Consider the following 57281-nt stretch of genomic DNA (forward strand, 5'->3'; position numbering starts at 1 on the left):
TAGCAGACCGCGGCGCCCGCCAGGTGGGCGGCGTGCCGCACGCTGATCATGTCCGGGCTGTTGGGCGCGGTGAGCACGGCGACCACGGTGCCGCGCCCGACCCCGTTCGCCCGCAGCACCCGGTAGGCACCGGTGACGGCCCGCAGATACGCGCCCGCGGTCAGCTCCGTGCCCGGGTAGCGCAGCACCACCTTCTCGGGGTGCTCCGCCATCACCCCCAGCACCTCGGGCACATAACCACCCGCCGCCGCCCACCAGGCCCCGCCCGCAGTCACCATGCCGCCGTCTCCTCCCTGCCCCGCCGAACGCGGCAGTCAGCTCTCGCTCCGACGACTGGAGTCTTCCGGCCACACACGGCCGGGCACAGGCGTGTTCGTCCACCTCGATCGCCTCCCCGTGCGGCTCCCCAACGGGGGGTACCCGAACGGGCAGGGCCCCTGGCGACCACGTATTCGTCACCCATCGGGAGCCCCCGGGGCCGTACTCCGCAACACCCACCCGGCAGGGGCCACACGGCCCCGCGCACAAGGAGCCGGAGATCATCACGCGCCGCCCAGGAAAGTCACCACACAACGAAAAACCCCAGGTCACAAACAACGTGACCTGGGGTTTTCTCCTGAGCCGCCTAAGGGAATCGAACCCTTGACCTACGCATTACGAGTGCGTCGCTCTGGCCGACTGAGCTAAGGCGGCGTGGTGCGCGGCCCAGTCTACACATGCCGGAGGGGTGGTTCGTACTCGGTTGACGGGCTGGTCAGAGGGGTGGGGGCGGGGTCAGGTGCAGCGCTTGCCCTTCGGGGGCGGGGTGCCGTCGAGGAGGTAGGTGTTGACGGCCTTGTCGATGCAGGTGCTGCCGCGGCCGTAGGCGGTGTGGCCGTCGCCCTCGTACGTCAGCAGGGTGGCGCTGGAGAGCTGGGCGGCGAGGCCCTTGGCCCAGGTGTACGGGGTGGCGGGGTCGCGGGTGGTGCCGACGACGACGATGGGGGCGGCGCCCTTCGCCTCGATGCGTTCGGTGGTACCGGTGGGCTTGACCGGCCAGTACGCGCAGTTCAGGGAGGCCCAGGCGAACTCGTCGCCGAAGACGGGGGACGCCTTGCGGAAGCGCGGCAGGTCGGCGCGGACCTGGGCGGGCGAGGTGTACGCCGGGGGCAGGTCGAGGCAGTTCACGGCCGGGTTGGCGTACATCTGGTTGGCGTAGTGGCCGTTCGGGTCGCGCTCGTAGTAGCTGTCGGAGAGGGTCAGCAGGCCGCTGCCGTCGCCCTTCTCGGCCTGGGCGAGGTATTCGCGCAGGACGGGCCATGCCTTCTCGTCGTACATCGCGGCGATCACGCCGGTCATGGCGAGCGATTCGGTGAGGGTGCGGTCCCCGCCGGTGTCGAGCGGATGCGCGTCCGCCTTCTTGAACAGGGCGGAGAGGCGCTTGCCGGCGTCCTCGGCGCTCTTCGTGCCGAGCGGGCAGTCGGCGCGCTTGACGCAGTCCTCGGCGAAGGCGGTGAAGGCGGTGTTGAAGCCGGCGGTCTGCTCGATGTTGACCTGGCGGGGGCCGAGCGAGGGGTCCATCGCGCCGTCCAGCACCACCCGGCCGACGCGGGAGGGGTACAGCCCGGCGTACGTCGCGCCGAGGAAGGTGCCGTACGAGGCGCCGACGTAGTACAGCTTCCGGTCGCCGAGGACGGCGCGCAGCACGTCCATGTCGCGGGCCGCCTCGACGGTGGAGACATGTGGCAGGAGCTTGCCGGAGCGGGCCTCGCAGCCCTTCGCGAAGTTCCGGTAGGCGGTGGTCAGCTTGTCGGCCTCGGCGGCGTCGTCGGGGGTCTGGTCGGTCCGGGTGTAGTGGTCCATCTGCTGGTCGGAGAGGCACTTCACCGGGGCGCTGCGGGCCACACCGCGCGGGTCCATCGCCACCATGTCGTAGCGGGCGCGGACGGCGGCGGGCTCCGGCGCGTACTGCTGGAGGTAGTCGATCGCCGAGCCGCCGGGGCCGCCGGGGTTGACCATCAGCGAGCCGATGTGTTTGCCGGGGCCGGTGGCCTTCTTCCGGGCGACGGCGAGTTCGAGGTCGCCGCCCTCGCCGGGCCGCGCGTAGTCCAGGGGCGCCTTCATCGTGGCGCACTCGAAGCCGCTGACGCCGCACGCGTGCCAGTTGAGCTTCTGGTCGTAGTACGGCCGGAGGTCCGCGGGGACGGCGGTGGCGAGCGGGGCAAGGGTGGACTGCGGGGAGCTGCTGGACATCCCGGACGCGTCGGCGTCCTCGGCGCGCCCTTGACCTGCCGCGGAGGGCGAGGACGACGGTCCCGAGGAGCAGCCGGAGATCAGCAGCGCGGTGGCCGCGAAGAACGCGGCGGAGATACGGAACGGACGGCTGGTGGCCATGGGCGGTCCCTTGTCCCTGTGAACTCTGTGGGCGTACGGAGGACGGGTGCGGAGTTGCCGGTGCGCCGGCGGCGTGCGGCGTGGGTGGTGCGGGGAGCTGGCGGTGCGGCGCCGCGTCCGCCGGGCCGGCGGCCGGGCGCGGGGCGCGGAGACCGGTGGCCGGTGCGGGGTATGGGCGCGGTGCCCGAAATCTTATGAACGGAGCGTAGCGGGGAGGAGGCGGTGTGTGCTGTACGTGGGGCGGAGCGGCCGTGGCGGTATCCGCCCGCGGGGCCTCTGCCCGCGGTGACGGCGCCCCGCGAGGGCGCCCGCGGCTGGGTTTCGGGAGACGGGGGTGGTCATGGAGGGGCGGGTGCGGTCCGGGGCGGTCGCGGCCGGACGGGTGCGGTCATGACCAGGTAGGCCAGGGCCGGGCAGATACGGGCGGGGCCGGGAGCGGGCTGAGGGCGGAGGCGCCGGGGCCGACGGACGGAGGGCGGAGGGCCGAGATGCCGAGGTCGGAAGTGCCGAGGGCGGAGATGCCGGGGCCGAACGCACCGGGGCCGGAACGGGCCACCGCACGCCGAACGCTCCGTCCTCACCCCGCCCGCAGCGCGGCCGTCATCGCCTCGACGGCCAGCAGGGGCGCGACGTTGCGGTCCAGGGCTTCCCGGCAGGCGAGGACCGCTTCTATGCGGCGCAGGGTGCGGGCCGGGGTCGAGGCGCGGGCGATGCGGTCGAGGCTGTCGCGGACCTCGTCGTTGGCGAGCGGGACGGAAGCGCCGAGCTGGAGGGCGAGGACGTCGCGGTAGAAGCCGGTGAGGTCGACCAGGGCGAGGTCGAGGCTGTCGCGCTGGGTGCGGGTGGCGCGGCGCTTCTGGCGGTCCTGGAGCTCCTTCATCACGCCCGCGGTGCCACGGGGGAGGCGCCCCCCGGTGCCCGCGGCGGCGCCGAGGGCGGCCCGCAGCTCCTCGGTCTCCTTCGTGTCGACCTCCTCGGCGACCTGCTTGGCGTCCTCCCCGGCCGCGTCGATCAGCTCCTGTGCGGCCTTGAGGCAGCCGCCGATGTCGTCGACGCGAAGCGGCAGCTTGAGGACCGCGGCCCGGCGGGCGCGGGCCCGCTCGTCGGTGGCGAGGCGGCGGGCCCGGCCGATGTGTCCCTGGGTGGCGCGGGCGGCGGCCGCGGCCGCCTCGGGCGCGATGCCGTCGCGCCGCATCAGGACATCGGCGACCGCGTCGACCGGCGGCGTACGGAGCGAGAGGTGGCGGCACCGGGAGCGGATGGTCGGCAGGACGTCCTCGATGGAGGGGGCGCAGAGCAGCCAGACGGTGCGGGGGGCGGGCTCCTCGACGGCCTTGAGCAGGACATTGCCGGCGCCCTCGGTCAGGCGGTCGGCGTCCTCCAGGACGATCACCTGCCAGCGGCCGCCCGCCGGGGAGAGCGAGGCCCGGCGCACCAGGTCACGGGTCTCCTTCACACCGATGGAGAGCAGGTCCGTACGGACGATCTCGACGTCGGCGTGGGTGCCGACGAGGGTGGTGTGGCAGCCGTCGCAGAAGCCGCAGCCGGGGGCGCCGCCCAGCGCGCGGTCCATATCAGTGGACCGCCCGTAGGGCGCCGATGAGGGGCGGGGGTCGGGTGACGGGTGGGCGCACTGCAGGGCGGCGGCGAAGGCGCGGGCGGCGGTGGAGCGGCCCGAGCCGGGCGGGCCGGTGAACAGCCAGGCGTGCGTCATCCGGGAGGCGCCCCCGGGCTGCCCCGCCCCGGCCGCCGGTTCACCGGGAAGCGCCGTGCCGAGGGCCTGGTCGGCGGAGACGAGGGCGTCCGCGTCCCGTGCGGCCGCGGCGAGCTCCTGCGTCACCCGCTCCTGGCCGACCACGTCGTCCCATACCGCCATCGCTGACCGCCGTCCCTCTCCCGCTCCGTATCCGGTGCCGCCCGTCGCGGCTTCCGTTCCCGCTGGCCCAGGGGCTGTCGTCGCGCTCCCGGCCGCGAGGGGCGGGAGCGGGCCGGCAGGCCCCGGCGCCGCCACGGCAGGGTGCGGGTGCCGCCGCACGCGCCGCCGCGTCTCGCGCTCGTTCCATTGTGGTGCACCCCACCGACAATCCGGTCCGGCCGCCGTCCGCCCCCGGCATACGAAACGCCCGTGGCCCGCGGCGGGAAGGCTGCGGGCCACGGGCGGGCGGCGGTCGGCGCGGGTCAGCCGCGGCGGCCCCGGCGGTCGTCGTCCTCCGAGTGCCGGCCGAACAGCTCGTCGGAGAGGGTCGGGAGGTCGTCCAGCGGGGTCTCCTCCGCCCACTCCGGGCGGCGCCGGGCGCGCTGCGGGGGCTCCGCCGGGCGGCCGGTCTCCGGGTCGAGCTGCGGGAGTTCCCGGGTGCGCTCGGCGCCGGACTCGGCGGGCGCCGGGTGCTCGTGCGCGGTGCCCCGCGCGCCGCCGTGCTCCTCGTCGTCGCGGAAGAGCCACGACGGCACCCGGTCCTCGGGGGCCGTGTCGCGCTCCTCCGGGCGGACCGACGGCAGCACGCTGGTCGCCTCGGAGTCCGGGTCGTACGCGGCGCGCGGCAGCACCGTCGTCTCGTCCGCCGCGCCGGCGGGCGTCCCGGGCAGCGGCAGGGCGGCGGTCCGCTCGTTGTCGGCATCGGAAGCGGAATCCGTGGCGGCACCGCCACCGGCCGGGCCGGCACCGCCCGGAGCGGAACCGGAACCGGAACTCGTACCGCCCGACGGCCCGGCGGACGACCCCGTCGACCCCGTGGACGTACCGCCCTCCCGCGCCGTCCGCTTGCGCAGATCGGCGACGGGCGTCTGCGTCGTCGGCGCCTCGGCGGCCTCGGCGTGCAGCCGGGCCTCCTCCGCCGCCTTCGCCTCCGCGGCGGCGGCCGCCTCGGCCGCCGCTACGCGGGCCTGTTCGGCGCGGAGCAGCGCCTCCTCGGCCTTGCGCTGCTTCTCCTTGCGGCGCTCCTCCGCCTCGGCGCGCAGCCGCGCCTCCTCGGCGGCGCGCTTGCGCAGCCGCTCCTGCTCCTCGGCGCGGGCCCGCTCCTCGGCCTCGCGGCGCTTGCGCTCGGCCTCCGCCGCGAGCCGCGCCTCCTCGGCGCGCTGCCGGGCCTCCTCGGCCAGCCGGGCGGCCTCGCGGGCCTTGGCCTCCTCCAGCTCCTGGCGCTTGCGCTCCTCCTCCTCGGCGCGCAGCTTCGCGAGCTGCTCCTCGCGCTCGCGCGCCAGCCGCGCCTCCTCGGCCTTGCGCGCGGCCTCCTCCTCCGCCTTGCGGCGGGCCTCGGCCTCGGCCGCCTTACGGGCCTCCTCCTGCGCCTTGACCTCGGCCTCCGACAGCGGCAGCACCTGGTCGAGGCGGTGGCGTACGACGGTGGTGACGGCCTCCGGCTCCTGGCCCGCGTCGACGACGAGGTAGCGGGCCGGGTCGGCGGCGGCCAGGGTGAGGAACCCGGCGCGTACCCGCTCGTGGAACTCCGCGGGCTCGGACTCCATCCGGTCCGGCGCCTCGGTGAACCGTTCCCGCGCGGTCTCGGGGGTGACGTCCAGCAGCACCGTCAGATGCGGCACCAGGCCGTCCGTGGCCCAGCGGGAGATCCGGGCGATCTCGGTGGGCGCGAGGTTGCGTCCGGCGCCCTGGTAGGCGACCGACGAGTCGATGTACCGGTCGGTGATGACGACGGCGCCGCGCTCCAGGGCGGGCCGGATGACGCTGTTGACGTGCTCGGCGCGGTCGGCGGCGAACATCAGCGCCTCGGCGCGGTCCGACAGCCCGGAGGTGGAGACGTCCAGGATGATCGAGCGCAGCCGCTTGCCGATGGCGGTGGCGCCGGGCTCGCGGGTCACCACGACCTCGTGGCCCTTGGCGCGGATCCACTCCGCGAGCGCCTCGACCTGCGTGGACTTGCCCGCGCCGTCGCCGCCCTCCAGGGCGATGAAGAAGCCGGTGGGCGCGGGCGCCTGCTCCGGGTCGCCGCCGCGCAGCGCCTCGCGCAGATCGCGCCGCAGCGGCACGCCGCTGCGGTCGTCGACCTTGCTGAGTACCCAGGCGGCGACCGGCAGCAGCAGCGCGCCGGTCAGCATCAGCGCGAACGCGGCGCCGCCGTGGTCGAAGGCGAACGCGCCGCCGCCGACCCGGTGCGGGCCGATGACCGCGGCGAGCAGCGGCGCGACGATCGCGGCCACCGCGACGGCGAGCCGGACGACGGCGTGCAGATGCCCGGTCGTCCGGGCGTGGTCGGCCTCCTCGGCCTCCTGCTCCAGCAGGACGTGGCCGGTGTTGGCGGCGACACCGGCGCTCACCCCGGCGAGCAGCGCCAGCAGCACCGCCGTCGTCGCGTCCGTCACCAGGCCCATGACCAGCAGCGCCAGCCCCGTCGTGGCGACCGCGAGGGCCAGCAGCCGGCGGCGGGACAGCGCGGGGAGCACCCGGCGGGCGCCGCGGATCCCGGCGACCGGACCGCCGGTCAGCACCAGCACCAGCAGCGCGAAGAGGACCGGGCCGCCGCCCAGGTCGGTGGCGTGCAGCACGGCGAGGGAGACCGCTGCGGCGACAGCCGCGGCGACCGCGGCGCAGGCGAGCACCAGCAGCGGGGTGGTGCCGGTGCGGCCCTTGCCGTCGCCGGTGCCCTTGGCGCGGCGCAGCCCCTCCAGCGGAGAGCGCGGCCGCGGCGCGGCGCCACCGGGCAGTTCGATGAAGTAGAGGACCGACACGGACGCGGCGAACAGCCCCGCCGCCACGTAGGAGCCCAGGGCGGCCGGGTGGCTGTCGAACCACGCGACGCCGGTGCCCAGCAGCTTGCCGACGAGGGTGACGACGACGAGCGCGGCGGCGGCGAGCGGCAGTGAGACGAAGGTGGTGCGCAGCGACAGGCGCCGCAGCGCGGCCAGATTGTCGGGCAGCGGCCGGACCGCGGCGCCCTCGGGCGGCGGCGCGGGCAGCAGCCCCGGCGCGGCGCTCTCCCGCGCGACGGTCCAGAAGCGCTCGGCGACACCGGTCAGGAAGACCGTGACCAGCAGCCAGGCGAGCGCGTTCGCGTGCGTCCAGTCCAGCCAGAGCGGCGCGACGACCAGCAGCGCGACCCGTACGACGTCCGCGGTGATCATCGTCCAGCGGCGGTCGAGCGGCCCGGCGGGCGCGGTCAGCGCCGAGAGCGGGCCCAGCAGGACCGCCCCGAAGAGCAGGGTCGCCAGCATCCTCGCCGCGAAGACCACGGTGATCGCGAGGGCCGCGCCCCGGTAGCCGCCGCCGAACGCCGCCTGGCCGCCCAGGGGGACGTACAGCGCCGCCTGGAGGGCGAGGAGGACGAGGACCAGCATGGACAGGGCATCGCCGATGGCCCCGGTGAACTGGGCGCCCCACAGCCGCTTCAGCGGGGGGAAGCGCAACAGGGCTCGTACGGCGCGCTCGCGGGAATCCGCGGCAAGGGCGCCTGAAGTGGGGGTCTGGGCCGTTGGCTGCTCGGCACGCGTCATCCGCCCAGCCTATCGGCAGGCCCCGTCCGAGCGGGCCCCGCCCGAACAAAGGCGCGGCCCCGCCGACCCCTTGCCCGCCTTGCCCGGCCTTGTCCTCGTACGACGTCGGCGCAGGCACGCCGCCCGGCGTCCTCGTACGGAACCGGCCCCGACCACACCGGCCCGGCGCACGGGACACGGCCGCACGCCGGGCGGAGACGCCACCCCCGCGAGGCACAACCACCCGCCGGTCCACGACGCCGGAGCGCGAGGGCACGGCCCCGCACCCGGTACACGGAGAAGGCGCCGCACGGAGAAGGCGCCGGACCGCGAGATGCGGCCCGGCGCCCGGGGTACGGAGCGGGCGGCGGGCAGGGGCCCGCCGCCCGTCCGCTCACTCCTCGCCCGACTCTCCGGACGCCGTCTTCGCCGCGGCGGTCTTCTTCGCCGCGGTCGTCTTCTTGGCAGCCGTCGTCTTCTTCGCGGCGGTGCTCTTCTTCGCCGCCGTGGTCTTCTTGGCCGTGGTCTTCTTCGCCGCCGTCTTCTTCGCGGGCGCCTTCTTCGCCGCCTTCTTCGCCGGAGCCTTCTTGGCGGTCTTCTTCGCCGGGCCCTTGGCGCGCTTCTCCGCCAGCAGCTCGTAGCCGCGCTCCGCGGTGATCGTCTCGACGTCGTCGTCCCGGCGCAGCGTCGCGTTGGTCTCGCCGTCGGTGACGTACGCGCCGAACCGGCCGTCCTTGACCACCACCGGCTTACCGCTGACCGGGTCGGTGCCCAGCTCCTTCAGCGGCGGCTTGGCGGCGGCCCGGCCACGCTGCTTGGGCTGGGCGTAGATCGCCAGCGCCTCTTCCAGCGTGATCGTGAAGAGCTGCTCCTCGCTCTCCAGGGAGCGCGAGTCGGTGCCCTTCTTCAGGTACGGGCCGTAGCGGCCGTTCTGCGCGGTGATCTCCACGCCTTCGGCGTCCGTGCCGACGACCCGCGGCAGCGACATCAGCTTGAGCGCGTCGGCCAGCGTCACCGTGTCCAGCGACATCGACTTGAAGAGCGACGCGGTCCGCGGCTTCACCGCGTTCTTGCCGGTCTTCGGCGTGCCCTCGGGCAGGATCTCGGTGACGTACGGGCCGTACCGGCCGTCCTTGGCGACGATCTGGTGGCCGCTCTCGGGGTCGGTGCCCAGCTCGAAGTCGCCGCTGGGCTTGGCCAGCAGCTCCTCCGCCAGTTCGACGGTCAGCTCGTCGGGCGCGAGGTCGTCCGGCACATCGGCGCGCTGGTGGCCCTCGGCGTCCTTCTCCCCGCGCTCGACGTACGGGCCGTAGCGGCCGACCCGCAGCTTGATGTCGTCGCTGACCGGGAACGACGAGATCTCCCGGGCGTCGATCGCGCCGAGGTCGGTGACCAGCTCCTTCAGGCCACCGAGGTGGTCGCCGTCGCCGTTGCCGGCGTCCGAGGCTGCACCGGAGGCACTGTCCTCGCCGCCCTCGCCGAAGTAGAAGCGCCGCAGCCACGGCACGGACTGCGCCTCACCGCGCGCGATGCGGTCGAGGTCACCCTCCATCCGGGCGGTGAAGTCGTAGTCGACGAGCCGCCCGAAGTGCTTCTCCAGCAGATTGACGACGGCGAAGGAGAGGAACGACGGGACGAGCGCGGTGCCCTTCTTGAAGACGTAACCGCGGTCCAGGATCGTGCCGATGATCGACGCGTACGTCGACGGGCGGCCGATCTCCCGCTCCTCCAACTCCTTGACCAGCGTCGCCTCGGTGTAGCGGGCCGGGGGCTTGGTGGCGTGGCCGTCGGCGGTGATCTCCCGGGCGCCCAGCGCGTCGCCCTCGGCGACCTGCGGCAGCCGGCGCTCACGGTCGTCCAGCTCGGCGTTGGGATCGTCGGCGCCCTCGACGTACGCCTTGAGGAAGCCGTGGAAGGTGATGGTCTTGCCGGACGCGGTGAACTCGGCGTCCCGCCCGTCGGCGGCGCGGCCACCGATCTTGACGGTGACGGAGTTGCCCGTCGCGTCCTTCATCTGGGAGGCGACGGTCCGCTTCCAGATCAGCTCGTACAGCCGGAACTGATCGCCCGTCAGGCCCGTCTCGGCCGGGGTGCGGAAGCGGTCGCCGGAGGGGCGGATCGCCTCGTGCGCCTCCTGCGCGTTCTTGACCTTCCCGGCGTAGCTGCGCGGCTTCTGAGGCAGGTAGTCGGCGCCGTAGAGCTGTGTGACCTGCGCGCGGGCGGCGGAGATCGCGGTGTCGGAGAGCGTCGTGGAGTCCGTACGCATATAGGTGATGAAGCCGTTCTCGTACAGCTTCTGGGCCACCTGCATCGTCGCCTTGGCGCCGAACCCGAGCTTGCGGCTCGCCTCCTGCTGGAGGGTGGTCGTCCGGAACGGCGCGTACGGGGAGCGGCGGTACGGCTTGGACTCGACGGAGCGGACCGCGAAGGCGGTCTCCGCGAGGGCGGCGGCCAGCGCGCGGGCGTTCGCCTCGTCGAGGTGGAGCACCGCGTCGTTCTTCAGCCGGCCGTCGGCGCCGAAGTCGCGGCCCTGGGCGACGCGGCGCCCGTCGACGGTGGCGAGGCGGGCGGTCAGCGTCGACGGGTCGGAGCTGTCACCGCTGCGTCCGGTGGCGAAGGTGCCGGTCAGGTCCCAGTACTCGGCGGAGCGGAAGGCGATGCGCTCGCGCTCCCGCTCGACGACGAGACGGGTGGCGACGGACTGCACCCGGCCCGCCGACAGCCGCGGCATGACCTTCTTCCACAGGACCGGTGAGACCTCGTAGCCGTAGAGACGGTCGAGGATGCGGCGGGTCTCCTGGGCGTCGACGAGCTTCTTGTTCAGCTCGCGGGGGTGCGCCACGGCGTCCCGGATGGCGTCCTTGGTGATCTCGTGGAAGACCATGCGGTGGACGGGGACCTTGGGCTTGAGGATCTCCTGGAGATGCCAGGCGATGGCCTCGCCCTCGCGGTCCTCATCGGTGGCGAGGAAGAGTTCGTCGGACTCGGCCAGTAGCTGCTTGAGCTTCTTGACCTGGTCCTTCTTGTCGCTGTTGACGACGTAGATGGGCTGGAAGTCGGCGTCGACGTTCACCCCGAGCCGGGCCCATGGCTCGCCCTTGTACTTCGTCGGGACCTCCGCCGCGCCGTTGGGGAGATCACGGATGTGCCCGACACTGGCCTCGACCACGTATCCGGGGCCGAGATAGCCCTTGATCGTCTTGGCCTTGGCAGGCGACTCGACGATGACGAGTCGGCGGCCGCCGCCCTCTGCGGTCTCGCTGGTCGGGGACAACTTCGCTCTTCTCTCCGGTCGACGCCTGGATACCTCCAGGCGATAGCGCTGAAGGCGGACACTGCGGTGTCGCTTGACGCTGCGGAGTGTGACGGTACCTCCCGCCCCCGTGTCAAACGGAAAATCCCCGCAACGCCACTCGAACGGTAACCCGACTACATGCCTTCCTGCCGCCCGGACCTTGTCCCCCCGGCCGCGACGGCCCGGCCCGGGGCAGGCCGCCCCCGGTGTCCGGTCCCGCCGTCCGCCGCCCGGTCCCCCTGCGGCGGCCTACTGGCAGGATGGCCGGGTACGGCTCCTCATACCGACCACTCACCGCCGTCACCGCGCACACTCGGGGGACAGATCACCATGGCGCACCAGCAACCGGGCCCGTCCGGGGACGAACCGAATCCGTACGCCACTCCGGGATCACCGGCGGGGGCGGACCCGTCGGCGGGGGCGGACCTGTTCGCGAAGCCCGATCCGCTGGCGAAGGCCGATCCGGCGGCGAAGGCTGATCCGCTGGCGAAGCCCGATCCGGCGGCGAAGCCGGAGGGGGGCGCGCCGGGCGCGGCTTCCGGGGTGCCGCCGATGCCCGGTACGCCGCCGCAGGCCGGTGCGGCGCCCGGCGTTCCGCCGCAGCCCGGCATGCCGCCGGTCGGTACGCCGCCGCCACCCGCCGCCGCGCCCGCCGCACCGGCCGGTCCCCCGCCACCCGCCGCCGCCCCGTACGGGTACCCGCAGGGCGGCCGGCCCGGGGAGCCCGGGTACGGCTACCCGCCCGCGCCGCAGCCGGGATACGGCTACCCGGGCGGCGCGATGCCGCCGGTCCCGCCCGCCGCTCCGCCCGCCGCTCCGCCGCAGCCGCAGGGCGCGCCGGGGTTCCCGCCGCCGGGTGGCGGGTTCGCGCCGGGGCAGCCGCAGGGCGGCGGGGCCGTCTTCTCGATCGGTGACATCGCGGTCAGCGGCGACACGATCGTGACGCCGGCCGGGCCGATGCCGCTGAAGGGCGCCGTCTGGACCGCGACGGACATGTCACGGACCGACGAGAAGATCCCCACCCACGCCGTCGTGCTGGGCGTCGTCTTCTTCTTTTTCTGCCTGCTCGGTCTGCTCTTCTTCCTCATGAAGGAACGGGTGACCACCGGCTTCGTGCAGGTCACGGTGGCCAGTGGCGGGCGCTACCACGCCACGATGGTCCCCGTGCACTCCCCGGAGCAGGTCATGTACGTGCTCAACCAGGTCAACCACGCCCGGTCGCTGAGCGTGTGAGATGACCGCCACCGGACCAGCGCCCCGCCCCGCCGCCCCGGCCGGACCACCGGACGGCGCCGCGCTCCGCGCCGCCACGCTCCGCCGGGCGGCCCTGGGGCTCGGCGTCGGCGCGGCGGGCGCCGTCTACCTCTGGAACACCAACCCGCACGAGCCGGGCCATCTGCTCCCCGGCTGCCCGCTGCGGTGGGCGACCGGCCTGCTGTGCCCGCTGTGCGGCGGCACCCGCCTCACGTACGACCTGCTGCACGGCGATGTCGTGACGGCCTTCCACGACAACGCCGCCCTGCTCGTCCTGGGCGTACCGGCCGCCGCGTACGCCATCGGACGCTGGCTGACGGCCGGGCTGCGCGGACGCTACTACCGCCTGCGGCTGTCGGGCCGCGCGGGCGCCGCGGTCCTGGGCACCGCGATGGTCTGGATGCTCGTCCGCAACCTCGTGGGCTGAGCGGACGGGGGCCCGGCAGGCAGTCGGTCGCGCCCTCGCCACCGATACGGCCGTCGCCGCGGCGGCCCGCCTCTCGGGCGGCCCGCCGCGGCGACGTCGTCGTACGGCGGACGGGTCAGCGCACCGTGACCGTGACCTCGGGCGAGACGGTCGTGTTCACGGCCGTCCGCAGGTGGTTCACGCCCTTGATGCCGAGCTTCACCCGCACCGAGTAGGTGCCGGTGGCGCTCACCGGGGTCTGCGCGGGCAGCGAGACCCAGCGGGTGCCCTGCTTCTGCTGGACGGTGACCTTCGTGCCCTTGGCCATCCCCTGCGAGGCGCCCGTGATGCGGAACTCCTCCCACGCCTGGACGGAGGCGACGCTCGCCTTGGCGGTGAGCGACGCCGTGGCCGGTGCCGTCGCCGTGACGGGGGTGGGCGAGTGGGTCTGGGAGGGTGCGGCGAACGCGGCGGCCCCGCCCCCGACGAGCAGGGAGGCGGTGATCATGCTGACGGCGGTCAAACGGAGTGCTCGGTTCATGACAGTCCTCACTGGCTGGGCTGATGGAGCTGACGACCGGACGCACAGCGAAGGCCCGTCGCCTGCCCGGCGCCCCCGCCCGTCCTCATCCCGAGTGAGTGCCTGAACCGGCTCCGGGGTTCCGCCGCAGACCCCCTGATCCCGCACCGATCCGGATATGGCCGGATCCGAACCCTGAACACGCCCCCCGGGCCACGCACCGGACCACCACGCGTGGCCCCGCCGGGAAGACGAACGTGAACGCCCGCCGCTCCACCCCGAGGACACCGCGGAAGCCCGTCCGGAAGCCTGTCCCCGCGAACCACCGACGACCGACCGCGAGCGCCCGCCGGGGGAAGCACACCCGCAGCGATGCGCACGCGGATGCGGGGCCGGACACGTACGCGGATGCGGGCCGCGCAGCCCGCGAGCCTCGGTGAGCCCGCGGGTTCGGGCGGCCCGCCGACGCCCCGTCAGCTCTGTCCCGCTGTCACCTTCACCTCTCCCCCTCCACCGGCTCCAGGAAGCCCTGTTCCACCAGCATCCGGATCGCCTCCGGCGTCCGGTCCCGCAGCAACACCGGGTCCTCGCCCATGAGTTGGGCGATGGCGTCCAGGATCCGGCCCGCCGGGAGCGAGCCGTCGCAGACCCCGGCGAACCCGGCGCCGACCGTGTCCACCTTGGTGGCCCGCCGCATGCCGCGGTTCTGCCGCAGCACCACATGCTCCGGGTCCTCCGCGCCCGGCAGCCCGACCTGCTCCTGGACCACCTCACCGGCCAGCCGGAAGTGCCCGGCCAGCAGCGCCGCGTCGTCCGTACGGCGCAGATAGTCCTGGCGCGCGAAATGCCCGACGACGGTCTCCCCCAGCGGCTGCTCCACCGGGTGCGGCCACTCCTCGACGATGACCGACGGGTCGTCCGCACCGGACTTGCGCAGTGTGATCCAGCCGAAGCCGACGGCCCGGGTGCCGCGCGCCTCGAACTCGTCCAGCCAGGCGTCGTACCGCGCGGCGTACTCCTCGGGGGCGGCCCGGTGGTCGCCGCCGTCCCGCAGCCACAGCTCGGCGTACTGCGTGATGTCCTGCACCTCGCGCTGGACCACCCAGGCGTCGCAGCCGCGCGGCACCCACGAGCGCACCCGGTCGGCCCACTCCTCGCCCTCGACGTGCTGCCAGTTGGCCAGCAACTGGCAGTACCCGCCGTCGTTGAGGTGCGCGGCGGCCTGCTGCACCAGGGTGCGGCACAGGTCGTCGCCGCCCATCCCGCCGTCCCGGTACGTCAGCCGGGCGCCCGGGGAGATCACGAACGGCGGGTTGGAGACGATGAGGTCGTACGTCTCCTCGCCCACCGGCTCGAAGAGCGAGCCCTCGCGCAGCTCGGCGGGGGCCGCCCCGGAGAGCGCCAGCGTCAGGGCGGCGATCCGCAGCGCCCGCGGGTTGAGGTCCGTCGCCGTGACATGGGTGGCGTGCCGGGAGGCGTGCAGCGCCTGGATGCCGGAGCCCGTGCCGAGGTCGAGGGCGCGGCCCACGGGGGTGGGGACGGTGATCCCGGCGAGCGTCGTGGAGGCGCCGCCGACGCCGAGCACCAGCGCGGAGCGGTCCGTCTCCCCGGCGCCGCGGATGCCGCCCGCGCCGCCGACCGCGCACCCCGGATCGGAGACGACCCACCAGTCCTGCCCCTCGGGACCGCCGTACGGACGGACGTCCACCTGGGCGCGGACCGCGTCGCCGTCCGCCACGAGCCAGCCGTCGGCGAGGCAGTCCGCCACCGGCAGCGCCGCCTCGGCGCGGGCGCGCGCCACCGGGCGCTGGAGGAGGAAGAGCCGCACCAGCGTCTCCAGCGGGGAATCGCCCCGGGTGGCGCGCAGCGCGGGCACCGTCTCGCTGCGGGCCAGCGCGGCGTAGGCGGGCGCGCCCAGCAGCTCCAGCAGGCCGTCGGCGGTGAAGCCGGCGGCGAGCAGCGCCTCGCGCAGCCGGTCGGTACGGGCGCGGCTCGCGGGGTCGCGGACATCTGTGGTGGGGAGGTGCGTACTCACGCCGACCATTGTCGGCCCCGCCACTGACAATCGGCGACGGCCCGGCACCGCGCGCCTCGCGGGCGCGGCGCCGGGCCGTGGACCGGTTCCGGGGTACGGGCCGCGGGCGCGGCCCGCCGGCTACGACTTCTTGGACTCGCCGCCCGAGGGCGAGGCGGGCGCGTTCTGGCTCTGGCAGCCCTTCTGACCGGCCATCGCCTTGCCGACGTCGCCGGACTCCAGCTTCTTGAAGGCGGCCTCGCTCTGCTTGTTGAGCTTGTTGATGCCGTTGGAGAGGTCGCGCAGCCCGTCGGCGAACTTCAGCTTGTCGCCCGTGTCGAGGTTGTCGACCTGCTTCTTGAGGCCGGCGTACCCCTTGGAGAGGGCGTTGAGTTCCTTGACCGCGTCCTTCTGGGCCGTCTCGCCGTTGTCGCTCGGCGGGGCGCCCGCCTTGTTCAGGGAGGTGGCGAGGGCCGCGTAGGCGTCGGAGATCTTCTGGAAGGCCGCCGAGTCGGTCTGCTGGACCTTCTTGGAGTCCGTGGTGCCGTCATCGGCCGTCTGCATCGCGGCGTTGGCGTCCTGAATCTTCTTGAACTGTGCCTGTGCGGGGTCGCAGAACTTCTTGGCCCAGTCGTCGAGTTTCTTGCTGCTGTCGTCGCTGCACCCGGTCAGCGCGAGCATCAGTGCCGCACCGCCGGACAGCGCGGCCACAAGCTTCTTGTTCACCGGATCGGTCCCTTCCATGGCTCTCGGCCCCGGAACATACACGGCCAAAGGGCCTGGCCCACGAGCGGGCCATCCGCTACGTACCGTAATAAAGCCATTTGCACCAAGGAAGGTGAGGTCTTCCGCACTCGGACGAGGACGGGTGGCGGGCGCCCGCCGCGGAGCGCCCGCCACCCGTCTGTCACCTCGTCAAAGACGCTTTCCCGTCAGGACGCGACGACCGTCTCGGCGGTCTTCGTGGACTTCTGGGAGTTGTCTTCGTCACCCACGGCGATGCCGCGCCGCTTGGAGAGGTAGACCGCGCCGACGATGATCAGCAGGGCGAGCCCCGCGGCGCCGATGCGCACCCCGGTGTTCTGGTCCGCGCCGTAGCTGAACTTCACCACCGCCGGGGCGATCAGCAGCGCCACCAGGTTCATCACCTTCAGCAGCGGGTTGATCGCCGGTCCCGCGGTGTCCTTGAAGGGGTCGCCCACCGTGTCGCCGATGACCGTCGCCTCGTGCGCCTCGCTGCCCTTGCCGCCGAAGTGCCCGTCCTCGACCAGCTTCTTGGCGTTGTCCCAGGCGCCGCCGGAGTTCGACAGGAAGACGGCCATCAGCGTGCCGGTGCCGATCGCGCCGGCGAGGAACGAGCCGAGCGCGCCGACGCCGAGGGCGAAACCGACCGCGATCGGGGTGAGCACCGCGAGCAGTCCGGGGGTGGCCAGCTCCCGCAGCGCGTCCTTGGTGCAGATGTCGACGACCCGCCCGTACTCGGGCTGCTCGGTGTAGTCCATGATCCCCGGGTGCTCGCGGAACTGCCGCCGCACCTCGAAGACGACCGAACCGGCCGACCGCGACACCGCGTTGATCGCCAGCCCGGAGAAGAGGAAGACCACGGCCGCGCCGAGGACCAGCCCGACCAGGTTGTTCGGCTGCGAGATGTCCAGACTCAGCCCCATCCCGCTCGCCGCCTTGCCGACACCCTGCACCGCCGTCGCGATGGCGTCACGGTACGAACCGAACAGCGCCGCCGCGGCCAGCACCGCCGTCGCGATGGCGATGCCCTTGGTGATCGCCTTGGTGGTGTTGCCGACGGCGTCGAGGTCGGTGAGGACCTGCGCGCCGTCACCGGTGACGTCCCCGGACATCTCCGCGATGCCCTGCGCGTTGTCCGACACCGGCCCGAACGTGTCCATCGCGACGATGACGCCGACGGTGGTGAGCAGCCCCGTACCGGCCAGCGCCACCGCGAACAGCGCCAGCATGATCGAGGCACCGCCCAGCAGGAACGCCCCGTAGACGGCGAGACCGATCAGCACCGCCGAGTAGACCGCCGACTCCAGGCCGATGGAGATACCGGACAGCACGACGGTCGCGGGGCCGGTCAGCGAGGTCTTGCCGATGTCCTGCACGGGACGCCGCCCGGTCTCGGTGAAGTACCCGGTGAGCTGCTGGATCAGCGCGGCGAGCACGATGCCGATGGCCACGGCGACCAGCGCGAGGATCCGCGGGTTCCCGGCCCGGCCCAGGATCTCCGGGTCGGTGACGCCCGCCAGCCCCTGGTACGTCGACGGCAGATAGGTGAACGCCGCTGCCGCCACCAGGACCAGCGAGATCGTCGCGGAGATGAAGAAGCCGCGGTTGATGGCGGTCATGCCGCTGCGGTCGGTGCGGCGCGGCGCCACGACGAAGATCCCGATCATCGCGGTGACCACGCCGATCGCCGGCACCAGCAGCGGGAAGGCGAGCCCGGCGTCACCGAACGCCGCCATCCCGAGAATGAGGGCGGCGACCAGCGTCACGGCGTACGACTCGAAGAGGTCGGCGGCCATACCGGCGCAGTCGCCGACGTTGTCGCCCACGTTGTCCGCGATGGTCGCGGCGTTGCGCGGATCGTCCTCCGGAATGCCCTGCTCGACCTTGCCGACGAGGTCCGCGCCGACGTCCGCCGCCTTGGTGAAGATGCCGCCGCCGACCCGCATGAACATCGCGATCAGCGCGGCGCCCAGCCCGAAGCCTTCCAGCACCTTGGGCGCGTCGACCGCGTAGACCAGCACCACGCAGGACGCGCCGAGCAGCCCGAGGCCGACGGTGAACATGCCGACGACGCCGCCCGTACGGAAAGCGATCTTCATGGCCTTGTGCGAGACCGCCGTAAGATCCTTTTTCCCGGTGACGTCGTTCTCGCCGCCATCCGGAGTGGCTTCCCGGGCCGCCGCCGCCACCCGCACATTGCTGCGTACGGCGAGCCACATGCCGATATACCCGGTGGCCGCCGAGAATCCGGCGCCGATCAAGAAAAACACACTGCGACCCGCCCGCTGCGTCCAATTGTCCGCGGGCAACAGCATGAGCAGGAAGAAGACCACCACGGCGAATACGCCGAGCGTCCGCAACTGCCGGGCCAGGTACGCTTTCGCGCCCTCCTGCACCGCGGCGGCGATCTTCTTCATACTGTCGGTCCCCTCGCCGGCGGCGAGCACCTGACGTACCAGCACCGCGGCGACGGCCAGCGCCGCCAGCGCGATGACGGCGATCACCAGCACGATCCCGCGGTTGCCCGCCGTCAGCGACGGTCCGGCGAGAAGCGAGGGGGAGTTCAGCGACTGAGGGGTGTATGGCCCCGCCATTCGTCCTCCTTGACGTTTGGCACATGGGCGCGCGCGAGCACGCTCAGGCGAACTGAGCAAGATGTGGACGGATTGTAGGGAGCCGCACGGCATCAAAACAGTACGCGTGAAACGGAATTCGGCCGCAGCCGGGAAGATCAAAAGGAACGCGCTCCACGAATTAGCCCAGACGATGGAAAGCCGCTAATTAGCTGACCACTGAACGATGATCTCAGTTTCCTACTGATCACCGCTGCTCAAAGACGCCACTCCCGCCCCCGAAGCCCATTACACACCCGCCGCGACACACCCCCGGAACGTTTCTCCACCCCTCGACGGAAAACTCCCCGTCGCGAAAACCTGTCCTGACACCACGTCAGATTGCGTCCGGATCGAAGCGCCCGACCGCGCGCCCCACCACCCCCGACGACCGCCCGCCTCCGGGCAGAACCACCACGATCGGCCCGGACGGCCCGGATCGCCCGAGCGGCCCGAGCGGCCCGACAGGTACGAAGAACAGCCCGCCAAGGCCGGAACCCCCGAAGCCGGGTGAAGGCGCGAGAGACCGGAAGCCCCGAGAGCCCGCGAGGGCGCCAAGAAGCGCGAAAGCGAGGGCAGCAAGAGGCGCGAGAGCGCGAGAGCGACAAGGCCCCGAGGCCCCTCAAGGGCCGGACGATCACGAGGAGCCGGCGGAGAACAACCCGGCGCAATCCGGAAGACGATCGGCAGGCGGGGCCGGGCGTCATCGAAGACCCGACCGCCTACGGAAGAGTTACGAGCCCGGCGCACACACCATGGCGCCGCGGAAAAACTACGGTGCGGCCGTGGCAGCAGCCGTCGGCCAGCTCATGCGGATACGGCCGCCATCCGCACCCGAGGTGACCTGGACGTCGTCGACCAACCCGCTGATGACCGCGAGGCCCATCTCGTCCTCACCGTCCGCGTCGGAGCCGTCGTCGGAGGCGTGCTCCCCGGGTCCGCTCGGCACATCGTCGCCGACCTCGATCGCGAACTTCTTCTCGTCCTCGATCAGGGCGACATGGACGGGCGCGTCGATGCCGTGCGCCAAGTGCAGGCCGACGGCCCGGCTGCACGCCTCACCGACGGCGAGCCGCACCTCGTCGAGCACCGCCTCATCCACCCCGGCGCGCCTCGCCACCGCGGCCGCGACCAGACGCGCGGTCCGGACGTGCTCCGGCAGGGCGCTGAAACGGAGTTCGACGGTGGCCATGCCATCCCCCTCGATTTGCGGACGTGCAACGCAGGGGGCCGGACGGCGTCGCCCGGTACCCCCCACACTTCTTCCTCACCCGCGCCTGCGCGCGGGCACCGCGGAGCCGTCAGTCGGTCGCTGCGACGGCGTCCTCGACCGAGGTGTGAATCGGGAACACCTTGGTCAGTCCGGTGATACGGAAGATCTTGAGAATGCGCTCCTGGTTGCAGACCAGGCGCAGCGAGCCCTCGTGGGCACGCACACGCTTGAGCCCACCCACCAGCACGCCGAGCCCGGTGGAGTCCAGGAAGTCGACACGCTCCATGTCCACCACAAGGTGGTAGCTGCCGTCGTTCACAAGCTCGACCAGCTGCTCACGCAGCTTGGGCGCGGTGTATACATCAATCTCGCCACCGACCTCGACGACCGTACGGTCGCCAACGGTCCGGGTCGACAGGGACAGGTCCACGGATCCTCCAGCACCTTGCTATCGAGCGGTCGCCCCCCTGGGGCCTCCCCACCGAAAGGTAGGGGACGGATCGGCAGCCGCGATGGCATTCAATCACTTACCAGCAGGCGTGCACGACGCCCTTTCAGCATTGTCCGTCACACCGGTGACAGACTCGGTGCCGATGGCCTCCAATCGACTCCCGACGGATGCGGGCGCAAACCCTTCCCCCGGCATCATTCTCGACCGTCTCGCCAGGGGCGCGACCCGCGCTGCACGCATCACTCATACGGAGCACCTGCCCCCGCGTCCGGGCAGCCATGCCGACTGGCCGGAACGGATCAGGCCGGAAGTGATCTCCGCCCTCCGGGACGCCGGGATCGAGCGCCCGTGGACCCATCAGGCCGTCACCGCCGAGCACGCGCTGAACGGCACCTCCATCGTCATCGCGACCGGCACCGCCTCGGGCAAGTCGCTCGCGTATCTGACGCCGGTGCTCTCCACCCTCCTGGACGGCGCCCGGCCCGCCGCGACGGGGCGGCTGCCGCGCGAACGCGGCGCGCCACCGGGCGGGCGCGGTGCCACGGCGCTGTATCTCGCCCCCACCAAGGCGCTCGCGGCCGATCAGCGGCGCGCCGTACGGGAGCTGGCCGCCCCGCTCGGTGACGCGGTCCGCCCGGCGGTCTACGACGGCGACACCCCGGTGGAGGAACGCGAATGGGTGCGCCAGTACGCGAACTACGTCCTCACCAACCCGGACATGCTGCACCGCGGCATCCTCCCCGGGCACCCGCGCTGGACCTCCTTCCTGCGCGCGCTGCGCTATGTCGTCATCGACGAGTGCCACACCTACCGCGGGGTGTTCGGCTCCCACGTCGCCCAGGTGATCCGGCGGCTGCGGCGACTGTGCGCCCGCTACGGCTCCGAGCCGGTCTTCCTGCTCGCGTCCGCGACCGCCGCCGAGCCCGCCGAGGCCGCCGGCCGGCTCACCGGACTGCCCGTGGTGGAGATCACGGAGGACTCCTCGCCGCGTGGTGAGACGGTCTTCGCGCTGTGGGAGCCGCCGCTGACCGAGCTCCACGGCGAGCAGGGCGCGCCCGTCCGCCGTACCGCCACCGCCGAGACCGCCGACCTCCTCACCGATCTCGTGGTGCAGGGCGTCCGCACCGTCGCCTTCGTACGGTCCCGGCGGGGTGCTGAGCTGATCGCGCTGATCGCGCAGGAGCGGCTCGCGGAGGTGGACCGGTCGCTGCCCGCCCGGATCGCGGCGTACCGCGGCGGGTATCTGCCGGAGGAGCGGCGTGCCCTGGAGCGGGCGCTGCACGGCGGTGAGCTGCTCGGGCTCGCCGCCACCACCGCGCTGGAGCTGGGCGTGGACGTCTCCGGTCTGGACGCCGTGCTGATCGCGGGCTATCCCGGGACCCGCGCCTCCCTGTGGCAGCAGGCGGGCCGGGCCGGACGGTCGGGGCAGGGGGCGCTGGCGGTGCTGGTGGCCCGGGACGATCCGCTGGACACCTATCTCGTCCACCATCCCGAGGCGCTGTTCGACCAGCCGGTCGAGTCGACGGTGCTGGACCCCGGCAATCCGTACGTTCTCACCCCGCATCTGTGTGCCGCGGCGGCGGAGATCCCGCTGACCGAGGCGGATTTCGCGCTGTTCGGGCCCACGGCCGCCACGCTGATGCCGCAGCTCGAGGCGGCGAACCTGCTGCGGCGGCGCGCCTCGGGCTGGCACTGGACACGCCGCGAGCGAGCCTGCGATCTGACCGATATCCGCGGGCAGGGCGGCGCGCCGGTGCAGATCGTCGAGAGCGGTACGGGGCGGCTGCTCGGCACGGTGGACGCGGCCGCGGCCCATACGACGGTCCACGAGGGCGCGGTCCATCTCCATCAGGGCCGTACGTACGTGGTCGACCGCTTCGACCTGGCGGACGATGTCGCGCTCGTCTCGGAGGCCAACCCGCCGTACTCCACGACCGCGCGGGACACCACGGCCATCTCCGTCCTCGAAACGGAGACCGAAGTGCCGTGGGGCGCCGGCCGGTTGTGCTTCGGATCGGTCGAGGTCACCAATCAGGTCGTCTCCTTCCTGCGGCGCAAGCTCATCACCGGGGAGGTCCTGGGCGAGAGCAAGCTGGATCTGCCGCCGCGGACGCTGCGGACCCGCGCGGTGTGGTGGACGGTGACCGAGGACCAGCTCGACGCCGCCCGCGTCAATCCGGAGCAGCTCGGGGGCGCGCTGCACGCCGCCGAACACGCCTCGATCGGCCTGCTGCCGCTCTTCGCGACCTGCGACCGCTGGGACATCGGCGGCGTTTCCGTACCGCTGCATCCCGACACCCTCCTTCCCACCGTCTTCGTCTACGACGGCCACCCGGGCGGCGCGGGCTTCGCCGAGCGCGCCTTCCACACGGCCGCCGACTGGCTCACGGCCACCCGCGACGCCATCGCCTCCTGCGAGTGCGAGGCGGGCTGCCCCTCCTGCATCCAGTCCCCCAAGTGCGGCAACGGCAACGAGCCCCTGCACAAACGCGGCGCCGTCCGCCTGCTGACCGAACTGCTGCGCGGCGCGCCGGAGGCGGCTCCGGCGGCCGCGGGGTAGGGCGGGGCTGCCCTCGGGCGTGGCCTGCGGGCAGATGCCTCGACGGGGCGGGTGCCCCGACTGGGTGCGGGCTGCTGAGGTCCGGAGGTGGGAGGCCGGCCTGGCTCCGTGCCCGCCGCGAGGCCGGTGGCCCAGGCCGCGTGGCTGTGGACCCAGGCCGTGGGCGGTGCGGAACCACCCGGATGGAGACGGGAACCTCCGGTGGTGCGGGTCCATTGCGGTATGCCGTGGCCAGGCCCGGGGCAGTGCGATCCACTACGGGGCGGGCCTGACACGTGCCGTACCTGGCCTCTCGGCTCGCGCGGAGCCGCCGCGGTACGGAAAGTCGGGGCCCGCCCCGGGCCATGTCCACCCGGGGCGGTGTAGCCCGTTCCGGTGCGGCCCGCAGCGGCACCTTCCCGGCACATCGGCGTACCCCTCACGGCAGGCCCGACCAGGAGACCGCCGCACCGCCCGGTGGCGCGGGGCCCGGCGGCGCGGAACTCGGCGGTCCTGGGCCCGACGGCCCGGCCCAGGGCGGCCCGGCCCGGGAGCGCACCCGGGAGGTGAAGGGGCCCTCGCCTGCCTCGGCCGACACGTCGGCGACGGCGGCGGTCAGCGCGCAGCGCACCAGGCGTGTGTGTTGTGCCGCCGCCACCCGGCGGGCCATCGCGCAGGCCGCCTCCGGCCCCCGCGCGGCCCGGTCGGCCGCGGCCAGGGCCGCCAGGTCCGCCGCGCCGCCCGCCCGGTGACGGGCCACGACGGCCTGCCCCAGGGCGAGCAGTGCGGCGAAGACCGTGCACAGCGCCGCCGTGGCGAACACCGTCCACACCGTCGCCGAGCCCCGGTCAGCGCACCGTGTCCTCCGCAAGGGCCACCGCCTCTCCGCCGACCCGGGCCGTCAGCCGTCCGATTCCCGGCAGTTCCGCCGCGACCCGCACCCGCACCAGATCGCCTTCGCGGTCCACCGTGACGCGGGCGCCTTCCGGGGCCACCCCGCGAGCCGCCCGAAGCACCGCGCCGTGCGGCTCCGAACGCGCGGCCATCCGCGCCCCTGCCCGCGCGGCGTCCACGCACTCGATCCGGGCACAGGCCGCGATCAGCCCCCAGATGAGCGCCGCCACGACGGCCACCAGTACCGGCATCACCAGGGCGGTCTCCGCCGTGACGAAGCCCGCGTCCGTCCTCCGGGCGCGTCGGGGGCGACCGGCCCTGAGCAGCGCGTACGCGGTCTCACACCGCGCACCACCCACGGGGCGGGGACCAGCCCTCCCAATGCCCCTGCCCGCGACGGCCGGGCGGCCACGGGCAGCCGCGCCGATGCCGTCGCGGCCGGCCGGCTCCGGGCCGACTCCCTTCCGGGCCCCGCCCTTTGGCATGCCGGCCCCCGGGGCGCGCACGCCACCAACCTGTGTGCCGTCCACGTCCGGGCCTCGCCGCGGCCGCGGGCCGCGCCCCGTCCGGCCGGTGTTGTCCGTACGCCATGTCCATTCCCGTCCTCGTTCTCCCCCGGCCGCCCGATGGCGGCCGCTCGTACGTCGTCCGTTCGCCGTCCGTCCTGCCTCACCGGTCGTACGGCGCGAGCCTTTCGCCGTACGCCGGACGTCTCTTCCCGCCGCGCGCCGCCGTGTGCCACGGCGCGCCTCAGAACTGCGCATGGAGCGCCCTCTCGATCACCGACCGGAGCGCTGTCTGTACCGCCGCGCTGGTCACCACCTTGTAGAGCACGGCGGCCAGCGCGCAGGCCGCCAAGGTCCCCACCGCGTATTCCGCCGTCGTCATCCCCCGGTCACGACTCCCGCGTACCGCCGCACGCCACCGTCGCCACATGTGTTCCTCCTGGTTTTCCGGCCTGTCGAACAAGCCCGTTGATGAATTGCCGAGTTGGTGAAGTGAGTGGGTGCGGACGGAGCCGGGCGTCGGTGAGCCGGGCCGCTGAAGTGCCGGACAGGCAGCGGAGTTGGCGCCGACGACGCTCCGGGACACGGATCGCCGAAATGACCTGGCGCCTCTTCTCCCGGTGCGCACCGCCCGCTCGTGCCCGTGCCCGTCCCGCTGTGTCACCGGTGCCCCAACATCCCGCCGGCGAGGCCGATCAGCACCGGTGCCACCCCGAGCGTCAGGAACGCCGGGAGGAAACACGCGGCCAGCGGCAACGTCACCAGGACGCCCGCCCTACGGGCCCGCGCGGCTGTGGTCCGGGCCGCCTCCGCACGTAGTTCGGCGGCGATCCGGGACACCGCGTCCACGGCGGGTGCCCCCGATATCCCGGCGCGGGCCATGCACCGCGCCAGCCCTCCGGCGCCGGGAAGTTCCGCCAACCGCCGCCATGCGACCGCCGGTTCACCGCCCAGTCGCAGTTCGGCGGCGACGGTGCGCAGCCGTTCCCCGACCGCGCCCTCCAGTGAGCGCCCGACCGCTTCCGCCGCCTCCCGTGGGCCCGCGCCCGCCGCGAGACACGCGGCCAGCAGGTCCCCCGCCGGAGCCAGTGCGTCCCGCACCGCGTCCCGCGCCGACCGGTCGGCGTCCGCGGCACGTTGCCGCAGCCGCCAGCGGTGGACGACGTATCCGGCGACGACACCCGCCACTGCGCCGGACGCCCCGCCGACGAGCAGGAGCACGAAGCACGCCACGCCCAACGGCCCCAGCCACTCCGTGAGCTGCCCGGACCCCGGCGTCCACCGGCGGCCACGCCCTGCGGACGCCCGCCCGGGGAGCCGGTGCACCAGGTGGCCCGCCCGTCTGCGTACGATCCGCCTCCGGCGTTCCCGGCGGGTGCGGGTCCACACCCACTCCCCGACGACGAGCGCGAGCATCGCCCCGGCAACCATCCACACCCTGTGGAAAACTTCTACGCTCATGCCGGAACTCCTTCCGTACGCCGCTCCGGCATCGCCGTTCGCCCCGGCCGCAGGCCGTGCCGCGCGCCGGGCCCCCGTCCGGCCGGCGCCGCGCTCCGCCGTCCGCCGCCCTTCCGCACCCCGGTGGGCGGCAGCGCTCCGGAGACGATGCGAGCCGTCCAGGCGACACCGGCCCACTCCAGGAGGCCCCCGGCCACCAGACAGCCCCAGCCGAGCGGGGTGTGCAGCAGGACCCGTAGCGGGTCGGCGCCGAGGGCCGTGCCCATCAGCAGTCCGCCGGCGGGGAGCAGCGCGAGCATCAGCGCCGTGGCGCGTGGGCCCGCCAACTGGGCTTTCAGCTCCTCCCGTTGGCCTTGACCGGACCGGAGGGCCGCAGCGATGCGTTCCAGTCCCGCGGCCAGCCCGGCGCCGCCCTCGACGGCGACCCGCCAGCACGCGGCGACACCGTTCAGTCCGTCGGCCCCCGGGAGAGCCGCGGCGGTCCGCAGGGCCCGGGGCACGTCACCGCCGTAGCGCGCCGCGGCCATGATCGCCGCGCCCGCTCCGTCGAGCCCCGGAGCACCGGCGGCTAGCAGCGCGCGGTGCGGCTGCTGCCCGGCGCGCAGTTCGGCCGCGACGGTCGCGCAGAGCGTGGTGACCGCCGCCACACGCCGCTCCCGCGCCCGCTCCGCACGCCGCACCGCCAGGACCCGGCGAACCACGAGCAGCGCCCCCAGGGAGACAAGAATCGGCAACACCGATCCCCCGACCAACCCGAGGAGCAGTCCGGCGGGCAGGCACCAGATCTCCTGCCCCGCCCCCGGCCACGATGGGGCCCACGCCGCCCAGGCACCCTTGACGCCCACCCACCGTCCGCCGTCGGCCCGCGCGCCCCCAACCCGTCCGGAGGCCGCCGCGCCCCCTGTGGCCCGCGCCTCGGCCGCCAGCCACCGGGCCCGCCGCCGCAGCTCCCGCCACCGCGCGAGGGCCGGCCACCCGGCGGTGCAGGCCCACCACACCACCGCACCCGCCGCCACCGAAGCGACCGCCACGTAACCCGCGCCCCCGCTCACCGCGCCACCCCCGCCACCGGCGCGCCGACTGCCCTACGCGCCCCCTCCTGGCCACCCGCGCCCCGGGGCCCACTCGGCGGGACGCTGTGCCCGCCCCGCTCACAGAGCCGCATCAGCCGCTCCCAGCCGCCCGCCCGCACGAAGCCGTCCGGACCCCACACGGCGGCCGGTCTGGTCACCACGAAGCCATCGCGATCCCGTTCCAGGACGTGGATCTCGGCGATCCGACGCCGCCCTCCGGCGTCCCGTACGAGATGCAGCACCACCGACAACGCGGCCGCCAACTGGCTGTGCAGGGCGGCGCGGTCCAGTCCGGCCGTGGAACCGAGCGCCTCCAGCCGGGCGGGGACGTCACAGGCGGCGTTGGCATGGATCGTGCACGAGCCGCCCTCGTGCCCGGTGTTGAGGGCCGCCAGCAGGTCGGTGACCTCGGCGCCCCGCACCTCCCCGACGACCAGCCGGTCCGGTCGCATCCGCAGCGCCTGACGGACGAGGTCCCGCAGCGTCACGCGGCCGACGCCCTCCTGATTGGCCGGGCGGGTCTCCAGCCGCACCACATGGGGGTGGACCGGGCGCAGCTCCGCGGAGTCCTCGGCCAGCACGATCCGCTCGGCCGGGCCGACCAGCCCGAGCAGCGCACACAGCAACGTCGTCTTACCACTGCCCGTACCTCCGCTGACCAGGAAGGAGACCCGGGCCGCCAGCAGCGCCCGCAGCAGCGCGTCACCCCCCGGCGGCACCGTGCCCGCCGCCACCAGCTCCGCCAGGCCGAAGACGCGGGGACGCAGCACCCGGAGCGAGAGGCAGGTGCCCGCCACGGCCACGGGCGGCAACACCGCGTGCAGCCGGGTGCCGTCCGGCAAGCGGGCGTCCACCCAGGGCCGGGCGTCGTCGAGGCGCCGCCCGGCCACCGCTGCCAGCCGCTGCGCGAGCCGCCGCACCTCGGCCGCGTCCCGGAAGCGCACCGGCGCCCGCTCCAGCCCGCCGCCTCGGTCCACCCACACCTCGTCCGGGCCCGTGACCAGGACATCCGTCACCTCGGGCGCCGCCAGCAACGGTTCCAGGGGGCCGCTGCCCACCATCTCCGAGCGCAAGGCCGCCACCACGCCCAGCACTTCGGCGTCCCCCAGGACCCGGCCCTCCTCCCGGAGGGCGAGCGCCACCCGCGCCGCCGTGGGCTCCGCCCCCACCTCCGCGAGCCGCCGCCGGACCGCGTCCAGCAGTACGTCACTCATCGCCGGCCCTCCTGCCCCGCACCGGACCGTCGGACGCGCCGCCCGCCACCGGGGCGGCCGCCTCCGGCAGCGCCCGCTCCCAGAAGGCCGCGCAGAACCGGGCGAGCGGCCCCCGGGCCCGCGCCCCGGGCGGGACACCGCGCGCCGTCCCGTCCACGGGCTCGGGATCCCACGGCAACTCGCCCAGCAGCGGCAGCTCCACGAGGGCGGCGACCTCCTCGTCGCTCAGCCCCGCCGCCGCGCCGGGAACGCCTCGTACGACGACCCGCAGATCCCGCGGCACTCCCGCCGTACCGGCCACCACCCGCCGGGCCGCGGCGACGGCCCGCAGCTCCGCGGGCACCACCAACAGCCCCAGATCCACCTGGTCCAGCGCCTCCGCCACCGCCTCGTCGGCCCGGCGCGGCAGGTCCACCACCACGACCCCGCCGCGCCGGCGGGCCGCCGCCAGTACCGCCCGCATCGCCGCGGGCGGGATCGTCACCTCCGCGCCGCGGTCCCAGCTCAGCACCCGTAAGGAGTGCGCCCGGGGCAGCGAAGCGGCCAGCGTCCCGGCGCCCACCCGGCCGCGCGACTCGTGGAACGCCGGCCAGCGCAGCCCCTCCTCACGCTCGCACCCGAGAAGGACATCGAGGCCGCCGCCCAGCGGATCCGCGTCCACCAGCATCGTGCGCAGGCCCTTGCGGGCCGCCGTCACCGCGAGGGCGCAGGCCAGGGTGGATGCCCCGGCACCACCGCGGCCGCCCAGCACCCCGATGGTGAGCGCGGCGGGCCCGGTGCCCTCGACCGCGTCGGCGATCCGGTCGGCGAGCCACCGCTCCCCCTCGGGCAGAGTGATCACCCGCTCCGCCCCCAGGGCCACGGCCAGCCGCCAGACCTCGGCCCGGTCCACGTCCCGCGCGATGAGGACGATGCCGTCGCGGCGCCCCGCCCCGCCCAGCCTCGTCGCGCAGTCCTCCCCGATGATCACCAGCGGTGCTTGCGGCCACCGCGCCGCGCGCGCCGGCAGATCCGGGCGCACCTGTGGCGTCACCCCGGCCGCGGCACACAGCCGCAGAAGGTCGTCGAGAAGTTGCTCGTCCTCGGTGACGAGCAACGGTCCCGGACGCTCCTCGTCCGTTACGCCCGCCTCACCGGCCGCCATGGATCCACGCATGTTCCATCCCCCTTGTCGCATCGCGTACCGCTCTTCCGCGCTGTCGCGGACTTTTAGCGTGCGGCGATCGGGAAATCCGCGTGGATCTTGGTCAAAACCTGTGGACAACTCCGAGTTGTGAATATTCCTGTCACCTATTCCGGGGACCGCTCATCCACATCCCGGCGGATCGGAAATGATCCGCAGAGCAGCACGACGGATACGGAGAGTGAGGAGTTCGGGTCGTCATCGACGGCAGTTCGGCGGCGCGGAGGAACAGCGGGCCGCGGCGCGGCGCCCCGGCCGGACACGGCGAAATGCGTCCGGACATGCGACGACCCCCGCCGGGGGGGAGAGCGGGGGTCGTCTTCCTCGGCCGACTCGGGGGGGGTGGAGTCGGACCGGGTTAGCACGGTCGCGAACGATCCGTGACTTCCATGGTGTACCCGAGAGCCTTCTCAAGCAAACCCACGCGCGGACCTTACCCCCGAATGGAGGGAGCCTATGCTCGGCCTGTGGAAAACCCCTCCGTGCGCCACTCGATGCCCCGTACCGCTGCGTTCTTCGATCTCGACAAGACCGTCATTGCAAAGTCGAGCACGCTGACGTTCAGCAAGTCCTTCTACCGCGGCGGGCTGATCAATCGGCGGGCCGCGCTGCGTACCGCATATGCACAGTTCCTCTTCCTCGCGGGCGGCGCGGACCACGACCAGATGGAACGGTTGCGTGCCTATCTCTCGTCGCTGTGCCGCGGCTGGGACGTCGCACAGGTCCGGGAGATCGTCGCCGAGACACTGCACGACCTGATCGACCCGATCATCTACGACGAGGCCGTCTCCCTGATCGAGGAGCACCACGCGGCCGGCCGTGACGTGGTGATCGTGTCCACCTCGGGCGCGGAGATCGTCGAGCCGATCGGCGAACTCCTGGGCGCCGACCGCGGGGTGGCGACCCGTATGGCCGTCGGCGACGACGGCCGGTTCACCGGCGCGATCGACTATTACGCCTACGGGCCCACCAAGGCGGAGGCGGTACGGGAACTGGCCGCGACCGAGGGGTACGACCTGGCGCGGTCCTTCGCGTACAGCGATTCGGCGACGGATATCCCCATGCTGGAGGCCGTCGGCCACCCCTTCGCCGTCAACCCCGACCGGGCGCTGCGCCGGGAGGCGGCCGCCCGGGAGTGGCCGGTGCTGTCGTTCAGCCGCCCGGTGCCGCTCACCCGGCCGCTGCCGGCGCTGCCCTCCCGGCCGGTGCTCACCCTCGTCGCCGCGGTGGGCGCGGCTGCCGTCGGCGCGAGCCTGGTGTACGCGGCGCGGCGGCGCCGGAGTTACGCCGCCTGAGGTGACGGAGCATGGCGGACGGGAAACTCCGGTGCGCCCCGGTCCGACCCGGAAATATCCCTGACGCGCCTTCGGCCGGAACCCGGAGATCTCCCGGAAAGGCGGTGCCGGGCCGGTGGAATCCCCGCCGGCGGGGCACCGTATACCCAGCAGGACACCACCCGCTTTGCCCTTCCCGCCCGTTATTGAAGGCAAAAGTAAAGATATGAGGCGAAGGGTTCCCCTTGTCGGGGGCCTGGGGTACAAAGGAATCACGGCCCGCGAGACCAAGGACGTCCGAGAGGATCACCTGTAACGCAGTAAGGCCCACGGACCGATGCATGAATGCCGCGCACCCACGCGACGCCGACCCGTCGATTACGGGCCAGCCGCACCAGGCGACGGACGAAGACTCCGGCCTGATGGGCAAGGAAAGTGCACGCATGGTCACGCGGCGGACGTGCCAGCGGCGGTACGTATCAGCACCACGTACCGCCGCAACTCCTGTCCGGGACCGGGCCACTGCACCGGAAACCCCGGCCCGTGGCCGCTCAGGCGGCGCCGCGCTGCAGCGCCTCGCAGACCGCCGTCGATTCCCGGACGCCCAGCTCCACGGCGCGTCCGCAGTGCGCGATCCAGGCAGCCACCCCGTCGGGCGTCCCGGAGACGTACCCCTCCAGCGCGGCCACATAGGCGGCCCGGCCCTGCTCCGCGTGGCCGACCTCGGCCGGGCAGATGGACTTCGGGTCGAGGCCGCTGCCGATCAGCACGATGCGCTCCGCGGCGCGCGCGACCAGGCCGTTGTGCGAGCCGAAGGGACGCAGTGCCAGCAGTTCGCCGTGGACCACGGCGGCGGTCACCAGGGCGGGCGCCTCACTGCCGGCGAGCAGCAGCCGCGCCAGCCCGTCCAGCCGCCCCGCCACCTCTTCCGCCCCGGGCAGCGGCAGTTCGATCAACGGCTCGTCGACCGTCTCCGCCGCCAGCCGCGGTCGGCCGACGGCGTCGTCCGCGCCGCCGCCACCGGCCGCCACCAGGTGCAGCCGCGCCAGGACCCGCAGCGGCGACTGCCGCCACACGCTGAGCAGTTGGCCCGCCTCGGCGGTCAGCCGGAGCGCCGCGCCGACCGTCGCCGGTTCGCCTTCCGCGCTGAAGTCGGTGCGGCGCCGGACCTCCTCCAGCGCCCAGTCGGCCCCCGCGAGCGCGGCGGAGCCACGCGCTCCGCGCAGCGCCGCCTCGGAGGTGACCTCCACACTGCGGCGGCGCATGATCCGGTGCCCGTAGAGCCGGTCCACGCCCTTGCGCACGGAATCCACCGCGTCGACGACGCCCGGGAGCGATGCCAGAGCCGCCAGCGGATCGCCGTCCGCCCGCGGGGGGTGCGGGGCCGTGCCCCGGGTGTCTGCAGCCATGGGTACGACCCTACGCACCCGGTGGCCGCACCCCCCGATGGAGTGGTCTTCTTCACGCGGGCTTCTCACTGAGCGCGATAAGCAGATTACTGTTGGTGAACATGAAGATCGCTTTCGTAGGAAAGGGCGGCAGCGGCAAGACCACCCTGTCCTCCCTGTTCATCCGCCACCTCGCGGCCGCCCGCGTCCCCGTGATCGCGGTGGACGCCGACATCAACCAGCACCTGGGAGCCGCCCTGGGGCTGGATGACGCGGCCGCCGCCGCGCTCCCCGCGATGGGCGCCCAGCTCCCGCTGATCAAGGAGTACCTGCGCGGCAGCAACCCGCGTATCGCGTCCGCCGAGACGATGATCAAGACGACGCCCCCGGGGGACGGCTCCCAGCTCCTGCGCGTCGGCGGCGACAACCCCGTCTACGACGCCTGCGCCCGTACGGTGCCGCTCGACGACACCTCGGTGCGGCTGATGGCCACCGGCCCGTTCACCGAGTCCGACCTGGGCGTCGCCTGCTACCACTCCAAGGTCGGCGCGGTCGAACTGTGCCTGAACCACCTCGTGGACGGCCGGGAGGAGTACGTCGTCGTCGACATGACCGCCGGATCGGACTCCTTCGCCTCCGGGATGTTCACCCGCTTCGACATGACGTTCCTGGTCGCCGAGCCGACCCGTAAGGGCATCGCCGTCTACCGCCAGTACAAGGAGTACGCGCGGGACTTCGACGTCAGCCTGAAGGTGGTGGGCAACAAGGTGCAGGGCCCCGACGACCTCGCTTTCCTGCGCGCGGAGGTGGGCGACGACCTGCTGGTGACGGTCGGCCACTCGGACTGGGTGCGGGCCATGGAGAAGGGCCGCCCCGCCCCGTTCGCCGAGTTGGAGGACGCCAACCGCCGCGCCCTGGAGACCTTGCACGGCGCCGCCGACGCGTCGTACGCGCGGCGCGACTGGCAGCGCTACACCCGCCAGATGGTGCACTTCCACCTGAAGAACGCGGAGAGCTGGGGCAACGAGAAGACCGGTGCGGATCTCGCCGCGCAGGTCGATCCGGCGTTCGTCCTCACCGAGGGGGCGGCGGCTCCGCAGCCGGTCTGACCCGTCGGCCGGCGGCGACCTCTTCGCCGCCGGCCACGCCCTTCTTTCGGACCCCGCCCTTCCCGCGAACTCCGGACGCACGCGTACGGCTTTACCGGAAGAAACCCTTCAGGGTCGGAACTCACCGGAATGAGCGACCAAAAGGTAAAGCGGCGCCGCACGCATTCACCCTTCAGGGCGAAGATATAGGTCACTTGCGCGAAAACACTTCTCGCGCTCTTTACGCGAGATTACGCTCCATTTATTGAACACGGAGAGTGACCGAGCCTCGCCTCGCGCCCTGTGCCACCAGTCGGCTCGCACCTCCGCAGCGCCATCGCGACCCGCGCGAGCGCGCCGCCCCGAGGGAGCCGGACATGCCGCAGACCGAGCAGGAGACACCGCAACCACACCTTCTTCACGGCGCGTACTTCCACGTCGGCGAGGCCCCGGCGTACGTCCTGGACGAGGCCGGCGGGCGCTTCTCGGCCGTACGCGCCGAAGCCGCACCGATACCGGCCTGACCTGCGATCTCTACAGGTCTACACCAATTTTCCCCGACAGCCCTTGTCAGGGCGTACCGCGGGCTGATGAGCTATGACCCGGGACACACCGGACGCCCTGGGAATGGGAGATGTCGTGAGCAACGAGAGCAGTCTGGCCAACCTTCTCAAGGAGGAACGGCGGTTCGCGCCGCCCGCCGACCTGGCCGCGCACGCCAACGTCACGGCAGCGGCGTACGAGCAGGCGGCGTCGGACCGGCTGGACTTCTGGGCGGAGCAGGCCAAGCGGCTGAGCTGGCAGACGCCGCCCACCCAGACGCTCGACTGGTCCAACGCGCCCTTCGCGAAGTGGTTCGCCGACGGCAAGCTCAACGTCGCGTACAACTGCGTGGACCGGCACGTCGAGAACGGCCTGGGCGACCGCGTAGCGCTGCACTTCGAGGGCGAGCCCGGCGACAGCCGCTCGATCACCTACGCCGAGTTGCAGCGCGAGGTCTCCAAGGCGGCCAACGCCCTGACGGAGCTGGGCGTCGAGGCCGGTGACCGGGTCGCGCTGTACATGCCGATGATCCCGGAGACGATCATCGCCATGCTGGCCTGCGCCCGTCTGGGCGCCCCGCACTCCGTCGTCTTCGGCGGCTTCTCGGCGGACGCGCTGGCCACCCGTATCCAGGACGCGGACGCCCGCGTGGTGATCACCGCCGACGGCGGCTACCGCCGCGGCAAGCCGTCCGCCCTCAAGCCCGCCGTCGACGAGGCACTGACCAAGCCCGGTACGGAGAACGTCCGCAACGTCCTCGTCGTGCGCCGCACCGGCCAGGACACCGCTTGGACCGAGGGCCGCGACCTGTGGTGGGACGAGACCGTCGGCCGGCAGAGCGATCAGCACACGCCCGAGGCGTTCGACGCCGAGCATCCGCTGTTCATCCTCTACACCTCCGGCACCACCGGTAAGCCCAAGGGCATCCTGCACACCACCGGCGGCTACCTCACCCAGGTGGCCTACACCCACCACGCCGTCTTCGACCTCAAGCCGGAGACCGACGTCTACTGGTGCACCGCCGACGTCGGCTGGGTGACGGGCCACTCGTACATCACCTACGGGCCGCTCGCCAACGGCGCGACGGAGGTGCTGTACGAGGGCACGCCGGACACCCCGCACCAGGGCCGCTGGTGGGAGATCGTCCAGAAGTACGGCGTCACGCTGCTCTACACCGCGCCCACCGCGATCCGCGCCTGCATGAAGTGGGGCGACGACATCCCGGCGAAGTTCGACCTGTCGTCGCTGCGCGTCCTGGGGTCGGTCGGCGAGCCGATCAACCCCGAGGCGTGGATGTGGTACCGCAAGCACATCGGCGGCGACACCGCCCCGGTCGTCGACACCTGGTGGCAGACGGAGACGGGCGCGATGATGCTCAGCCCGCTGCCCGGCGTCACGGCGGCCAAGCCCGGCTCGGCGCAGGGCCCGCTGCCCGGTATCGCCGCGACCGTCGTGGACGACGACGGCAACGAGGTGCCCGACGGCGCCGGGGGCTACCTCGTACTGACCGAGCCGTGGCCGTCGATGCTCCGCACCATCTGGGGCGACGACCAGCGCTACCTCGACACGTACTGGTCGCGCTTCGAGGGCCGGTACTTCGCGGGTGACGGTGCCAAGAAGGACGAGGACGGCGACATCTGGCTGCTGGGCCGGGTCGACGACGTCATGCTCGTCTCCGGCCACAACATCTCCACCACCGAGGTGGAATCGGCGCTGGTCTCCCACCCGAAGGTCGCCGAAGCCGCGGTGGTCGGCGCCACGGATCCGCAGACCACCCAGGCGATCTGCGCCTTCGTGATCCTGCGCGGGTCGGCGGACGCGGAGGACGCGTCGCTGGTCGAGGAGTTGCGGGCGCATGTCGCGCGGCACCTCGGCCCGATCGCGAAGCCGAAGCGGATCATGCCGGTCGCCGAGCTGCCCAAGACCCGCTCCGGCAAGATCATGCGGCGGCTGCTGCGGGACGTCGCCGAGAACCGCGACCTCGGTGACGTCAGCACGCTCACCGACTCCTCCGTCATGGATCTCATCCAGGCGAAGCTGCCGGCGGCGGCGAGCGAGGACTGACCTGCGGCGCGGCACCGCCGCGCTCGACACGCACGGCCCGTGGGGGCACCGGCAGGACGACCGGTGCCCCCACGGCGTTCTCCGGCCCACCTGGGAGGCCGGGCTCCGCTCCGGAGCAGACCAGGGCGGCCGAGCCCCGCGCGCCTCCGCCCCGGAACAAGATCGACACGACACGGCCGCACCCCGGCCCGGGACGCCCTCCCCCTCCACCACGACGGCCCACGGCAGGCACCGCGCCTCCGCCCGTGCGGAGCACCTCTCGGCCGCGCCGACCGCGCCCCGCCCCAGGGCGAACCCACGCCCCGTCCCCAGGCCCGCCCACCGTTATGTCCGTAAAGTGAGGAAGGCCCCGCAGGGAAGGCACCCGCCCGGTAGAGTGGGAGCGGCGTCAAGGAAACGCCAAGATCTCAGGGTGCGCCGGGAAGTCTGGTCGGCAACTGCAACAGCCGTACTCAGCTGCCGAAACCGCCGGAGGTCAGCCCCCGTGAGCGCCCCCCAGAACCGCCGTTCCCTCTTCCTCGGCCGTCTGCCACTGCCCGAGCGGAACTTCATCGCCGACGCGCTCCGCACCGAGACGGTCGGCGGAATCCTCCTCCTCGTCGCCGCCGTGGCCGCCCTGATCTGGGCAAACGCCTTCGGCGGCAGCTACGAGGCGGTCCGCGGTTTCCACCTCGGCCCCGCCTCCCTCGGGCTCGACCTCTCCATCGAGCACTGGGCGGCCAACGGCCTGCTCGCCCTCTTCTTCTTCGTCGCCGGCATCGAGCTGAAGCGCGAACTCGTCGCCGGGGAGCTGCGCGATCCCAAGGCGGCCGCGCTCCCGGTGATCGCCGCGCTCTGCGGTATGGCGATGCCCGCGCTCGTCGATGTCGTCGTCAACCTCGTCGGGGGCGGCTCCCTGGGCGGCTGGGCGGTGCCCACCGCCACCGACATCGCCTTCGCGCTCGCCGTCCTCGCCGTCATCGGTACGTCCCTGCCGTCCGCGCTGCGCGCCTTCCTGCTCACCCTGGCCGTCGTCGACGACCTCTTCGCCATCCTGATCATCGCGGTCTTCTTCACCTCGCAGATCAACTTCCTGGCGCTCGGCCTGGCCGTCGTCGGCCTGGGCGTCTTCCACCTGCTGCTGCGCAAGGGCGTCCGCGGCTGGTACGTCTACGTGCCGCTGGGCCTGGTCATCTGGGCGCTGATGGAGAACAGCGGGGTGCACGCCACGATCGCGGGCGTCGCGATGGGCCTGATGCTGCGCTGCACCCCCCGCGAGGACGAGAACCACTCCCCCGGCGAGCACATCGAGCACCTGGTCCGCCCGCTCTCCGCGGGCCTGGCCGTGCCGCTCTTCGCGCTCTTCTCCGCCGGGGTGTCCCTCTCCGGCGGCGCCCTCCGCGAGGTCTTCGCCCGCCCCGAGACCCTTGGCGTGGTCCTCGGTCTCGTCGTCGGCAAGACACTCGGCATCTTCGGCGGTACGTGGCTGACCGCCCGCTTCACCCGCGCCCGGCTCAACCCCGACCTCAAGTGGCCCGACCTCTTCGCCGTCGCCACCCTCGCCGGCATCGGCTTCACCGTCTCCCTGCTCATCGGCGAACTCGCCTTCGGCGACGATCCGGCACTCACCGCGGAGATCAAGGCGTCCGTCCTGCTCGGCTCGCTGATCGCCGCCGGCTGCGCCACCGTCCTGCTCAAACTCCGCAACAACAAGTACCGCGCCCTCTGCGACGAGGAGGAGCGCGACGAGGACCGGGACGGCATACCCGACATCTACGAGAAGGGCGACCCCGCGTACCACCTGCGGATGGCCGCGATGCTGGAGGCACAGGCCGCGGAACACCGGCGGCTTGCCGAAGTGGCCACCGGCGCCGACGCCGGGGACGATGGTCCGGCATGATCTGAGAGGCTTTGCCTACGCAGCAGACATAAGGGAGACGGCGATGAGTTCAGCCGACGACGGCGCAGACCGCAGCCTCGGCCAGTTGGTGGCGACGGCCACCGCCGAGTTGTCCGCACTCGTGCACGACGAGATCGCACTGGCCAAGGCCGAGCTGCGCATGGACGCGAAGCGGGCGGGCATCGGCGGCGCCGCCTTCATCGTCGCCGGGGTGCTGATGCTCTTCGCCCTGCCGGTGCTGAGCTTCGCCGCGGCGTACGGCATCCACAACCTCGGTCTGGGGCTCGCCTGGTCGTTCCTGATCGTCGGCGGCGCCTTCATCGTCATCGCACTGCTGCTGGCGCTGATCGCACTCGCCAAGATCAAGAAGATCAAGAAGCCGGAGAAGTCGATCGCCTCCGCCAAGCAGACCGCGGCCGTCCTCCAGAAGGCCAAGCCGCACCCGCGGCCGGAGCCCGTGGACCACCCGGTCCTGGAGTCCGTGACACGCACCTCGGCATGACGGTCCCCGACAGCACCGCACCGGTCGTACGCCCCGACGGACCCTGGACGCACCGGGACGTCGCGGCGAACGGCGCCCGGTTCCACATCGCGGAGATGGGCGACGGCCCGCTGGTGCTGCTGTTGCACGGCTTCCCGCAGTTCTGGTGGACCTGGCGGCACCAGCTACCGGTGCTCGCCGAGGCGGGCTACCGCGCCGTCGCGATGGACCTGCGCGGCGTCGGCGGCAGCGACCGCACCCCGCGCGGCTACGACCCGGCCAACCTCGCCCTCGACGTCACCGGCGTCATCCGCTCCCTCGGCGAGCCGGACGCCGCGCTCGTCGGCCACGACCTGGGCGGCTACCTCGCGTGGACGGCGGCGGTGATGCGGCCGAAGCTGGTGCGCCGCCTCGCCGTCGCCTCGATGCCGCACCCGCGGCTGTGGCGCCGCGCGATGCTCGCCGACGCCCGGCAGACCCGCCGCAGCGCCCACATCTGGGGCTTCCAGCGGCCGTGGCTGCCCGAGCGGGCGCTGGTCGCCGACGACGCCGCCCGGGTCGGCGAGATGCTCCACGACTGGTCCGGCCCGCAACCCCTCGACGAGGACGCCGTCACCGTCTACCGGCGGGCCATGGGCATCCCCTCGACCGCCCACTGCTCCATCGAGCCGTACCGCTGGATGGTCCGCTCCCTGGGCCGGCCCGACGGCCTCCAGTTCAACCGCCGGATGAAGCTGCCGGTACGCGTCCCGACCCTGCATCTGCACGGCTCGCTCGACCCGGTGATGCGCACCCGCACCGCCGCGGGCTCCGGCGCGTACGTCGAGGCCCCCTACCGCTGGCGGCTCTTCGACGGGCTCGGCCACTTCCCCCACGAGGAGGACCCGGTGGCGTTCTCCACGGAACTGGTCAACTGGCTCCGGGACCCCGAGCCGGACCGCTGACGGAGCCCGCCCCGGCCCTCGGAATCAGCCCGGCGAACCGGCGGGGAACGCGGCGGTGACAGGCGGCCAATTGCCTGGCGCATAGGCCGATTGGCGGGCCACGCGGCGGTTACGGACCTCGGGCCACGGGCAGAGTCGAGGGTATGGGCTGGACGCACGACTACCGTGACGTGGCACGCAACCGCCGCAGCAGTGCCGCTGCCGTGGGTACGCGGGACAGGGGCACCACCGACCTCCGGGCCGGCGGGCCCGCGGGTCCCCCGCACCCGGATTCCGCGCACCCGATGGGCATCCCCCGCATCCTGCGCCGCAGAGCGCGGTGGATGAGCGCGCGGTTGCGCCATCCCCGCGGCTGACACGGCGACGGCGGGCACCGCGCGGGGCTTCTCCCGCCGATACCCGCCGCCCGGTCGCGCAGCTCCGGTCGCTCAGATCGCGCAGCCCTCGGTGTCCACCGGGCGCCGGGCGCTCCGCCCCTTGACGACGTCCTCGTGGATCTCGCGGGCGGTCAGCGCGTAGCCGGTCTGCGCGTCGTCGAGGGACTTGGCGAACACCACGCCGTACACGTCACCCCGCGGGGTGAGCAGCGGTCCGCCGGAGTTGCCCTGCCGCACCGTCGCGTACAGCGAGTACACATCGCGGGCGACCGTGCCCCGGTGGTAGATGTCCGGGCCGTTGGCCTGGATGCGGCCGCGGATGCGGGCCGCGCGGACGTCGTAGCCGCCGTTCTCGGGGAAGCCCGCGACGATGGCGCTGTTGCCGCTCGCCGCGCCGGAGTCGGCGAACTTCAGCGCGGGCGCCCGCAGCGCGGGGACGTCGAGCACCGCGATGTCCCGCTCCCAGTCGTAGAGGACGACCTTGGCGTCGTAGGTGGCGCCCTCGCCGCCGATCTGCACGGTCGGTTCGGAGACGCCGCCGACGACGTGGGCGTTGGTCATCACGCGGTGCGGCGCGAAGACGAAACCGCTGCCCTCCAGGACCTTGCCGCAACTGGGCGCCGTCCCGACGACCTTGACGATGCTGCGCTTGGCCCGGCCGGAGACCGGGCTGTGCGCGAGCTGCGGGTCGGGGGCCGGGACGGAGGTGATCGGTTCGTTGGAGAACGGCGTGAAGACCTGCGGGAAGCCGTTCTGCGCGAGCACCGAGGAGAAGTCCGTGAACCACGTCGTCGCCTGCTGCGGCATCACCTGCGAGACGCCCAGCAGCACTTTGGAGTTGCGGACCTCCTTGCCGAGCGTCGGCAGCGACGTACCGGCCAGCGCGGAGCCGATCAGCCAGGCCACCAGCAGCATCGCCACGACGTTGACGAGCGCGCCGCCGGTGGCGTCCAGCGCTCTGGCCGGTGACCACGTGATGTGGCGGCGCAGCTTGTTGCCCAGATGGGTGGTGAGCGCCTGCCCGACGGAGGCACAGATGATGACGATGGCGACGGCGGCGATGGCCGCGAAGGTGCCGGGGGTGGCGTCGTCGGTGACCTCGTTCCAGATCACGGGCAGGACGTAGACCGCGATCAGGCCACCGCCGAGGAAGCCGAGCACGGACAGGATGCCGACGACGAAGCCTTGCCGATAGCCGACGATCGCGAACCACACGGCGGCGACCAGCAACAGGATGTCCAGGACGTTCACGCCGGACACCGTCTCACGCGCTCCGGTCGAGCGGGACCTGCTTCGTGCGGTCCCACGGAATCTCCCAGCCCGCGTAGTGCAGCAGGCGGTCGATCACACCGGCGGTGAAACCCCAGACCAGGGCCGACTCGACGAGGAACGCCGGGCCGGTGTGGCCGCGCGGATGGCGGGCCGTCACCCGGTGGGCCGGGTCCGTGAGATCCGCCACGGGAACGGTGAACACCCGGGCCGTCTCCGCCGCGTCGACCGCGCCGACCGGGCTGGGCTCGCGCCACCAGCCGAGCACCGGCGTCACCACGAAGCCGCTGACGGGGATGTAGAGCCGCGGCAGCACCCCGAAGACCTGCACGCCCGCCGGGTCGAGCCCGGTCTCCTCCTGGGCCTCCCGCAGCGCGGCCCGCACCGGACCGCTTCCTTCCGGATCGCCGTCCTCCGGGTCGAGCGCGCCCCCGGGGAACGAGGGCTGCCCGGCGTGCGAGCGCAGCGTCCCGGCGCGCTCCATCAGCAGCAGCTCCGGGCCACGGGCGCCCTGCCCGAAGAGGACCAGCACCGCGGACTGCCGGCCACCGCTCTTCGGCGGCAGGAAGCTGCTGAGCTGGTGCGGTTCGACGGTCTCGGCCGCGCGGACGACCGGATCCAGCCACTCGGGCAGCCCCTCGGTGCTCACCCGGGCCTGCGGGAGGCGCCCGGCACTCCCGGGCGCGGCGGTGGCCGGGGCCCCGGGCGCGGCCGCGCCGTCCCCGTGCGGCTCCGGTCCGCCCCGCGCCGCCGCGCCCCCGGCGGACCGCTGCGCCGCGGCCCGCCCGTCGCCGGTCCGCTCGCCGTACTGCTCCCGTGCACTCGTCATACGCGCCCCCTCAAGGCCCTGGTTCGGTGTGCGGCGCCCGGGGCGGGGCCTCGCGGCCCGTCCCGGGGGCCGCCGGTGCGGCCCGTACCGCCGAAGCGGCCGGGGCCGGTGTCATGAGGCCGGGGCCCCCAGCGGGGGCGCGGGCCTGCCGGGATATCCGGCGGGCGGGTTGAGCCGCTGTCCCGGCTGCCCGCCCAGTTCGTACTTGAGCAGCTTCTTCGCCTTCTCCGGGTCGGTCTCGCCCTCGCCGTACGACGGGCAGAGCGGGGCGATGCCGCAGGCGCCGCAGGCGGGTTTACGGGAGTGGCAGACGCGGCGGCCGTGGAAGACGACGCGGTGCGAGAGCATCGTCCACTCGCTCTTGGGGAAGAGCGCGGCGACGTCCGCCTCGACCTTCTCCGGGTCCTCCTGCGTGGTCCAGCCGAAGCGGCGCGACAGGCGGCCGAAGTGGGTGTCGACGGTGATACCGGGGACGCCGAAGGCGTTGCCGAGCACGACGTTGGCGGTCTTGCGGCCGACGCCGGGCAGCGTGACCAGGTCCTCAAGCCGGCCGGGCACCTCGCCGCCGAAGCGGTCGCGCAGCGCCGCCGACAGGCCGAGCAGCGACCTCGCCTTGGCCCGGAAGAAGCCCGTCGGCCGGATCAGCTCCTCCAGCCGCTCCGGGTCCATCGCCGCCATGTCCTCCGGTGTGGGGCAGGCGGCGAAGAGGGCCGGGGTGGTCTGGTTGACCCGCAGGTCGGTGGTCTGCGCGGAGAGCACCGTCGCGACCAGCAGCTCGAAGGGGTTGGTGAAGTCCAGCTCCGGATGGGCGTACGGATACAGCTCGGCCAGCTCACGGTTGATCCGCCGGGCCCGGCGCACCAGCGCGACGTGCGACTCGGGCTTCCGGGCGGGAGCCTTCGCGGCGGTCTTCGCGGTGGCGGTCTTCTTGGCGGTCGCCTTCTTCGCGGTCGCCTTCTTGGCGGTTGTCTTCTTCGTGACGGTCTTCTCGGCGGCGGTCGTGGTCGTCTTCTTGGCTGTCGCCTTCTTCGCCACGGTCTTCTTCGCCGTGGTCTTCTTCGCGGCCGCCTTCTTGACCGCCGCTCGCGACGTGGCCGCCTCCGCGCCGTTCCGCCCGGCCGGGGGTGCGGTCTGTTCCGTCGTCTTCGCTGGGGTGTGTTTCACGCGGCCCTCTTCCGTACCGACTTGCGCCGTGCCGACTTCCGTACCGGGTCCGCCGCCGGCCGCCTCGCGGAGTGCGTCGCACCGGGGGCGTGCGGCGTCCGCGCCGCCCTGCGCGCGGGTGGCGGCGGGAGCGGCGATTTGGTGCTTACCTTCGCTTCCGGGGCATTCACGGACGGGCGTTCGCCCAGAGCGGAATCGCGTTCGGCGGTCACTCGCTCAGCCCCCTCGTCCCGTGCTCTCACCGGCGTGTTGGACACTCGGCCAGACTACGGCCACCCACCGACATCCGACTCGATCACCGGTTTTCACCACCCCGATCGGCCCCCTGGCGTAGGGCTCGGGCCGGCGGTCCGGCAAACTTGTGATTGATCGCACTGTTTTGCATTCCGGCATGATGGGGACCACAGTCCTCCGGAGCATGTCGACAAGGAGAGATCTCGTGGACGACGTTCTGCGGCGCGCACCGCTCTTCGCGGCGCTCGACGATGAGCAGGCGGCGGAGCTGCGCGCCTCAATGGGAGAGGTCACGCTCGCTCGCGGCGACGCCCTGTTCCACGAAGGGGACCCCGGCGACCGCCTGTACGTGGTCACCGAGGGCAAGGTGAAGCTGCACCGCACCTCCCCGGACGGCCGCGAGAACATGCTCGCCGTCCTCGGCCCCGGCGAGCTGATCGGTGAGCTGTCGCTCTTCGACCCGGGCCCGCGTACCGCCACCGCCTCCGCCCTCACCGAGGTCAAGCTCCTCGGCCTGGGCCACGGCGACCTCCAGCCGTGGCTGAACGCCCGGCCCGAGGTGGCCACCGCCCTGCTGCGCGCCGTCGCCCGGCGCCTGCGCAAGACCAACGACCAGATGTCCGACCTGGTCTTCTCGGACGTTCCCGGCCGCGTGGCCCGCGCCCTGCTGGACCTGTCGCGCCGCTTCGGCGTGCAGTCCGAGGAGGGCATCCACGTCGTCCACGACCTGACGCAGGAGGAGCTGGCCCAGTTGGTGGGCGCCTCCCGCGAGACGGTCAACAAGGCCCTCGCCGACTTCGCGGGCCGCGGCTGGCTGCGCCTGGAGGCGCGCGCCGTGATCCTCCTCGACGTCGAGCGGCTGGCGAAGCGCTCCCGCTGACCCCCGGGCGCCGCCCCCGCGGCGGCGCCCCGCTCCCGGCCCGTACGGCGCCGCGGAGCCGTCATGCCATGCCCGGGGCCGTCCGGCCCCCGGGAGCCGCCTGAGCGGCCACGTACGGCGCCTCCTTGGGCATGTACGCGCCCAGCCCGCGCCTCCGCACGCGAAATCCGATGGCTCGTGCCCGGACGCGTCGTCATGCTGGCGCCATGAGCGACTCCACCGGGCCGGGGCTCGACCAGGACGGCTACTTCCTCCGGGAAGGCGCGCTCGCGCGGATCACCGAGGAGTTCGTCCCCGTGGCGGCGGCCGCGCGGGAGTGGAGCGAGGCGCGCTTCGGCGCCCGGCTGCACAGCACGTACCTCTACGGCAGCATCCCGCGCGGCACCGCCGTCCCCGGGGTCTCCGACCTCGACCTGCTGCTCGCGCTCCACGGGGCGCCCACCCCGGACGACCACACCGCCGCCGGCGCCCTGGGCGCGGAACTCGACGCGGCCTTTCCGCAGATCGACGGCGCGGGCATCCTGATCGACGGAGTGGAGCGGCTGCTCAGCGCGCGGGAGCGGTACGACCTGGGCTGGTTCGTGGCCTGCCTGTGCACCCCGCTCGCCGGGCCCGATCTGGCCGACCGGCTGCCCCGTTACCGCCCGACCTCACTGCTGGCCCGGGAGACCAACGGGGACCTCTTCCGGCTGCTGCCGGGGATGCGCGAGCGCGCGGCGGCGGCGCGTACGGAGGAGGAGCGGCGGCGGCTGACCCGGGGTGAGAGCCGGCGTCTGGTGCGTACCGGCTTCACGCTGGTGATGCCGCGGTGGGGCGGCTGGACCAGCGAGCTGACCGAGATGGCCGAGGTGTTCGGCCGCTACTACCCGGCGCGCGCCGAGCAGATGCGCGCCGCCGCCCGAGCCGCCCGCGCGCCGGCGGAGCACCCCGCGCTGCTCGACGAACTGCTGGCCGGTCTCGCGCCCTGGCTGGCCGACGAGTATCTGGCCGTGCACGGCCCGAAGGCGCCCCGCCCCTGAGCGGCGCGCCCCGGGCGCTCAGATCAGCCCGTGCTCCCCCAGGTACTCCAACTGCGCCCGTACGGACAGTTCGGCGGCGGGCCACAGGGAGCGGTCGACGTCGGCGTAGACCGCGGCGACGACCTCGGACGCCGTGCGGTGGCCGTTCTCGACGGCGGTCTCCACCTGGGCGAGCCGGTTGGCGCGGTGCGCCAGGTAGAACTCCACCGCGCCCTGGGCGTCGTCCATGACCGGGCCGTGCCCGGGGAGCACCGTCGTCACCCCGTCGTCGATGGTCAGCGAGCGGAGGCGGCGCAGCGAGTCCAGGTAGTCGCCGAGCCGCCCGTCGGGGTGGGCGACCATCGTGGTGCCGCGCCCCAGGACGGTGTCGCCGGTCAGGACGGCGGCGTCGGCGGGCAGATGGAACGAGAGCGAGTCGGCGGTGTGCCCGGGGGTGGGCACGACACGCAGCTCCAGGCCGCCGGTGGTGATCACATCGCCGGCGCCCAGCCCCTCGTCCCCCAGGCGCAGCGCCGGGTCCAGGGCGCGGACGGCCGTGCCGGTCAGCTCGGCGAAGCGGGCCGCGCCCTCGGCGTGATCGGGGTGCCCATGGGTGAGCAGGGTCAGCGCGACCCGTTTCCCGGCCTGTTCGGTGGCGTCGATGACGGCCCGCAGGTGGCCCTCGTCGAGCGGTCCGGGGTCGATGGCGACGGCCGACGAGGAGCCGGGCTCGGCGACGATCCAGGTGTTGGTGCCGTCCAGGGTCATCGCCGATGGGTTGGGTGCCAGGACGCACCGGGCGCGCTCGGTGGCCGGTCCGGAGACCACCGCGCCCCGGGGCTGGCCGGGCAGGGCTGCCGCGTTCGTCATACCGGGTCTCCGTCCGTGGCGCCGTCGGGGCCCGCCCCGCCCGGTGCGATGTGCTTGGTGAACTCCTCGTGCCCCGGCCAGGTCAGCTCGATCTCGCCGCCGCGCAGCCGGGCGCGGGCCAGTACCGGCGTCAGATCGCACCGCCCGGACGCCTCCAGGACGGCGGCGGCGGACCCGTACGGCTCCAGGGCACGCAGAGTGGCGAGGGTCGGCGGCATCATCAGCAGGTCGCCGCGTTCGTATCCGGCGATGGCATCGGCCGGACGGGTCCACACGGTGCGGTCCGCCTCCGTGGAGGCATTACGGGTGCGCTGCCCCTCAGGGAGCGCGGCGACGAAGAACCACGTGTCGTAGCGGCGCGGTTCGAACTCGGGGGTGATCCAGCGGGCCCAGGCGCCCAGCAGGTCGGAGCGGAGCACCAGCCCGTGGCGGCCGAGGAAGTCGGCGAAGGAGAGTTCATGGGCGACGAGGGCGGCGCGGCCGGCCTCCCAGTCGTCGCCGGTGGTGTCCGCGACGACGGTCGTCGCCGAGGGGCCCGCGAGCAGCACCCCGGACTCCTCGAACGTCTCGCGTACGGCGGCGCAGACGACGGACTGCGCGGTGGCCTCATCGACGCCGAGCCGCGCGGCCCACGCGGCGCGCGAGGGCCCGGCCCAGGCGACCGGCCCTTCGTCGCGCGGGTCCACGGAGCCGCCCGGATAGGCGTACGCGCCTCCGGCGAAGGCCATGGAGGCGCGTCTGCGCAGCATGTGCACGGTGGGCCCGCCGTCGCCGTCCCGCAGCAGCAGGACGGTCGCGGCCCGCCGGGGCTCGGCGGGGGTCAGCTCGCCGTTCACGAGCGCCCGGATGAGGTCCGGCCACTCCGGCGGGTACCACTGGCCATTGGTCGTCGACGACATGGCCGGATGCTATGCGCTCACGCGCGGATGTTCGAGGGGCCCTTTCCGGCACCCCGTGTGCGGTCTTCCGGGCCCGTACGATGTCCGGCCCGCGCCGGGGGATCGGCGCGGGCCGGACAACCGGCTCACGGGACCGCTACTCCGCGATCTCGACCTGGATCTCGACCTCGACGGGCGCGTCGACGGGCAGCACCGCCACGCCGACCGCGGACCGGGCGTGCACGCCCTTGTCGCCGAGGATCTCGCCGAGCAGCTCACTGGCGCCGTTGACGACCCCGGGCTGGCCGGTGAAGTCCGGCGCGGAGGCGACGAAGCCGACGACCTTCACGACCCGCTGGATCCGGTCCAGGTCGCCGAGGACGGACTTCACCGCGGCCAGCGCGTTGAGCGCGCAGACCGCGGCCAGTTCCTTGGCCGCCTCGGGCGTGACCTCGGCGCCGACCTTGCCGGTGGCGGGCAGGGCGCCGTCCACCATGGGGAGCTGGCCGGAGGTGAAGATGTGGTTCCCGGAGCGCACCGCGGGCTGGTACGCGGCCAGCGGCGGCACGACCTCGGGGAGCTTCAGCCCCAGCTCCGCGATCCTCGCCTCGACGGCGCTCACGCCTTCTCCCGCTTCAGGTAGGCCACCAACTGCTCGGGGTTGTTCGGGCCCGGAACGACCTGGACCAGCTCCCAGCCGTCCTCGCCCCAGGTGTCCAGAATCTGCTTCGTCGCGTGTACGAGAAGCGGCACGGTCGCGTATTCCCACTTGGTCATGGAGCGAGCGTAATGCCTGCCGGGACGGCCTCTCACGCCGCCGCCCCCGGCGTCCGGTCACCACCGGGAAGGGCAAGGTCAGACGACCGGAGCGCGCCCTTCCTCCGCTTCCCCGCCGTCCGCCGTCCGGCTCCTGCGGCGCTCCAGGTATTCGACGAGGGGAACGGCCCCCGCCAGCACTCCGACGAACGCGGCGAACCACTGCCACGAATCACCGATCACCCCCCCAGAAATTCCCTTCCCCCTCGATATCGAGATCCTGCTCGATGGGGGAAGTCTCCGCCAGCACCTCGCGGGTACCCTCGTAATACGCGGTGAGGGTGAGCGTGACGGTCGCCTTTCCGGCTTCCGGTGTGGCGATCGTCCAGTTCCATTCCGCGGAGTCCTGCGGGGTGAGCACCGGCTGGCGTTCCGAGGAATTCGCGGTGCAGGCGATACGGCTGCCGGCGCAGCGCAGCCTGGCTCCCATGAGCGCGCCGACCCGTACGTCCCCGGTCCCGCCCGGGGAGGGCGCCCCGGCGGGACGCCGGGCCCGGGCGCCCTCCACCGTGAGCCGGAAGGACTGGATCCCCCCTTCCGCCGCTTTCCGCAGAACGGTGTACCGGAAAGACCCCTCGAACAATCCCTTACGCGCGCTGACGATGGTGCTCCGGTAACCACCGGGAAGGGACGGGGAATCCCTCCTGAAATCGACGAGAAGAAAATGGATCAGTACGAAAATACCGGCGATGAGCACCGCCAGCACGACCGTACACTTTCTCGCCCTCATGGAAATTCCCCCCCTGTTACGGAACGTCCAATATTTTAAGGCGTCCGACATCCCGCCGCGCCCTGTTCAGGTATTTCCCCGGGTCCGTCGGCCCATCCCCTAGGGAACATCCCGGGGACGGATCCGGGGTCGTCCCGTGCGTAGCCGCGGCGGGGACTGGTTAGGCTCCTTGACGTGAGCAGGCTCCATGTCGTCAGCGGCAAGGGCGGCACCGGCAAGACCACGGTCGCCGCTGCACTCGCCCTTGCCCTGGCCACCGAAGGCCGCCGGACCCTCCTGGTCGAGGTCGAGGGCCGGCAGGGCATCGCCCAGGTCTTCGAGACCGAGGCGCTGCCGTACGAGGAACGCAAGATCGCCGTGGCGCCGGGGCCGGACGGCGCGTCGGCCGGTGACGCGGCCCGCGGCGGGCGCCGCCCCGGCGAGGTGCACGCCCTCGCCATCGACGCCGAGCGCGCGCTGCTGGACTACCTCCAGATGTTCTACAAACTCGGCAGCGCCGGCCGCGCCCTGAAGAAGCTCGGCGCGATCGACTTCGCCACCACCATCGCCCCGGGCCTGCGGGACGTCCTGCTGACCGGCAAGGCGTGCGAGGCGGTGCGCCGCAAGGACAAGCAGGGCCGGTACGTCTACGACGCGGTGGTGATGGACGCCCCGCCCACCGGCCGCATCACCCGCTTCCTGAACGTCAACGACGAGGTCGCGGGCCTGGCCAAGATGGGCCCGATCCACAATCAGGCCCAGGCCGTCATGCGGGTGCTGAAGTCCCCCGAGACCGCGGTGCACATGGTGACGCTCCTGGAGGAGATGCCGGTCCAGGAGACCGCGGACGGCATCGCGGAGCTGCGCGCCGCCGGGCTCCCGGTCGGCGGCGTCGTCATCAACATGACCCGCCCCGCCGTGCTCGGTACCGGCGATCTCGACATCGCCGCCCGCGGCGCCCGCGCGGGCGTCGCCAAGGCGCTCTCCCAGGCGGGGCTGGGCGGGGCGCGCCGCGGCGGGCTGGCCGAGCGGCTGATCGACCCGCTGCTGGAGCAGGCGCGCGAGCACGCCGAGCGCGTCGATCTGGAGCGCGCCGAGCACGCCGAGCTGACCGCTCTCGGCCTGCCCACCTACGAGTTGGAGCTGCTCCCCGAGGGAGTGGACCTCGCCGGTCTCTACCGCCTGGCGAGAGACCTGCGGAGACAGGGGCCCATATGACCGCCGACGATCCGACGCTGGACGCCCCGGCCCCGTGGCTGGAGGTCGACGCGCTGCTCGACGACCCGGCCACCCGCATCGTGGTGTGCTGCGGCTCCGGCGGTGTCGGCAAGACCACCACGGCCGCGGCGCTGGGCGTGCGCGCCGCGGAGCGCGGGCGCCGGGCCGTCGTCCTGACCATCGACCCGGCCCGGCGGCTCGCCCAGTCCATGGGGATCTCCGAGCTGGACAACGTTCCCCGTCAGGTCAAGGGCGTCGACGGCGCGGCCGGTGGCGAGCTGCACGCGATGATGCTGGACATGAAGCGCACCTTCGACGAGATCGTCGAGGGCCACGCGGACGCCACCCGGGCCCGCGCCATCCTGGAGAACCCCTTCTACCAGTCCCTGTCGGCCGGTTTCGCGGGCACGCAGGAGTACATGGCCATGGAGAAGCTCGGCCAGCTCCGCGCCCGCGACGAGTGGGACCTGATCATCGTCGACACCCCGCCCAGCCGCTCCGCGCTGGACTTCCTGGACGCGCCCAAGCGCCTCGGGTCGTTCCTGGACGGCAAGTTCATCCGGGTGCTGATGGCCCCGGCGAAGGTCGGCGGCCGGGCCGGGATGAAGTTCCTCAACGCCGGGATGTCGATGATGACCGGCACGCTCAGCAAGCTGATGGGCGGTCAACTGCTGCGTGATGTGCAGACGTTCGTCGCCGCGATGGACACGATGTTCGGCGGTTTCCGTACCCGCGCGGACGCCACGTACCGGCTGCTCCAGGCCCCCGGCACGGCGTTCCTGGTGGTCGCGGCCCCGGAGCGGGACGCGCTGCGGGAGGCGGCGTACTTCGTCGAGCGGCTGGCGGCCGAGCGGATGCCGCTGGCCGGTCTCGTGCTGAACCGCGTGCACGGCAGTGGCGCGGCGACGCTGAGCGCGGAGCGGGCACTGGCCGCCGCCGAGACGCTGACGGACTGCGCCGGGGAGGACGGCGGGGAGGCATCGGAGGGCGGCGCGGAGCCCGCCGCTCCCTCCGGGGCGGCCCCGGAAGCGGCGGAAAATCTTGGCGCGGACGGCATTGTGGATCAGGGCGACGGGAAGGCTGCTTCCGGTACCGCCGACGGCCCCTCTCCCGCCCCGGCGGCGCCTCCCGCATCTCCCACGGTCTCCGCCGAACACCTCGCGGCCGGTCTCCTGCGCCTGCACGCCGAGCGCATGCAGGTCCTCGACCGTGAACGCCGCACGCGGGATCGTTTCACCGCGCTGCATCCGGAGGTCCCGGTCGCCGAGATCGCCGCACTCCCCGGTGACGTCCACGACCTCGACGGTCTGCGGCTGATCGGCGACCGCCTCGCCCTCGACCCCACGCACACCGACGCTCCCGACTGACGCCACTTCGCCGGCCGCTACCCCGAGCGCGGCTCAGAGGTTCGGCCTGCCGCATCGGCTCTTCGCACCCGGCGCGTTGCCGCAGTAGGGGCAGGTCGGACGTACTACCGGTGCGTGCACTCGCGACCCGGCTCGTGTCCTGAGGCGTCCCGACGCGTCGCCCGCGTCGCCGGTCCGGTTCCCCCGGGCGGATCGGTCAGCTGACCGCCGCGTAGGTGTCGCAGCTCTCGTCGTCGCACTCCACGGGCAGCATGCCGGTGCTGCGCTCGTACTCCGTGCGCGCCGTCTCCAGCAGACGCCGCCAGGACGTCACGGTCGGACGGCGGCGCAGCAGCGCACGGCGCTCGCGCTCGGTCATGCCGCCCCAGACGCCGAACTCCACCCGGTTGTCCAGGGCATCGGCGAGGCATTCGGTGCGTACCGGACAGCCGGTGCACACGGCCTTGGCCCGGTTCTGGGCCGCCCCCTGGACGAAGAGTTCGTCCGGGTCGGTGGTGCGGCAGGCTGCTTGTGCGTTCCAGTCGGTTACCCAGCTCATGCTGGCGCCGTCCTCTCCCGAATCGAGGCTCCCCCACGGCGGCAAACGGCATATTCACCGTCGCCAGTTGAGGACGTTACGGAAGGCAGGCAGGGCGCAACACCCCCTTCGGGCCCAATCTTGAATGGTCCTAACGGACTATGCGTACGCGGCAGATCACCCAACGGAGTGAGCGAGCGGCATACATCGCTTTTCTCGCATCGCGGGGCAGGTCGCCGGGTACATACCGGAATTCCGGCGATACGAGCGGATGTTCGGGGCGCGGCCTCGTGCGCGGGCGGACGGAAGGGGAAGGACGGGCACGCTGGGGCGGGAAGCTCCGCTGTGACAGATGTGAAACAGCGTAGGCGAACAGTTGCGCCCCTGTCCGGCGATTGAGAACGTAGGGTGCCCTCATGGGTAAGAAGCGCGACGGCAGTGGTCTGAGCAAGACCCAGCAGGCCGCGAGATTCCTGGGCGTCAGCGTGCTGGCCGGAGCCGTTCTCGCGGGTCTCGCCCTCCCCGCCGCCGGAGCACTGGGCCTGACGGCCAAGGGCACCGTCGAAGGGTTCGACGAGATCCCCTCGGACCTCAAGGCGCCACCACTGAGCGAACGCACCATCGTCCAGGACGCCAACGGCACCGAGATCGCCAAGATCTACTCCCGTGACCGCACGGTCGTGGACCTCAAGGACATGTCGCCGTACATCCAGAAGGCGATCGTCGCGATCGAGGACGCCCGCTTCTACGAGCACGGCGCGGTCGACATGAAGGGCATCCTGCGCGCGGTCAACAAGAACGCGCAGTCCGGCGGGGTCTCCGAGGGCGCCTCGACGCTCACGCAGCAGTACGTGAAGAACGTCTTCATCGAGGAAGCCGGGAACGACCCCGACAAGGTCGCGCAGGCCACGCAGCAGACCATCGGCCGCAAGATCAAGGAACTGAAGTACGCGATCCAGGTGGAGAAGGAGCTCGGCAAGCGCAAGATCCTGCAGAACTACCTCAACATCACCTTCTTCGGACAGCAGGCGTACGGCGTCGAGGCCGCCAGCCAGCGGTACTTCAGCAAGTCCGCCAAGGATCTGAGCCTCGGGGAGTCGGCGCTGCTCGCCGGCCTCGTGCAGTCCCCGACGCGCTACGACCCGCTCAACAACCGCGACGAGGCCACCCGCCGCCGCAACACCGTGCTCCAGCGGATGGCCGACCTGAAGGACATCACGCAGGCGCAGGCCGACGAGGCGGCGAAGCAGCCGATCCGACTGGCCGTCAGCCGGCCCAAGAACGGCTGCATCACCGCGACCGACGGCGCCGGTTTCTTCTGCGACTACGTCCGTAACGTCTTCCTCAACGACAAGACGTTCGGCAAGACCGCCAAGGCCCGCGCGAAGCGGTGGAACCAGGGCGGGCTGACCATCCGCACCACCTTGGACCCGCAGACCCAGAAGTCCGTCCAGGCGTCGATAGGCGGTCACGTCTACAGCGACGACCAGGTCGCCAGCGCCGCGACCATCGTCGAGCCCGGCACCGGCAAGATCCTCGGCATGGGCCAGTCCCGCCCCTACGGGTTCGGCAAGAACGAGACGGTGATGAACCTCTCCGTCAACCACGACATGGGCGGCGGCGCCGGCTACCAGCCCGGTTCGACGTTCAAGCCGCTGGTCGCCGCCGCCGCGCTGGATCAGGGCATGAGCCCGTACCAGGAGTACTCGTCGCCGTACCGGATGCAGTACCCGAGCCCGGTGCAGACCTGCAACGGTGAGTGGCAGGGGCACGACGCGACGCAGAACGAGAACAAGTCGGAGGTCGGCCCGTACGCGATGAAGGAGGCGACCGCGAAGTCGGTCAACACCTACTTCGTGCAACTGATCAGCGATATGGGCATCTGCCCGGCGGTCAAGATGATCGACAAGCTGGGGATCGAGCGGGCCGACGGCAAGCCGATCCAGGAAGTGCCGTCGATGACGCTCGGCGTGCAGGAGATGTCGCCGCTGACCATGGCCGCGGCGTACGCCGCCTTCGCCAACAACGGCACGTACTGCACGCCCGTCGCGATCGCCTCGATCACCGACGCGAACGGCAAGCCGGTGCCCGTCCCGCAGACCGACTGCAAGCCGGCGATGTCCGAGAACACCGCCAAGACGATAAACGCCCTGCTCAAGGGCGTGGTCGAGGACGGTACGGGTAAGGAGGCCGGGCTTCAGGGCCGCGACAGCGCGGGTAAGACCGGCACCAGCGACAGCCGCTACGCCGCCTGGTTCGTGGGCTACACCCCGAACGCGGCGGGCGCCGTGTGGGTCGGCGACCCGATGCACAAGCGGAAGATGTTCAACATCACCATCGGCGGCACCTTCCACGACAAGGTCTACGGCGCCGACACCCCGGGCCCCATCTGGCGCGACGCGATGAACGGCGCCCTCGCCGGACGTCCGGCACCGGGCCTGCCGACCGTCCAGATCGACGACCCCGGCGACGACCGGCCGGCGGACGACGGCAAGGGCAAGGGGAAGGGGAAGCCGGGCAAGGGCAAGCCGGGGAAGCCGGGCAACGGCCACGGCAAGCCCGGCGGCGGCTGGCACTTCCCCGACATACTGGGCCGCCTCCAGCAGCACTGAGGCCGCGCGCGCACGCCGAAGGGGCGCCTTCCCACCAGGGAGGGCGCCCCTTCGGCGTGCGTCGGGGCGCGGTCGGACCGCGCGCTGACGCCTACTCCGCCAGCAGCTTCTTGACGACCGCGGCGACCCGGCCGCCGTCGGCCCGGCCCGCCACCTTCGGGTTGACGATCTTCATGACGGCGCCCATGGCACGCGGTCCCTCGGCGCCATGGCCCACGGCCTCCGCCACCGCGGCGGCCACCAGGCTCTCCAGCTCGTCGTCGGTCAGCGGCTTGGGCAGGTAGCCGGCGAGGACCTCGCCCTCGGCCCGCTCCCGCTCGGCCTGCTCACCGCGCCCGCCCTTGTCGAACGCCTCCGCGGCCTCGCGGCGCTTCTTCGCCTCCCGGCCGATGATCTTCTCGACCTCGGCATCGGACAGCTCGCGCGCTTCCTTGCCCGCGACCTCTTCCTTGTTGATGGCGGTCAGCGTGAGGCGGAGGGTCGAGGAGCGCAGCTCGTCGCGCGCCTTGATCGCGACGGTGAGGTCATCCTGGAGCTTGGACTTGAGCGTGGTCATGCCGTCGAGTATGCCCGCCCCCACCGGTGACCGCCGCGCCTTTTCCCCGGCACGCGCCCCGGCCCGCCCCCGTGAACAGCCGGAACGCCGTACGCCACCGGGCCCGCCGCTCCCGGCCCGCCGCTCTGCGACGATGGAACCATGCGCGCGCGATACGGAGTTCCCCTGTCCCTGACCGCAGTCGGCGCGGCCGGCCTGGCCTACGCCGCCGGCTTCGAGGTCCGCTCGTTCCGCCTGCGGCGCGTCACCGTGCCCGTACTGCCCCGCGGTATGCGGCCGTTGCGCGTCCTGCAGGTCTCCGACATCCACATGGTGAGTGGTCAGCGAAAGAAGCGGCACTGGCTGCAGTCGCTGGCCGGGCTCCGCCCCGACTTCGTGATCAACACCGGGGACAACCTCTCCGACCCCGAGGGCGTCCCCGAGGTCCTCGACGCCCTCGGCCCCCTGATGGAGTTCCCGGGCGCCTACGTCTTCGGCTCCAACGACTACTACGGCCCCAAGCTGCGCAACCCGGCCCGCTACCTGATCGAGAAGGTCCAGGGGCGCCACGGGCTGAACGGCAACGCGCCCGCCGTCGGCGTCGTCCACAACCCGTGGGAGGAGCTGCGCGACGCGTTCGACACCGCCGGGTGGGTCGGTCTGTCCAACACCCGCGGCCGCCTCAAGCTGGAGGGCATCGAGATCGCCCTGACCGGCCTGGACGACCCGCACATCAAACGGGACCGCTACGCCGAGGTGGCCGGCGGCCCCGAGTCCGGCGCCGATCTCTCCCTGGCCGTCGTCCACGCGCCGTACCTGCGCTCCCTGGACGCCTTCACCGCCGACGGCTATCCGCTGATCATCGCCGGGCACACCCACGGCGGTCAGCTCTGTATCCCCTTCTACGGGGCGCTCGTCACCAACTGCGATCTCGACACCGACCGGGTGAAGGGCCTGTCCACCCACACCACCGACGGCCGGACGTCCTTCCTGCACGTCTCCGCGGGCTGCGGCACGAACCGCTACACCCCGGTCCGCTTCGCCTGCCCGCCCGAGGCGACTCTCCTCACGCTCACCGCCAAGGAGTGACCCGCCGCGCCTCGCCCGGCAGGCCCCGGGCGAGGCGCTCCGCGCTCGGCTCCCGGGAGCGGATTTCACCTCTGGGGATCAGTCCGCTAAAGTAGAGCTCGTTGCTTCGGGGTGTAGCGCAGCTTGGCAGCGCGCCTCGTTCGGGACGAGGAGGTCGTGGGTTCAAATCCCGCCACCCCGACTGAAGGAACAGATCAGGGGCCTGATCCGCGAAAGCGGGTCAGGCCCCTGACGCATTTCCGGTGACCGTCCGGGAGGAATCCCGGAAAAGGTCTCGCTCCGCCCCTCTTGGCGAGGCGATCGGGCGAGTGTGGCGTATGTCTCATGCGGGCTTTCCGGGGCTCTTCCGGGTTTCCGTGGGGTGCACGGGTGGAGTCGCGGATACATACGGCGGTCCGAGCCGGCAATGCGGCTGCCGTGTTCGGACGCCACGGGTCCGAGCGGGCGGCGACCACTGTGCGGGACGCCGGCTGCTGTGTGGCCGTGTGGCTTCTGTCGTTGCCCCCCGAAGGGCGGGGAGGGGAGGCATTCGACGTGTCCGCACCGATGGGGCGGGCGTTCGGTCAGATCCGCGAGTCGGTGCCGAATTCCCTTTCTCCATAAGGGAGTTCTCGACAAAAACGCTGCGGACACTCTCCGGCTTCGCAACGCGCGTCATCACCTCTGGTACGGAAATCCGGCCAGAATTCCATCTGTTGCCGTAGCGGGATCATCCGGCAGTAATCGGCGTAAGGGGTTGCCGAGGGCCTTTCGGTGGGGCGCCGGCGTCTTTCGCCGAACAGGCGTCCAGTCTGTGAAATGGGCTAGTGATATTTCCCGTCAACAGTTCTAGGGTGATCAGCGCGGTGGCCGGCCTTGGTGGCGGCTCATCCATGCTGACCAGGCCATCTGTGCGGCCTGAGGCGCGCGGACCGCAGCAGAACAATTCCCCCGTAATCGCCGCCGGGCACAGCCCTTGCGGCACTCCGCCAAGGAGTGGGTCATGCGCACTTATCGAGTCCATATCGCGGGCGAGGAACTCGACGGCAAAGGGTTCGTCCACGTTCCGAATGCCTCGGCCCTCCTCACCGATCCGCTGTCCGTACTGACGCGCAAGGGCGAACTGGACGCCGGGGGGAATCCCGCGGACCAGGAGCCCGCCATGGCGGGCCGTGTCGCGCTGGCCACCGATGAGCAGATACATCAGGCGCTCCGCGCCGCCCGCGAGGCGCAGCCGGTCTGGGCGGCGGCCCCGCTGGCGCGGCGCATCTCCCTGATGGCCGCCTTCCGCCAGGCCGTTCTCGACAACTTCGACGAGCTGGTCGAACTGCTCGGTCAGGAGGGCCACCCGCCGCGGCTGGCCCGCTGGGAGCTGTCGGGCATCGTCAACTCCGCCGCTCCCGAGAGCCTGGAGCGGCTGTCCTCGCTGATGGAGAGCCGGGGCACGAGCGGTGACCGGGAGATCCGGCTGGTGCGCAAGGCCGACGGGGTGGTCTGCCTCAGCCCGCCGAAGAACGCGGCACTGAGCAACGGCTGCATGGGGCTGTGGGCCCTGGTCGCGGGCAACGCGCTCGTCGTGGGCGCCCCGCGCAGCGCGCCCCTCGGCGTCGCCCACATCTACCAGCGCATCGTCGCGCCGATCCTGGAGTCGCTCGGCGCCCCGCCCGGTGTCCTCAGCGTGGTGTGCGCCCCCACCGTCTCCCTGCTCTCCACCTGGCTGGAGAGCGATGACGTCGACGACATCTACTACTTCGGCTCCGCCGAGCGCGGGCGTCAGGTCGGTATCGACTGCTTCACCCGCGGCAAGAAGCCCGTCCTGGAACTGTCCGGCAACGACGGCGCCCTCGTCTGGCGGGACGCCGAGACCGACCTGGCCGCCCGCGCGCTGGCCGAGTGCTTCCACGGCGCCGGGCAGATCTGCATGGTCCCCCGCTACGCCCTCGCGCACCCCGACATCGCCGACCAACTCATCGGGCGCCTGGCCGACGAGGCCCGCGCGGTACGCCCCGGTCTCCCCGACGATCCCGAGGTCGTGACCAGCCCCGTGCTGCGTAAGGAGGAGTTCCTGGCCGCGGTGCGGCAGTGCACCGACGCCGGCGCCACCCT

General features: G+C 72.8%; 48 protein-coding genes and 2 tRNA genes (2 of these 50 cut by a window edge). 19 read left to right on the forward strand and 31 right to left on the reverse strand.

Features of this window, described 5'->3' with window-relative positions:
* The 6 genes from ACGH2B_RS11485 to topA all read right to left on the reverse strand — a co-directional run.
* Nucleotides 1-278, reverse strand: partial view of a class I adenylate-forming enzyme family protein gene (locus ACGH2B_RS11485; protein WP_399087672.1) — the 5' end (the start) only. Its footprint begins 1303 nt before the window's first position; only the first 278 of its 1581 coding nucleotides appear in the window; it begins with the start codon at nt 276-278; its stop codon lies off the left edge, out of view.
* Nucleotides 279-619: 341 nt separating this feature from the next.
* Nucleotides 620-693, reverse strand: a tRNA-Thr gene (locus ACGH2B_RS11490).
* Nucleotides 694-774: 81 nt separating this feature from the next.
* Nucleotides 775-2373, reverse strand: a complete 1599-nt coding sequence (locus ACGH2B_RS11495; RefSeq protein WP_399087674.1) for an alpha/beta hydrolase — start codon at nt 2371-2373, stop codon at nt 775-777.
* 577 nt (nt 2374-2950) lie between these two features.
* Nucleotides 2951-4249: a DNA polymerase III subunit delta' gene (locus ACGH2B_RS11500; protein WP_399087676.1), complete on the reverse strand. Its 1299-nt coding sequence runs from the start codon at nt 4247-4249 to the stop codon at nt 2951-2953.
* A 302-nt stretch (nt 4250-4551) separates the two neighbouring features.
* On the reverse strand, nt 4552-7815 hold the full coding sequence (tmk, locus tag ACGH2B_RS11505; protein WP_399087678.1) for a dTMP kinase: 3264 nt from the start codon (nt 7813-7815) through the stop codon (nt 4552-4554).
* A gap of 373 nt (nt 7816-8188) precedes the next feature.
* Nucleotides 8189-11068 (reverse strand): type I DNA topoisomerase, encoded by a 2880-nt coding sequence (gene topA, locus ACGH2B_RS11510; protein WP_399087680.1) that lies wholly within the window; start codon nt 11066-11068, stop codon nt 8189-8191.
* Between the two features lie 630 nt (nt 11069-11698).
* Between topA and ACGH2B_RS11515 the strand changes: the two genes are divergently transcribed.
* A complete protein-coding gene (locus ACGH2B_RS11515) occupies nt 11699-12322 on the forward strand; it encodes a hypothetical protein (RefSeq protein WP_399096945.1) in 624 nt (207 codons plus the stop codon).
* 1 nt (nt 12323) lies between these two features.
* Nucleotides 12324-12770, forward strand: a complete 447-nt coding sequence (locus tag ACGH2B_RS11520) for a DUF2752 domain-containing protein (RefSeq protein ID WP_399087682.1) — start codon at nt 12324-12326, stop codon at nt 12768-12770.
* Between the two features lie 115 nt (nt 12771-12885).
* Here ACGH2B_RS11520 and ACGH2B_RS11525 read toward each other — a convergent pair whose 3' ends face one another.
* The 6 genes from ACGH2B_RS11525 to bldG form a co-directional block, all read right to left on the reverse strand.
* Nucleotides 12886-13290, reverse strand: a complete 405-nt coding sequence (locus tag ACGH2B_RS11525) for a hypothetical protein (protein WP_399087684.1) — start codon at nt 13288-13290, stop codon at nt 12886-12888.
* A 475-nt stretch (nt 13291-13765) separates the two neighbouring features.
* A complete protein-coding gene (locus ACGH2B_RS11530; protein WP_399087686.1) occupies nt 13766-15313 on the reverse strand; it encodes a methyltransferase in 1548 nt (515 codons plus the stop codon).
* 111 nt (nt 15314-15424) lie between these two features.
* Nucleotides 15425-16009, reverse strand: a complete 585-nt coding sequence (locus tag ACGH2B_RS11535; RefSeq protein ID WP_399087688.1) for a small secreted protein — start codon at nt 16007-16009, stop codon at nt 15425-15427.
* A gap of 206 nt (nt 16010-16215) precedes the next feature.
* On the reverse strand, nt 16216-18621 hold the full coding sequence (locus tag ACGH2B_RS11540; RefSeq protein ID WP_399087690.1) for a sodium-translocating pyrophosphatase: 2406 nt from the start codon (nt 18619-18621) through the stop codon (nt 16216-16218).
* Nucleotides 18622-19411: 790 nt separating this feature from the next.
* Complete coding sequence (locus ACGH2B_RS11545; RefSeq protein WP_399087692.1) at nt 19412-19831, reverse strand: ATP-binding protein; 420 nt, start codon at nt 19829-19831, stop codon at nt 19412-19414.
* Nucleotides 19832-19940: 109 nt separating this feature from the next.
* Nucleotides 19941-20282, reverse strand: coding sequence for an anti-sigma factor antagonist BldG (bldG, locus tag ACGH2B_RS11550; RefSeq protein ID WP_365110777.1), 342 nt, complete (start codon nt 20280-20282; stop codon nt 19941-19943).
* Nucleotides 20283-20364: 82 nt separating this feature from the next.
* Here bldG and ACGH2B_RS11555 point away from each other — a divergent pair, with 82 nt between their 5' ends.
* A complete protein-coding gene (locus tag ACGH2B_RS11555; protein WP_399087694.1) occupies nt 20365-22863 on the forward strand; it encodes a DEAD/DEAH box helicase in 2499 nt (832 codons plus the stop codon).
* A gap of 418 nt (nt 22864-23281) precedes the next feature.
* Here the strand turns inward: ACGH2B_RS11555 and ACGH2B_RS11560 are convergent, their stop codons facing one another.
* From ACGH2B_RS11560 to ssd, 7 genes are all read right to left on the reverse strand, one after another.
* Nucleotides 23282-23713, reverse strand: a complete 432-nt coding sequence (locus ACGH2B_RS11560; protein WP_399087696.1) for an Rv3654c family TadE-like protein — start codon at nt 23711-23713, stop codon at nt 23282-23284.
* Nucleotides 23691-24095, reverse strand: coding sequence for a TadE family type IV pilus minor pilin (locus tag ACGH2B_RS11565; protein ID WP_399087698.1), 405 nt, complete (start codon nt 24093-24095; stop codon nt 23691-23693). Before ACGH2B_RS11565 ends, ACGH2B_RS11560 begins: the two co-directional genes overlap by 23 nt.
* Before the next feature lie 391 nt (nt 24096-24486).
* The gene (locus ACGH2B_RS11570) at nt 24487-24672 is read right to left on the reverse strand and encodes a DUF4244 domain-containing protein (protein WP_399087700.1); all 186 of its coding nucleotides are present in this window, start codon (nt 24670-24672) and stop codon (nt 24487-24489) included.
* Between the two features lie 230 nt (nt 24673-24902).
* Complete coding sequence (locus ACGH2B_RS11575; protein ID WP_399087702.1) at nt 24903-25703, reverse strand: type II secretion system F family protein; 801 nt, start codon at nt 25701-25703, stop codon at nt 24903-24905.
* A complete protein-coding gene (locus ACGH2B_RS11580; protein ID WP_399087704.1) occupies nt 25700-26734 on the reverse strand; it encodes a type II secretion system F family protein in 1035 nt (344 codons plus the stop codon). Before ACGH2B_RS11580 ends, ACGH2B_RS11575 begins: the two co-directional genes overlap by 4 nt.
* A 17-nt stretch (nt 26735-26751) precedes the next feature.
* On the reverse strand, nt 26752-27990 hold the full coding sequence (locus ACGH2B_RS11585) for a TadA family conjugal transfer-associated ATPase (RefSeq protein WP_399087706.1): 1239 nt from the start codon (nt 27988-27990) through the stop codon (nt 26752-26754).
* Nucleotides 27983-29146 (reverse strand): septum site-determining protein Ssd, encoded by a 1164-nt coding sequence (gene ssd, locus ACGH2B_RS11590; RefSeq protein ID WP_399087708.1) that lies wholly within the window; start codon nt 29144-29146, stop codon nt 27983-27985. The genes ACGH2B_RS11585 and ssd overlap by 8 nt, the downstream gene beginning before the upstream one ends.
* Nucleotides 29147-29616: 470 nt before the next feature.
* Between ssd and ACGH2B_RS11595 the strand changes: the two genes are divergently transcribed.
* Nucleotides 29617-30468 carry an HAD-IB family hydrolase gene (locus ACGH2B_RS11595; protein ID WP_399087710.1) on the forward strand — a complete coding sequence of 284 codons (852 nt, stop codon included), beginning with the start codon at nt 29617-29619 and terminating at the stop codon, nt 30466-30468.
* Between the two features lie 530 nt (nt 30469-30998).
* On the opposite strand, the gene ACGH2B_RS11600 is transcribed toward ACGH2B_RS11595, so the two are convergent.
* Nucleotides 30999-31856, reverse strand: coding sequence for an oxidoreductase (locus tag ACGH2B_RS11600; RefSeq protein WP_399087712.1), 858 nt, complete (start codon nt 31854-31856; stop codon nt 30999-31001).
* Between the two features lie 101 nt (nt 31857-31957).
* On the opposite strand from ACGH2B_RS11600, the gene ACGH2B_RS11605 reads away from it, so the two are divergent.
* The 7 genes from ACGH2B_RS11605 to ACGH2B_RS11635 all read left to right on the forward strand — a co-directional run bounded on the left by ACGH2B_RS11605 (nt 31958) and on the right by ACGH2B_RS11635 (nt 39190).
* Nucleotides 31958-32944 carry an ATP-binding protein gene (locus ACGH2B_RS11605; RefSeq protein ID WP_399087714.1) on the forward strand — a complete coding sequence of 329 codons (987 nt, stop codon included), beginning with the start codon at nt 31958-31960 and terminating at the stop codon, nt 32942-32944.
* A gap of 356 nt (nt 32945-33300) precedes the next feature.
* Nucleotides 33301-33447, forward strand: coding sequence for a hypothetical protein (locus ACGH2B_RS11610; RefSeq protein ID WP_399087716.1), 147 nt, complete (start codon nt 33301-33303; stop codon nt 33445-33447).
* A 115-nt stretch (nt 33448-33562) separates the two neighbouring features.
* Nucleotides 33563-35530: an acetate--CoA ligase gene (gene acs / locus ACGH2B_RS11615; protein WP_399087718.1), complete on the forward strand. Its 1968-nt coding sequence runs from the start codon at nt 33563-33565 to the stop codon at nt 35528-35530.
* Between the two features lie 484 nt (nt 35531-36014).
* Nucleotides 36015-37409 carry a Na+/H+ antiporter NhaA gene (gene nhaA, locus ACGH2B_RS11620; protein ID WP_399087720.1) on the forward strand — a complete coding sequence of 465 codons (1395 nt, stop codon included), beginning with the start codon at nt 36015-36017 and terminating at the stop codon, nt 37407-37409.
* A gap of 43 nt (nt 37410-37452) precedes the next feature.
* Nucleotides 37453-37911 (forward strand): phage holin family protein, encoded by a 459-nt coding sequence (locus ACGH2B_RS11625; RefSeq protein ID WP_399087722.1) that lies wholly within the window; start codon nt 37453-37455, stop codon nt 37909-37911.
* The gene (locus tag ACGH2B_RS11630; protein ID WP_399087724.1) at nt 37908-38834 is read left to right on the forward strand and encodes an alpha/beta fold hydrolase; all 927 of its coding nucleotides are present in this window, start codon (nt 37908-37910) and stop codon (nt 38832-38834) included. The genes ACGH2B_RS11625 and ACGH2B_RS11630 overlap by 4 nt, the downstream gene beginning before the upstream one ends.
* A gap of 143 nt (nt 38835-38977) precedes the next feature.
* On the forward strand, nt 38978-39190 hold the full coding sequence (locus tag ACGH2B_RS11635) for a hypothetical protein (protein WP_399087726.1): 213 nt from the start codon (nt 38978-38980) through the stop codon (nt 39188-39190).
* A gap of 72 nt (nt 39191-39262) precedes the next feature.
* Here the strand turns inward: ACGH2B_RS11635 and ACGH2B_RS11640 are convergent, their stop codons facing one another.
* The 3 genes from ACGH2B_RS11640 to nth form a co-directional block, all read right to left on the reverse strand.
* Nucleotides 39263-40462, reverse strand: a complete 1200-nt coding sequence (locus ACGH2B_RS11640) for a MarP family serine protease (RefSeq protein ID WP_399087728.1) — start codon at nt 40460-40462, stop codon at nt 39263-39265.
* 13 nt (nt 40463-40475) lie between these two features.
* The gene (locus ACGH2B_RS11645) at nt 40476-41309 is read right to left on the reverse strand and encodes an NUDIX hydrolase (protein WP_399087730.1); all 834 of its coding nucleotides are present in this window, start codon (nt 41307-41309) and stop codon (nt 40476-40478) included.
* A gap of 111 nt (nt 41310-41420) precedes the next feature.
* Nucleotides 41421-42473 (reverse strand): endonuclease III, encoded by a 1053-nt coding sequence (gene nth / locus ACGH2B_RS11650; RefSeq protein ID WP_399087732.1) that lies wholly within the window; start codon nt 42471-42473, stop codon nt 41421-41423.
* A gap of 439 nt (nt 42474-42912) precedes the next feature.
* On the opposite strand from nth, the gene ACGH2B_RS11655 reads away from it, so the two are divergent.
* Complete coding sequence (locus tag ACGH2B_RS11655) at nt 42913-43587, forward strand: Crp/Fnr family transcriptional regulator (RefSeq protein WP_006604164.1); 675 nt, start codon at nt 42913-42915, stop codon at nt 43585-43587.
* A 206-nt stretch (nt 43588-43793) separates the two neighbouring features.
* Nucleotides 43794-44606, forward strand: a complete 813-nt coding sequence (locus ACGH2B_RS11660; RefSeq protein WP_399087734.1) for a nucleotidyltransferase — start codon at nt 43794-43796, stop codon at nt 44604-44606.
* An 18-nt stretch (nt 44607-44624) separates the two neighbouring features.
* On the opposite strand, the gene ACGH2B_RS11665 is transcribed toward ACGH2B_RS11660, so the two are convergent.
* The 6 genes from ACGH2B_RS11665 to ACGH2B_RS11690 form a co-directional block, all read right to left on the reverse strand.
* Nucleotides 44625-45455, reverse strand: a complete 831-nt coding sequence (locus tag ACGH2B_RS11665; RefSeq protein ID WP_399087736.1) for an MBL fold metallo-hydrolase — start codon at nt 45453-45455, stop codon at nt 44625-44627.
* Nucleotides 45452-46354, reverse strand: a complete 903-nt coding sequence (locus ACGH2B_RS11670; protein WP_399087738.1) for an NUDIX hydrolase — start codon at nt 46352-46354, stop codon at nt 45452-45454. Before ACGH2B_RS11670 ends, ACGH2B_RS11665 begins: the two co-directional genes overlap by 4 nt.
* Nucleotides 46355-46490: 136 nt before the next feature.
* Entirely contained in the window at nt 46491-46955 is a 465-nt protein-coding gene (locus ACGH2B_RS11675) for a RidA family protein (RefSeq protein WP_399087740.1), read from the reverse strand.
* Nucleotides 46952-47110 carry a DUF4177 domain-containing protein gene (locus ACGH2B_RS11680; RefSeq protein ID WP_003967454.1) on the reverse strand — a complete coding sequence of 53 codons (159 nt, stop codon included), beginning with the start codon at nt 47108-47110 and terminating at the stop codon, nt 46952-46954. Before ACGH2B_RS11680 ends, ACGH2B_RS11675 begins: the two co-directional genes overlap by 4 nt.
* Before the next feature lie 78 nt (nt 47111-47188).
* Complete coding sequence (locus ACGH2B_RS11685; protein WP_399087742.1) at nt 47189-47332, reverse strand: hypothetical protein; 144 nt, start codon at nt 47330-47332, stop codon at nt 47189-47191.
* Nucleotides 47322-47855 (reverse strand): hypothetical protein, encoded by a 534-nt coding sequence (locus ACGH2B_RS11690; RefSeq protein WP_399087744.1) that lies wholly within the window; start codon nt 47853-47855, stop codon nt 47322-47324. Before ACGH2B_RS11690 ends, ACGH2B_RS11685 begins: the two co-directional genes overlap by 11 nt.
* 198 nt (nt 47856-48053) lie before the next feature.
* Between ACGH2B_RS11690 and ACGH2B_RS11695 the strand changes: the two genes are divergently transcribed.
* Together ACGH2B_RS11695 and ACGH2B_RS11700 are read left to right on the forward strand one after the other, a co-directional pair.
* Nucleotides 48054-49076 (forward strand): ArsA-related P-loop ATPase, encoded by a 1023-nt coding sequence (locus tag ACGH2B_RS11695; RefSeq protein ID WP_399087746.1) that lies wholly within the window; start codon nt 48054-48056, stop codon nt 49074-49076.
* A complete protein-coding gene (locus tag ACGH2B_RS11700; protein ID WP_399087748.1) occupies nt 49073-50443 on the forward strand; it encodes an ArsA family ATPase in 1371 nt (456 codons plus the stop codon). The genes ACGH2B_RS11695 and ACGH2B_RS11700 overlap by 4 nt, the downstream gene beginning before the upstream one ends.
* A gap of 196 nt (nt 50444-50639) precedes the next feature.
* Here the strand turns inward: ACGH2B_RS11700 and ACGH2B_RS11705 are convergent, their stop codons facing one another.
* Nucleotides 50640-50981, reverse strand: a complete 342-nt coding sequence (locus ACGH2B_RS11705) for a WhiB family transcriptional regulator (RefSeq protein WP_399087750.1) — start codon at nt 50979-50981, stop codon at nt 50640-50642.
* A 395-nt stretch (nt 50982-51376) separates the two neighbouring features.
* Between ACGH2B_RS11705 and ACGH2B_RS11710 the strand changes: the two genes are divergently transcribed.
* Nucleotides 51377-53572 carry a transglycosylase domain-containing protein gene (locus ACGH2B_RS11710; protein WP_399087752.1) on the forward strand — a complete coding sequence of 732 codons (2196 nt, stop codon included), beginning with the start codon at nt 51377-51379 and terminating at the stop codon, nt 53570-53572.
* A gap of 91 nt (nt 53573-53663) precedes the next feature.
* Here the strand turns inward: ACGH2B_RS11710 and ACGH2B_RS11715 are convergent, their stop codons facing one another.
* Complete coding sequence (locus ACGH2B_RS11715; RefSeq protein WP_399087754.1) at nt 53664-54128, reverse strand: GatB/YqeY domain-containing protein; 465 nt, start codon at nt 54126-54128, stop codon at nt 53664-53666.
* A gap of 141 nt (nt 54129-54269) precedes the next feature.
* On the opposite strand from ACGH2B_RS11715, the gene ACGH2B_RS11720 reads away from it, so the two are divergent.
* The 3 genes from ACGH2B_RS11720 to ACGH2B_RS11730 form a co-directional block, all read left to right on the forward strand.
* Nucleotides 54270-55196 carry a metallophosphoesterase gene (locus ACGH2B_RS11720; protein ID WP_399087756.1) on the forward strand — a complete coding sequence of 309 codons (927 nt, stop codon included), beginning with the start codon at nt 54270-54272 and terminating at the stop codon, nt 55194-55196.
* Nucleotides 55197-55303: 107 nt separating this feature from the next.
* Nucleotides 55304-55377: transfer RNA gene (locus tag ACGH2B_RS11725), tRNA-Pro, on the forward strand.
* Between the two features lie 801 nt (nt 55378-56178).
* Nucleotides 56179-57281, forward strand: the 5' portion of a protein-coding gene (locus tag ACGH2B_RS11730) for an aldehyde dehydrogenase family protein (protein WP_399087758.1). The gene runs 493 nt beyond the window's last position; the window shows 1103 of its 1596 coding nt (coding positions 1-1103); its start codon is at nt 56179-56181; its stop codon lies off the right edge, out of view.

It is taken from the genome of Streptomyces sp. BBFR2 (assembly GCF_044497305.1).
Lineage (GTDB): Bacteria > Actinomycetota > Actinomycetes > Streptomycetales > Streptomycetaceae > Streptomyces.

What these genes read in the sequence shown, in the direction of transcription:
- ACGH2B_RS11635 (WP_399087726.1), top strand. Translation starts at nt 38,978, where the DNA reads ATGGGCTGGACGCACGACTACCGTGACGTGGCACGCAACCGCCGCAGC.
- ACGH2B_RS11525 (WP_399087684.1), bottom strand. Translation starts at nt 13,290, where the DNA reads ATGAACCGAGCACTCCGTTTGACCGCCGTCAGCATGATCACCGCCTCC.
- ACGH2B_RS11665 (WP_399087736.1), bottom strand. Translation starts at nt 45,455, where the DNA reads ATGACGAACGCGGCAGCCCTGCCCGGCCAGCCCCGGGGCGCGGTGGTC.
- ACGH2B_RS11610 (WP_399087716.1), top strand. Translation starts at nt 33,301, where the DNA reads ATGCCGCAGACCGAGCAGGAGACACCGCAACCACACCTTCTTCACGGC.
- ACGH2B_RS11680 (WP_003967454.1), bottom strand. Translation starts at nt 47,110, where the DNA reads ATGACCAAGTGGGAATACGCGACCGTGCCGCTTCTCGTACACGCGACG.
- ACGH2B_RS11605 (WP_399087714.1), top strand. Translation starts at nt 31,958, where the DNA reads ATGAAGATCGCTTTCGTAGGAAAGGGCGGCAGCGGCAAGACCACCCTG.
- ACGH2B_RS11630 (WP_399087724.1), top strand. Translation starts at nt 37,908, where the DNA reads ATGACGGTCCCCGACAGCACCGCACCGGTCGTACGCCCCGACGGACCC.
- ACGH2B_RS11520 (WP_399087682.1), top strand. Translation starts at nt 12,324, where the DNA reads ATGACCGCCACCGGACCAGCGCCCCGCCCCGCCGCCCCGGCCGGACCA.
- ACGH2B_RS11670 (WP_399087738.1), bottom strand. Translation starts at nt 46,354, where the DNA reads ATGTCGTCGACGACCAATGGCCAGTGGTACCCGCCGGAGTGGCCGGAC.
- ACGH2B_RS11495 (WP_399087674.1), bottom strand. Translation starts at nt 2,373, where the DNA reads ATGGCCACCAGCCGTCCGTTCCGTATCTCCGCCGCGTTCTTCGCGGCC.
- ACGH2B_RS11575 (WP_399087702.1), bottom strand. Translation starts at nt 25,703, where the DNA reads ATGAGCGTAGAAGTTTTCCACAGGGTGTGGATGGTTGCCGGGGCGATG.
- ACGH2B_RS11555 (WP_399087694.1), top strand. Translation starts at nt 20,365, where the DNA reads ATGGCATTCAATCACTTACCAGCAGGCGTGCACGACGCCCTTTCAGCA.
- ACGH2B_RS11715 (WP_399087754.1), bottom strand. Translation starts at nt 54,128, where the DNA reads ATGACCACGCTCAAGTCCAAGCTCCAGGATGACCTCACCGTCGCGATC.
- ACGH2B_RS11710 (WP_399087752.1), top strand. Translation starts at nt 51,377, where the DNA reads ATGGGTAAGAAGCGCGACGGCAGTGGTCTGAGCAAGACCCAGCAGGCC.
- ssd (WP_399087708.1), bottom strand. Translation starts at nt 29,146, where the DNA reads ATGCGTGGATCCATGGCGGCCGGTGAGGCGGGCGTAACGGACGAGGAG.
- ACGH2B_RS11545 (WP_399087692.1), bottom strand. Translation starts at nt 19,831, where the DNA reads ATGGCCACCGTCGAACTCCGTTTCAGCGCCCTGCCGGAGCACGTCCGG.
- ACGH2B_RS11660 (WP_399087734.1), top strand. Translation starts at nt 43,794, where the DNA reads ATGAGCGACTCCACCGGGCCGGGGCTCGACCAGGACGGCTACTTCCTC.
- ACGH2B_RS11595 (WP_399087710.1), top strand. Translation starts at nt 29,617, where the DNA reads ATGGAGGGAGCCTATGCTCGGCCTGTGGAAAACCCCTCCGTGCGCCAC.
- ACGH2B_RS11705 (WP_399087750.1), bottom strand. Translation starts at nt 50,981, where the DNA reads ATGAGCTGGGTAACCGACTGGAACGCACAAGCAGCCTGCCGCACCACC.
- ACGH2B_RS11500 (WP_399087676.1), bottom strand. Translation starts at nt 4,249, where the DNA reads ATGGCGGTATGGGACGACGTGGTCGGCCAGGAGCGGGTGACGCAGGAG.
- ACGH2B_RS11720 (WP_399087756.1), top strand. Translation starts at nt 54,270, where the DNA reads ATGCGCGCGCGATACGGAGTTCCCCTGTCCCTGACCGCAGTCGGCGCG.
- tmk (WP_399087678.1), bottom strand. Translation starts at nt 7,815, where the DNA reads ATGACGCGTGCCGAGCAGCCAACGGCCCAGACCCCCACTTCAGGCGCC.
- ACGH2B_RS11570 (WP_399087700.1), bottom strand. Translation starts at nt 24,672, where the DNA reads ATGTGGCGACGGTGGCGTGCGGCGGTACGCGGGAGTCGTGACCGGGGG.
- ACGH2B_RS11585 (WP_399087706.1), bottom strand. Translation starts at nt 27,990, where the DNA reads ATGAGTGACGTACTGCTGGACGCGGTCCGGCGGCGGCTCGCGGAGGTG.
- ACGH2B_RS11700 (WP_399087748.1), top strand. Translation starts at nt 49,073, where the DNA reads ATGACCGCCGACGATCCGACGCTGGACGCCCCGGCCCCGTGGCTGGAG.
- ACGH2B_RS11625 (WP_399087722.1), top strand. Translation starts at nt 37,453, where the DNA reads ATGAGTTCAGCCGACGACGGCGCAGACCGCAGCCTCGGCCAGTTGGTG.
- ACGH2B_RS11515 (WP_399096945.1), top strand. Translation starts at nt 11,699, where the DNA reads ATGCCGCCGGTCGGTACGCCGCCGCCACCCGCCGCCGCGCCCGCCGCA.
- ACGH2B_RS11530 (WP_399087686.1), bottom strand. Translation starts at nt 15,313, where the DNA reads ATGGTCGGCGTGAGTACGCACCTCCCCACCACAGATGTCCGCGACCCC.
- ACGH2B_RS11540 (WP_399087690.1), bottom strand. Translation starts at nt 18,621, where the DNA reads ATGGCGGGGCCATACACCCCTCAGTCGCTGAACTCCCCCTCGCTTCTC.
- ACGH2B_RS11600 (WP_399087712.1), bottom strand. Translation starts at nt 31,856, where the DNA reads ATGGCTGCAGACACCCGGGGCACGGCCCCGCACCCCCCGCGGGCGGAC.
- ACGH2B_RS11645 (WP_399087730.1), bottom strand. Translation starts at nt 41,309, where the DNA reads ATGACGAGTGCACGGGAGCAGTACGGCGAGCGGACCGGCGACGGGCGG.